This is a genomic window from Curtobacterium sp. MCPF17_046 (assembly GCF_003224295.1).
Lineage (GTDB): Bacteria > Actinomycetota > Actinomycetes > Actinomycetales > Microbacteriaceae > Curtobacterium.
In genome coordinates this window covers 55154-111822 of the sequence record NZ_QKLB01000005.1, presented here as the reverse complement: position 1 = coordinate 111822, position 56669 = coordinate 55154, and the positions used below count along the sequence as shown (strand labels likewise).

Genomic DNA, 56669 nt, shown 5'->3' with positions numbered 1-56669 from the left:
ATGAGCGAGACGTTCTGCGACTTCGTGACGTAGTGCTCGGCGAGGACGTTGTCCTCGAGCACGCCGATTTCGATCGTGGAGGAGCTCGACCGGACGATCATCTGCCGGTCGACGCTCTCGCGACGGGCGAGGAACTCGTCCTCGGTCACGACCTGGCGGCGGCGCCCGGCGTCACGGCCGTCGCGACGACGCTGCTTCTTCGCCTCGAGGCGGGTCGAGCCCTTGATGCGCTGCGGCTCGGTGATGAGTTCCGGCTCGCGGCGGCGGGGTTCGGCCTGCTCACGGTCGCTGCTGCTCCCCCGTCGGCGGGTGCGACGACGGCCGCCACCCTGCTCGTCACGGTCCTCGTCGTCCCAGCGGTCGCTCCGGTCCCGGCGTTCCGTCCGCTCGGGGCGGTCGTCCCGGTCGTCGCGGTCGAAACGGTCCGCGCGGTCGTGGCGGTCACCGCGGCCGCCGCGCTCCGGACGCTCACTGCGCTCGTACCGGTCGCGGCCGGAGCGGTCGCGCTCGGGGCGGGCCGGCAGGTCGGGCAGCACCGGGGCGTGGAAGATCAGGCTGAGCGTGCTCGTGGCCTTCGGGACGAACGGTTCGGCGGGCGTCGGCTCGGCCGTCTCGCCGGTCCGGTCCGGACGGGAGGCCCGCTCCGCGTCCGCCTCGTCGCCCGCGTCCACCGCGCCGGCGGTCGGTGCGGAACCGGTCCCGTCCGGACCGGCCACCGTGTCGTCCTGGCCGACGGTCTCGTCCTGCGCGGCCGTCTCGTCCTGCGCAGCCGTCTCGTCCTGCGCGGCTGTGCCGGCTGTGTCCGCGACGGTGGCGTCCCCGGTGAGGGTGCTGACGTCGTCGGGCGCGGTGCCCGCACCCGAGGACGTGTCGACCGCGACGGGCACGGGACCGGTGGCAGTGTCGAGCACGAGCTCGTCGGCCTCGGACGTCTGCTCGACGTCCGCCTCGGCCGTGTCCGTCACGTCGGCGGTGTCGATGACGTCCGCGCCGTCGACGACGTCGACCGTCTCGGCGACGTCGACCGTCTCGGCGACGTCGACCGTCTCCGCGGCGTCGTCAGCCGCGGCGTCGGGACCGTCCGTGTCGACGGCGTCCGCTGCGACGTCGGACGGCTCGTGGGCCTCCAGGCCGCCCGACCGGGCGCGACGGCCGCCGAAGAGGCGGGTCCGGCGCTTCGGCGCGTCGTCGGTGTTCTGGTTCTGGTTCTCGTTCTGATCCACCATGGACTGGTGCACTCCTCGACCCCGCACGCACCCGGTGGGTGGCGGGAATTCTCTCGTTTCGGTGCGGGCGGCGACTCCGCCCCCGCGCTCGCTGCTGTTGCGTGACCGGTCCGTCTTCTCCGCGTCCGTCGTCGTGGGCACCCGGCTCACGGCGGCTCGGCGTCGGAGGTGACGCGTCGTCCGGTCACGGTGCTCTCTCACAGCACCATCACGTCCGGGCGGTGGCCCGGCAAGTTCTCGTCGTCGCCCGGATCGGCCGGGTGACTCCCCCATCATCGCACGCGGTCACGGAGAACGTCGGGAGCCCCGTGCGAAGATGACGCCGTGAGTTCCACGCCTGTCGCTCCCCGCCGCCCCGTCGCCGTCGCGATCCTGCTGCTCGTCACCGGCGTGGTCGGGCTGTACGCGGCGTTCCGACTGGTCCTCGACGAGTTCGAGAAGTACGAGAACCCGAAGGCCGTCCTGTCCTGCGACGTCAGCCCGTTCGTGAACTGTTCGAACGTGATGGCCAGCGCACAGGGACACCTCTTCGGGTTCCCGAACCCGCTGCTCGGGCTCATGGGCTTCGTCGCCCCGATCGCCGTCGGCGTGGTGCTCCTCGCGGGCTTCCGCGGGACGAGGTGGTTCTGGACGGTCTTCAACGCGGGCGTGTTCCTGGCCTGGGTCTTCGTCACCTGGCTGTTCACGCAGACCGTCTGGTTCATTGGCTACCTCTGCCCCTGGTGCATGCTCGTCTGGGCGATGACGATCCCGATGTTCTGGGTGTTGACGATCTGGAACCTCGCGAAGGGGAACCTGCCCTTCGGTGACGGGGCCCGTCGCGTCGGACGCGCGCTGCTGCCCTTCTGCTGGGCGTTCCCGCTGGCGAACTACCTGTTCATCGTCGTGGTGATCCTCGTGAAGTTCCCGACGGTGCTGACGACGCTCTGACGCCCGCAGGGGTCATTCGCCGAGCACGTCGTCTGACTGCCATCGATGTGTGGCTGAGCCGGTCCTTCAACGCCGCTCGAGCACGTGTGCGATGCTCGGCGAGTGCACACCGACGACGGCCCCAGGGACATGGAGGAGCTCTTTGCCCGTGGATCTCGGAGCGTTCGGACCAGCACAGCGGTCGGGCAGGTCGCGGGCTTGAGCGGCCTGCTGGCGATCCTGACCGGCACGGTCTCGGTCCTCGCAGCGGGGGTGATCGTGGCTGGTGGTGTCGCGCTCCTCGTCGGCGGAATGCTCGTTGTGCTCCCGTTTCTCTGACCGCGAGCGATAGGTTCGCCACGTGGACGTCGTGAGTGCAAAGGTGCTGGGGTCCATCGGGCTTGTCTTCGGAGTCGTCTTCGTCGCGACGTCGGTCGTGCGTCTGACTCGCCCCGACGTCGATACAGTGCTGGTCTTGCTCAGCACGGCCCTGGGCATCCTGTGGCTCAGTGCCGGAGTCGGGTTGTGGCGCTTCGCACTCCGCAAGCCGAAGGGCGATCGGTGAGCTGGCCCTCCTGACCGGCTTTCTCCGGTAGCCCATCGGTCAACGGGACGCCCGAGCCTGTTCCGAGCTCAGCGTGAGGACCCCGGCGCGAGGAACAAGGATGCCGGCTCGTTGCGTGACGACCGCTGACTCGCCGTCGAGGTTCGTGATCGAGGCCCGTGGAAGCCCGGCCACCACTGACTGCAGAAGTGTGGGCACATCTTGGCGTGCTGTGGCGATGACCAGTGAGCCGCGAGGTTCACCTGCCACAGGTGCCAGCCAAGCGTGCCATTGCGCTACCCGTCCGTCAGCGCCTTCGGGAGTAGGGCGACTCCGGACGCGAGCGCGCCCCGCACTTCGCGGCTGCTGCAACTCATCGCCATCCGGAGTGGCAGAGTCGGTCGCCCCTCGCTTCGTCGTCTGATGGCCGTCGACTGTCGTGACGGCATTCTCCTACCTCGCCGTGTGCTCGAGTACCTCGGTCGCTGCTCGACCCCAGCCGTTGGGGTCGTCCCCGGGAGGCACGAGTGCCAGGGAGTACCAGAGCACGAGGACCGGCCACCAGTGGAGTTCCTCGTCCGTGAGGGCTCGGACCGACTGGTAGCCATCCAGGAACTGCTGTCGGACGGACTCGGGAACGGGCTCCCAGTCGCGGAAGAGCGTCCCGAGCATGACCGCTGAACGAGCGAGCTCGCCGATCCGATGGTCGAGTCGGAGCTCCTCGAAGTCGAGGACGCCGACGACAGCGGTGCCTGCGCACAGGATGTTCGCGGCGCGGTAGTCACCCTGCACGATCTGTACGGGCGGCAGGTCCGCAGGTGCTCGTTCGAGCAGCTGCCCGAGGACGTCTCGGGCCTCCGGGGACAGCGTCGACGGGTCGGAAGTGACCCAGCCCGCGATCTGCTCGGTGAGGGGTGCCGGCACGGACAGGACCTCCGGTCGCGAGCTGCGCAGTGGGCACTCGCGCAGCGCATCGTGCAGCCGCGCGAGCGTCGCTCCCGCTGCACGGACCTGATCGGCGTCGTCGACGTCGAGGTGGCCGCCGTCGATGACGCGTTGCAATCCCATCGAGATGCCAGCGCTCGTCACCTGCACCTCACCCGCGAGTGTCGGGACCGGCGCCGACACGGGCAATCCGAGTGTTCCGAGCCACGCAGTGAGCTCGGCGGCGAACGTGAGCCGTTCGAACCGGTCAGGTGCGACCGACCACTTCAGCAGGAGACGTTCGTCGCCTCTGCGCACCCACGCGAGGGCGTTGCGGTCGCTCATCACGACCCGCTCGGGCGACTCGACACGAAGACCCCACTGGCGCTCGACCACTGAGGTGACCCAGTCGCCCACGGCCTCAGCGCTCGCGAACCCGAAACGGTCCCGGAGCACCGCATCCGGATCGTCCTGCTCCCACAACATCTCGATCGTCATCGGTCCCCCTTGCATCTGCATCACGAGACGAGCGCCGAGCCCGCCACCCCACACGATCTTGCCTCGCTTCACAGGACCGTTGTCGATCGTGCCGCCGTTCCGTGCCCCGCGTCTGGCTTCTTCGTGACCCGACGAGTTGGTGGAAGGCTGTCAGCAGCGGTCGATGAGATGACGTGTCACCGGATTCCGGGGTGCTTCCCAGCGCCAGGGCCCGGTCCCGACGCCCGCGGGCATTACGCTCGTTCCCGATGAGCGACAACGAGAGCAAGAAGGCGCGCCGGAACGCTGCGCGCGAGCGTGCCCGCGAGGCCCGCCAGAAGGAGCAGGCCCGCCGGCGTCGGAACAAGACGCTGACGATCAGCGCGATCATCGTCGGGTCGCTCGCGGTCGTCGCGGTCGTCGTGCTCGTGATCGCGAACTCGATCCAGCCCGTCGGCCCGGGCCCGAAGAACATGGCGAGCGACGGCATCGTCCTCACCGGCGAGAGCGGCAAGATCGTGCCCGTCGAGACGAAGGCCATTCCCGAGGGCGGGGAGCCGACGCCGACGAAGCAGGACGACTCGGTCACGAACATCACCGTGTACGAGGACTACATGTGCCCGATCTGCAACCAGTTCGAGACCGGGAACATGGACCAGATCAAGCAGTGGGTCCAGGACGGCACGGCCACGCTTGAGGTGCACCCGTTCAACCTGCTCGACCGCGCCTCGCTCGGTTCGAAGTACTCGACCCGCTCCGCCGCCGCCGCGGCCTGCGTCGCGAACTACGACCCGGAGGCCTTCCTCGACGTCAACAGCGCGTTCTACGAGAACCAGCCGTCGGAGAACACCCGCGGGCTGAGCAACGACAAGCTGGCCGACATCGCGGAGAAGGCCGGCGCGACGAACGAGAAGGTCGAACCCTGCATCACCGACCAGGAGTTCGCGGGCTGGGTCGCCGACGCCACGAACCGCGCGCTCACCGAGCCGCTGCCGAACTCCGACCTGCCGAAGCTGACGGGCACCCCGACCGTCATCGTCAACGGCAAGCAGTACAACGGCCAGGGCACGAACTCGTGGGCCGACGCCCAGGCGTTCGCCGCCTTCGTCGAGGCGAACGGCGCGTCCGCGAAGTAACCCGAGCGCCGGTACGAGGACGGCCCCCGCACTCCGAGGAGTGCGGGGGCCGTCGTCGTCCCGGTCGGACACCGTCCGACCGGGACAGGTCAGTCGGATCAGGCGAACCAGAGCCCGAGCTCGCGGGCGGCGGACTCGGCCGAGTCGGAGCCGTGCACGAGGTTCTGCTGGACCTTGAGACCCCAGTCGCGACCGAGGTCACCGCGGATGGTGCCGGGGGCGGCCGAGGTCGGGTCGGTGGTGCCGGCGAGCGAGCGGAAACCGGCGATGACGCCGTTGCCCGCGACGCGCACGGCGACGAGCGGGCCGGACTGCATGAACTCCACGAGCGGCTCGAAGAACGGCTTGCCCTGGTGCTCCTCGTAGTGGCTGTCGAGCAGCTCGCGCGGCGCGGTCAGCATCTTCAGGTCGACGATCTCGTAGCCCTTCGCCTCGATCCGGCGGAGGATCTCACCGGTGAGCTGGCGGGCGACGCCGTCGGGCTTGACGAGGACGAGGGTCTCTTCGAGTTCGGACACAGCGGGACTCCCTGCGGTTCGAGGTGGGATGGATCAGTCCTCGCCGAGTGCGGCGCGACGGGCGGCGTTCTGCCGGTCGAGCTGACCGCCCTTGACGAAGCAGAAGACCCACAACGCCAGGAACACCAGGCCCACCACGACCATGAAGGGCTCGATGAACCCGGTGGCGAGGATGGCCGCCTGCAGCAGCCACCCGAACCCTACACCGGCCCGGGAACCGGTCATCCGGGACGCGAGGAGGAGCACGATGATCGCCGCGATGCCCCCGCCGAAGGCGACGGCGGCCGGCAGCGTGTGCTTGCCGTAGACGACGAGCATCGGGAAGAAGAACATGAACGCCTCGAGGCCGAGCGTGATCGACAGCAGGCTCTCGCGGGCTCCGCGGTCACGACGCGGGTGCCGCACCCGCGGAGCGCGCGGCGGCCGGGAGGCACGCCCTGCGTCCGTCACTTCGTCCCGCCTTCCTGGTGCACCAGGTCCATGACCGCGCCCACCATGACGATCGACCCGGCGACGAGGACCATGGCGTCCTCGGCGTCCGCGTCGTCGGCCAGGTCGCGGGCCTCCTGCAGGGCGCCGGCGAGCGACGGCTCGACGACGACCCGGTCGTTGCCGACCTCGTCGACGACGACCCGGGCGAACTCGTCCGCGTCCAGTGCACGCTCCCCCGGCGGCTGCGTCACGACGAAGGTCGCGACGGTCTCCTTGAGCGCACGGACGAACCCGCGGGCGTCCTTGTCGCGGAGGATCCCGACGACGCCGACGACGTGCTCCGACGGGAACGCCACCGGCAGCGCGTCGGCGAGGGCCTTGGCTCCGTGCGGGTTGTGCGCGGCGTCGACCACGACGGTCGGCCCGGTCGCGATCGGCTGCAGGCGGCCCGGACTCGTCGCGTTCGAGAGGCCCTCGCTGAGGACGTCCTCGTCGAGGGCCTGGCTGCCGCGGCCGAGGAACGACTCGACCGCGGCGATCGCGACGGCCGCGTTGTGCGCCTGGTGCGCGCCGAACAGCGGCACGAACAGGTCGTCGTACGTGCCGGCGATGCCCTGCACGCTGACGAGCTGCCCGCCGACGGCCGGGGTGTCGCTCGTGACCCGGAACGCCGACCCCTCGACCGCGAGGGTCGACTCGGTGAGTTCGGCCGCGCGCTCGAGCTCGGCGAGCGCATCGGGCGACTGCGCGCTCGAGACGATCGACGAGGACGGCTTGACGATGCCCGACTTCGTGCGGGCGATCTCGGCGACGGTGCTGCCGAGCTGCTTCGCGTGGTCGATGGCGATCGGGGTGAACACCTGCACCTGGCTCTGCACGACGTTGGTGGAGTCCCACTCGCCGCCCATGCCGACCTCGATCACGGCCACGTCGACGGGTGCCTCGGCGAAGCACGCGAGCGCCAGCACGGTCAACGCCTCGAAGAACGTCAGCGGCTGCTCGCCCTTCGCGGTGAGCTCGGCGTCGGTCATCTCGAGGATCGGGGTGATGTCATCCCAGTTCTCGACGAACCGGCTCGGCTCGATCGGCTCGCCGTCGATGACGATGCGCTCCCGGATCGAGACGAGGTGCGGGCTCGTCATGAGTCCGGTGCGGAGCCCGTGGGCGCGGACGATGCTCTCGGTCATCCGGGCGGTCGACGTCTTGCCGTTCGTGCCGGTGATGTGGATGACCGGGTACGCCAGGTGCGGGTCGCCCAGGAGCTCGACGGCACGACGGGTCGCGGTCAGACGCCGTTCGGGTGCCTGCTCCCCGATCCGGGCCATGAGCGCCGCTTCGACCCGCCGGACCTCGTCGTCGTCCCCGCCGTACGGCAGTACCTCGCCGAGAGCGGTGTCCCCCGCCGGACCGACGGGGATCTCGATCCCGTCCGCGTCCTCCGCCGGGACCTCGTACTCGTTGCTGTCGCTCATGCGCGCTGGACCTCCACGGTCACCTTCGCTCCGTCGCCGACCGCGACGGTGTCCTCGTCCTGATCGAACGTCGTGGGCACGACCTGTACTCCGCCGGCGAGGGTCTCGTTCGCGATGAGCGTCTCGTGCACGCCGACCGCGGCTGCTGCCGTCTCGTCCGCATGGAGCGTCAGGACGATGCGGTCACCGACGTCGAGACCGGCGTCGCGTCGGGCCTGCTGCACGGCGCGGACGACGTCGCGGGCGATGCCCTCGGCCTCGAGCTCCGGCGTGGTGACGGTGTCGAGGACGACGAACCCGCCGCCGTCGAGGAACGCCACCGCCTTCGACGTGTCGGCCACGGTGAGGTCGAGCGTGAACTCGCCCTCGACGAGGTCGATGCCGCCGACGGTCACGCCGGTCTCGGTCGCGGTCCAGTCGCCCCGCTTGGCGGCCGGGATGACCTGCTGCACGGCCTTGCCGATGCGGGGGCCGGCAGCGCGGGCGTTGACGGTGAGCTTCCGCTCGATGCCGTACTGCGACAGGGACTCCTCGGCCTGCTGCTCGAGCACGACGCGCTTGACGTTGAGCTCGTCGCGGAGGATGTCCGCGAACGGCTCGACGGCCGCGGTGTCCGGCACGACGAGGGTCAGCGTGGCGAGGGGCAGGCGGACGCGCTTGCCGGTCGCCTTCCGGAGCGCGAGGCCCTTCGACGCGACGTCCCGCACACGGTCCATGGCCGCGACGAGGGCGTCGTCGGCGGGGAACTCGTCGGCCGACGGCCAGTCGGTCAGGTGCACGCTGCGGTCACCGGTCAGGCCCTTCCAGACCTCCTCGGTCACGAGCGGTGCCAGCGGCGCCGCCACCCGGGCGAGCGTCTCGAGGACCGTGAACAGCGTGTCGAACGCGGCACGGGCCTCCGGGGAGGACTCCGCGCCGGCCCAGAACTTGTCCCGCGACCGCCGGACGTACCAGTTGGTGAGCACGTCGGCGAAGTCGCGGATCGCCTGCGCGGCCAGCGGGGTGTCGAGCGCGTCGAGGTGCGTCGTGACGTCGGCGACGAGCACACGGGTCTTCGCGAGCAGGTACCGGTCGAGCACGTCGGTGCTCGCGGTGCTGCGGCTCGCCTGGTACCCCGATTCCCCCGACGCGTTGGCGTAGAGGGTGAAGAAGTAGTACGTCGACCACAGCGGCAGGAGGAACTCGCGGACGCCCTGTCGGATGCCCTCCTCGGTGACGACGAGGTTGCCGCCGCGGATCACCGACGACGACATGAGGAACCAGCGCATCGCGTCGGCGCCGTCGCGGTGGAACACCTCGGACACGTCCGGGTAGTTCCGCAGGCTCTTCGACATCTTCTGCCCGTCGGAGCCGAGGACGATGCCGTGGCTGATGACGTTGGTGAACGCCGGACGGTCGAACAGCGCGGTCGAGAGCGCGTGCATGACGTAGAACCAACCGCGGGTCTGCCCGATGTACTCGACGATGAAGTCGGCCGGGCTGTGGGTGTCGAACCACTCCCGGTTCTCGAACGGGTAGTGCACCTGGGCGTACGGCATCGAGCCGGAGTCGAACCAGACGTCGAACACGTCGGTGATGCGGCGCATGGTCGACCGCCCCGTGGGGTCGTCCGGGTTCGGCCGCGTCAGCTCGTCGATGAACGGCCGGTGCAGGTCGACCTCGCCCTCGGCGTTGCGGGGCAGGCGGTCGAAGTCGCGCTCGATCTCCTCGAGCGAGCCGTAGACGTCCTGACGCGGGTACTCCGGGTCGTCGGACACCCACACCGGGATCGGCGTGCCGAAGTACCGGTTGCGCGAGACCGACCAGTCGATGGCGTTGCCGACCCACTTGCCGAACTGGCCGTCCTTCACGTTGTCCGGCACCCAGGTGATGTCCTGGTTCAGCTCGCCCATGCGGTCGCGGAACTCGGTGACGCGGACGAACCACGACGAGACGGCCTTGTAGATGAGGGGCTTGCGGCAGCGCCAGCAGTGCGGGTAGCTGTGCTCGTACGACGCCTGGCGGAGGAGCCGGCCGGCGTCACGGACGGCCTTCGTCAGCGGCTTGTTCGCGTCGGACCAGAGCATGCCGGCGACCTCGCCGAACTGCGACGTGAACAGGCCGCCCTCGTCGAGGGAGAGCACCACGGGGATGCCCGCGGCCGCGCAGACCTCCTGGTCGTCGGCACCGTAGGCCGGGGCCTGGTGCACGATGCCGGTGCCCTCGCCCGTCTCGACGTACTCGGCGACGAGGACCTTCCAGCCGTTCTCCATGCCCTCGGTCTCCGACAGGAAGTCGAACAGGCGCTCGTAGGTGACGCCGTCGAGCTCCCGGCCCTCGATCGTCCGGCTGACGGCGTCGACGGCCTCCTCCGCCGAGGCGTAGCCGAGGTCCTTCGCGTGCGCGGCGACCGTGTCGGACGCGAGCAGGTACGTCGCGGAACCGGCGGCGCCACCGTCAGCCGCGCCTCCCGGCCCGGCCGGCAGGACCGCGTACGCGATCGCCGGACCGACCGCGAGCGCGGCGTTGGTCGGCAGCGTCCAGGGGGTGGTCGTCCAGGCGAGGGCGCGGACGCCGGTCAGCCCGAGCTCCTCCGCACGCGCACCGGTCAGCGGGAACGCGACCGTGACGGACTGGTCCTGACGCATCTTGTAGACGTCGTCGTCCATGCGGAGCTCGTGGTTCGACAGCGGGGTCTGGTCGTTCCAGCAGTACGGCAGGACGCGGAAGCCCTCGTACGCCAGGCCCTTGTCCCACAGCGTCTTCCAGGCCCAGAGGACGCTCTCCATGTACGTGACGTCGAGCGTCTTGTAGTCGTCCTCGAAGTCGACCCAGCGCGCCTGGCGGGTGACGTACTGCTGCCACTCGTCGGTGTACTGCAGGACGGACTGCTTGGCGGCTGCGTTGAAGACGTCGATGCCCATGGCGTCGATCTCGTGCTTCTCGGTGATGCCGAGCTGCCGCATCGCCTCGAGCTCGGCGGGCAGACCGTGGGTGTCCCACCCGAAGCGGCGGTGCACCTGCTTGCCACGCATGGTCTGGTAGCGCGGGAAGACGTCCTTCGCGTACCCGGTCAGCAGGTGGCCGTAGTGCGGCAGGCCGTTGGCGAACGGCGGGCCGTCGTAGAAGGTCCACTCGTCGCAGCCCTCGCGCTGGGCGATGGAGGCACGGAAGGTGTCGTCGCCCTTCCAGAAGGCGAGGATGCCGTCCTCGACCGCGGGGAAGGACGGGGACGGGGTCACGCCGTCGGGTTCGGAGTTCAGCGGGTACCGCACGGGAGGCTCCTGGAGGTCGGTGGAACTGGACCACGAGGACGGAGCCTGCGCTCCGCGGTACCACCTCGCTTGCCACGGACCGGCGCGCAACGCCTGCTCGTGACCACTCTGCGTCGGGGTGGTGTCGGTCCCGAACCCGCCCGGTTCTAGTGACGACCCCGTCGGTGCCGTGTTCTTCCGGGAGGCTCCCCGGTGATGGCCGGATCGATGCCTGTGGGACCGACTCTACCGGACGGGAGCATGCTGGAGCGATGCCCTCGTCGTCGTCCCCCGAGGCCCCGGAGACCGCTCCGGACGCCTCGTCCTCGCAGCAGAAGCCCGAGTCGCTGCTCACCGTCCTCATCGCCTTCGGGGCGAACCTGCTCGTCGCGATCGCGAAGTCGGTCGCCGCCCTCGTGTCGGGCTCGGCGTCGATGGTCGCCGAAGCCGCGCACTCGTGGGCGGACACCGGCAACGAGGTGTTCCTGCTCGTCGCGGAACGGCGGGGTGCCCGGAAGCGCGACGCACGGCACCCGCTCGGCTACGGCCGCGAGACGTACATCTGGTCGATGTTCGCCGCGTTCGGGCTCTTCACCGCGGGCGCGATCGTCTCCATCACGCACGGCATCGGCGAGCTCGGGGACACCGGCCCGGCCGAGGACGTCACCCTCAACTACATCGTGCTCGCGGTGTCGTTCTGTCTCGAAGGCACGAGCTTCCTGCAGGCGTTCCGGCAGGCCCGCGGCGCCGCGACGAAGCGACGGGTCCCGGTCCTCCGCCACGTGCTGCAGTCCTCGAACCCGACGCTCCGGGCCGTGTTCGCCGAGGACGCCGCCGCCCTGGTCGGCCTGGTCATCGCGTTCCTCGGGGTCCTCCTGCACCAGGTCACCGGGCTCGCCGTGTTCGACGCGATCGGGTCCATCGCCGTCGGGCTGCTGCTCGGGGTGGTCGCGATCGTCCTCATCGACCGCAACCGCCGGTTCCTGCTCGGGGAGAGCACGTCCCCGGAGCTCGAGAACGCCGTGCTCGTCGAGCTGCTCGCCCGGGAGCAGGTGGAGAGCGTGAGCTACCTGCACCTCGAGTTCGTCGGACCGTCCCGCGTCTACCTCGTCGCCGCGGTCGACCTCGTCGGCAACGACACCGAGGAGCACGTGGCCGCTCGGCTCCGCCGGATCGAGGACTCGCTGGAGCAGAGCCAGTACGTCGAGGAGGCGGTGCTCACGCTGTCCGTGCCGGGCGCCCCGGTCCTGCGGCCGACGAGCGACGACATCCCGGACGTGGTCCGGGACGGCACGGTCGAGGACGTGGCGTCCGGCGGCGCCGGCACGCTCCGCGCCTGACCCCCGGGACGGTCAGCAGTCGTCGTTCGTGAACTCCAGGTCGACGGTCTGGTCAGAGCCGGTGAAGACGTAGGAGTACCGCATCGCGATGTCCTCCTCGAGGATGTCGCGGGTCGCGCCCGTCGAGCAGAGGTTCGACAGCACCGAGTCACGGATCGTGCGTTCGGAGACGGCGGCCGGGTCGGCGTCCACCCGGTAGCGGTAGTGGATGGCCTCGTCCTCGGCCTCGACCCCGGTCCAGGTCGTGATCTCGTCGACCTGCCGCGGGAACGTGGTCTGCTCGGAGATCTTCGCGACACCCTCGTCGACGAGCTCCTGCTTGGACGGACCACCGAACGAGGCGAAGCCCCAGCGGACCAGCGCGGCGGCGATGACGAACGCCAGGATGCCCGCGATGGTGACGAGCGCTCGGCGACCCCGGGACTGCTGCGGGGGCTGGGTCCCGAACGCGGCGGCGCCGCCGGGCTGCGCGACCGGGGCGCCCGGACCCTGCCAGGGCTGCTGCGGGCCGGCCGGGTACTGCTGCCCGGGGACCTGCTGCGGGCCGCCCGGGTACTGCTGCCCGGGGACCTGCTGCGGGCCGCCGGGGACCTGCTGCTGCCCGGGCACCTGCGGCGCCGGGGGTGCCGGATCCTGCGGAGCCCCGGTGCGCGCGTCCCGCCCGCCGGTCCACTGCGGTGCCGGGGGCACCTGGCCCTGGTCGGCCGGGAGGCCCTGCCCACGGTCCGACAGACCGTCCGGCCCTCCGGTGTGGTCCGGATCCGGACCCGGTCCGGACGACGACGGCTGCTGATCGGGTGTGTCGGACACGGGTCCCCCTGATGTCGGTGGCCGTCCCCCTCGGACGGCGCATCCCGAACCTACCAGCGGACCGGGGCGGGCAGACCGGTGCTCCGGCCCGGCCCGGCCAGGGTCGGCCTACCGCCTACCGCCTGCCGTCTGCCGTCTGCCGTCTGCCGCCTCGACCCGGCCGTGCCGGACCGGCACCTCGCTCCGGCACGGCCGGACCGGCGACAGCGGACCGGTGCGGCCAGACCGGCGCCGTCAGCGCGCGTCGAGCCCCGCGACCACGGGCGTCAGCGCGGCGCCGACGTACTCGACGAGCGGCCGTCGCGCGACGCCGTCCCGCACCCACACCCCGAACGCCGCGGCGGCGGCACCGAGCATCGCGCCCGCCACGGTCTGCGGCCAGAGCGACCCCGCGTGCTCCCCGGTCCGACCGGCGACGAAGGACGCGACCGCCTGGTGCTGCGCGGTCACCCGGGTGGCGACGCTCGCGACGAGTCCGTCGCCGACGTCCATCACCTCGGCCTGCGCGATCGCCCAGGGCACGCGCTCCGGGTCGTGCGCCCGGGCGGCGGCGAGCAGGGCCTCCTCGACGGCACGGACGGCGCTCGACTCGGTCGAGGACGCCAGGTGCCGCGGCAGGTCGGCGACCGCTGCGTCGAGGTCGAGCCACATGACGTCGGACTTGGCGGTGAAGTAGTTGAAGAAGGTGGCCCGACTCACCCCGGCACGGGCGGCGATCTGGTCCACCGTGGTCCGTCCGTAGCCCTGCTCCAGGAAGAGCTCGGCGGCGGCGTCCGCGAGCACCTCGGCGCTCGAGCGGCGCGGTCGCCCACCGCGGCGGATCGGTTCGTCCATGCCTCCAGTAAAGCGCTAGACTCGGCCAGCCATGATCTTGGACCCAGTACAGAAAAGCCCGGCGCTGCGGCGCATCGTGACCGGCGTCGCCGGCGCGGCCACGATCCTCCTGGCCGTCACCGCGTGCTCCGGCGCCGGTGCCGCCGGGGACAGCAGCACGCCCGTCAGCGGCGGCACGCTCACCTACGCCTCCGGCGACGCCGAGCCGACCTGCCTGGACCCGCACGTCGGCGGCAACTACCCGCAGGCGCTGCTGGCGACGCAGTACATCGAGGAACTGGTCGGGCTCGACGACGGGCGGCCGACGCCCGAGCTCGCCGAGAAGTGGACGACGAGCGACGACGGGAAGACCCTGACGTTCACGCTCCGCGACGACGTCACCTTCACCGACGGCACCCCCTTCGACGCCGCGGCCGTGGTCGCGAACATCGAGCACGTGCAGGACCCGGCCACGGCCTCGAGCACCGGGTACCTCGCCCTGCAGTCGATCGAGAAGGCGACCGCCACCGACGACCACACGGTGACGCTGTCCCTCAGCCGTCCCGACGCCGCACTGCTCGAGTCGTTCTCGCAGCCGTGGGTCGGCATGGAGTCCCCGAAGGCGCTCCAGCGGAAGCAGGCGACGAACTGCGAGTCCCCTGTCGGCACCGGCCCCTTCGCGGTCACCGGGTGGAAGCACGGCGACCGCGTCACGCTCGAACGGAACACGGCGTACACGCCGCTCGCCGGGTCGTCCACCGAGCCGCGCCTGGACGGACTCACCTGGCGGTTCCTGCCCGACTCGACCTCGCGGTACGCGGCCCTGCAGTCCGGCCAGGTCGACGTCATCGACAACGCCCAGCCCGACCAGCTCAAGGCAGCCTCGGCGAAGGGCAGCATCCGCGACCTCGACGCTCCCCGCCCGGGTGCGTCGAACCGTCTCGAGTTGAACTCGGGCCACGGCGTCTTCCGCGACGAGTCCGTCCGCGAGGCGTTCATCGCGGCGGCCGAGATCGACCCGGGCCTGCGGTCGCTCTTCCTCGGCACCGCGAAGCGCTCGTACTCCGTGCTGTCGAGCGTCGAGCCGACGTCGTACTCGGACGAGTCGTTGTTCGCGTACGACCCGGCCGAGGCGAAGCGTCTGCTCGACGAGGCCGGCTGGAAGACCAACAGCGACGGCGTCCGCGAGAAGGACGGGAAGACCCTGACCGTCACGTTCCCGGTGTCGACGAACCAGTCCGTCCCCGCCGAGCGCAGCCTGTTCCAGCAGATCCAGGCGTCCGAGGCCGAGGTCGGCATCGAGGTCCGGCTGCAGGAACTCGACCTGTCGAGCTGGTACGCGGCACTCGCGGAGAACCAGTACGACGTCGTCAGCGCCCCGTACACGAAGGTCGGCCCGGACGTCCTCCGCATCCTGTACGACTCCGCCTCGATCACCCCGGCACCGTCGGGCTACTTCGCGAACCTCGCGCAGCTCGACGACCCGGCCCTCGACGAGTTGCTCGAGAAGGCGTCGCAGACCTCGGACGCGAACGAGCGAGCGGACCTGGTCGAGCAGGCACAGCGGACGATCCTCGAGAGCCGGACGGTCCTGCCGCTCTACGACCAGCAGAACCACTTCCTGTACCGCTCGGCCGTCCACGGCATCTCGACCACGTCGGTCTCGACGCCGTGGTTCGGCACGGCGTGGATCGCGCGCTGATCTCCTTGCGTCGCATCTGGGCCCACGCCGCCGGTTCCCGGCGGACGAGCCAGCGGCCGACAGGCCGTGCCGGTGGGGAGAGGTCCGGTGCCCGTCCGGCACGCCAACCCGCCCGTGCGGGTTGGGTGCGATGGACGGTGCGCCGCGTCCTCGGCGGCATCGGGGTGCTCTGGGCGGTCGCCACGATCGTGTTCGTCGCGATCCGTCTCATCCCGGGGGACCCCGCCCTCGCGATCCTCGGCGGGCCGGGGTCGCAGGCGTCGGCCGAGGCGGTGGCCCTGGTGCGGTCCGAGTACGGGCTCGACCAGCCCGTCCTCGTGCAGTACCTGGTGTTCCTCAGTCGTCTGGCGACGGGGCAGCTCGGGGACTCGTACGCCTTCCGGACGCCGGTGTCGACGCTCCTCGCGCAGGAGTTGCCCGTGACGCTGACCCTCGCGGTCGCCGGGCTCGGGGTCGCCTGGCTGCTGGCGGTCGTGGCCGCGTGGTGGTCGACGCAACGAGGCCGGACAGCGGCGCTGCTGACCACCGGCCTGGCCGTCACCGCCAGCGTGATGCCGCACTTCTGGCTCGGCAGCGTGCTCATCGTGGTGTTCGCCAGCTCCCTGGGGTGGGTGCCCGCCGTGAGCGACGGCACGCTGCGCGGCTGGGTCCTGCCCGTGCTCGTCGTCGCGGTGCCGGTCGCCGGGTACCTGGCCGAGACGATCCGCGACGGCGTGGTGGACGCGCAACGGTCCGCCTTCGCGCTGGCCGCAAGGGGTCGTGGGGAGTCCCGCGCCGGTCTGTTCGGTCGCCATCTGCTCCGGCACGCCGCACTCCCCGGGATCGCCCTGTCCGCCTGGGCCTTCGGGTCGCTCGTGTCCGGGGCCGTCGTCGTCGAGTCGGTGTTCGCGCTCCCCGGGATCGGCCGGGCGCTGGTGACCGCGGTGACGCAGCGGGACATGCCGCTCGTCGCAGGGATCGCGCTCGTGTCGGCGGCGGCGTACGTCGTCGTGCTCGCCGTGGCCGACCTCGTCGAGCGCGCAGTCGACCCGCGCGGCGGCGAGGCGGAGGCACGGTGAGCGGCATCCTCGACCCGGGCCTCCCGTCCGGCACCGAGCCGGTCGCTCCCGGACCCGGCACCGACCCCGACGGCAGGTCCGGCGGCACGCCGACCAGGCCGTCCGAGACGTCCGGCGCACGCGCCGGACGCCGGTCCGAGCGATTCCGTGGGGGGACGCTCGGGCCGGCAGGCACCATCGCGGCCGCCGTGGTGGCGGTCGCGGTGGTCGCCGCCCTGTGGCCGGCGCTGCTCGGCGGCGCGCACCCGCTGGCGGTCTCCCCGGCCGAGGCCCTCTTGCCACCAGGCCCGGGTCGTCCGTTCGGCACCGACGAGTCGGGCCGGGACGTCCTGGCGCGGGTGGTCGCCGGGACCCGGGCGTCGCTCCTGGTCGGCGTCGTCGCCACGCTCGTCGGCGGCGTGACCGGCGTGCTGCTCGGCGTCCTGGCCGGGCTCGGTGGACGGGTGGTCGACGCAGTCGTCGGTCGGGTGACCGAGGTCGCCTTCGCGCTGCCGCTGCTGCTCGTCGCGCTCGTCGTCATCGCGGTGACCGGCCCGGGTCCGGTGCCGGCCATGCTCGCCGTCGGGTTCGCGACCGCGCCGGGGTACGCCCGGATCGTGCGGGGGCTGGTCCGGACCGCGCGGGCGTCGCAGGTGGTCGAGACCGCCGTGCTCCTCGGCCGCTCCCCCGCCGCGATCGTGTTCCGCCACGTGCTGCCCGCCGCCCTCTGGCCGATCGTCGCCGTCGGCACGCTCGGCATCGGTCAGGCGGTGGTGTGGGCATCAGCCCTGAGCTACCTCGGCGTCGGGACACCGCCACCCGCGCCGGAGTGGGGCGCCATGCTCGCCGATGGCCGCACCTACCTGCAGACGGCCCCGTGGATGAGCACGTTCCCGGGCCTCGCGATCGTCGTCCTCGCGACCGCGGTGACGGTGCTCGGTCGGGCGCTCCGCCGACGTGGGGATGCTCGGTGAGCAGCGCCGGGACCGCCGAGCCCGTCCTCGACGTCGCGGGGCTCGCTGCCACCGTCGGGACGACGACGCTCGTCGAGGACGTCGACCTCCACGTCGCCCCGGGTGAGCTGGTCGCCCTGGTCGGCGCCTCCGGTTCCGGCAAGTCGGTCACCGTCCGGGCTGCGCTCGGGCTCTCCGCGGACGGCGTCCGCATCGGCGCCCGCCGGCTCGTGCTCGCCGGGCGCGATGTCCGCGCGTTGTCCGATCGGCGGTGGCGCGACGTCCGGGGACGCCTCGTCGGCTACGTCGGCCAGGAGGCCCTCGGCGCCCTGGACCCGCTCCGTCCCGTCGGGCGGGAGGTGGCCGACGCACTCCGGCTGCACACCGACCTGACCGCTCGCGAGCGTGTCGACGCCGTGAGAGCGGCGCTCGAGGCGGTCGGACTCGACCCCGCGCTCGCCACGGAGGGGCGCACAGCCGGGACACTGTCCGGCGGGATGCGGCAGCGTGCGCTCATCGCCGCGGCCACGATCGCGGACCCCGGGCTGCTCGTCGCCGACGAGCCGACGACCGCGCTCGACGCCGGCATCGCCCTCACCGTGATGGAGCAGCTCCGCGCGGCGCAGCTGCGCGGCACCGGGGTGCTCGTCGTGACGCACGACCTCGGCCTCGTCGCGGGGTGGGCCGACCGGGTCGTCGTGATGCACGGCGGACGGGTCGTCGAGGACGGGCGGACCGCGGACGTGCTCGGTTCACCCCGGCACGAGGCGACGCGCGCACTCGTCCGGGCGGCGCGGACGGCTGACGGCCCCCTGCGCGGCGGTCCGACCGCCGGCGTCCGCGGTGCCGACGTCGGGGCCGCAGGCGTCGCCGACGCCGCAGCTGCCGTCCGTCCCGTCGAGACCCCTGTGCTCGCGGCGCATGCACTCCGCCGGACCTACGCCGAGGTCCCGGCGGTCCGCGAGGTGTCGCTCCGGGTCGACCGTGGTCGGGTGCTCGGCATCGTCGGGGCCTCGGGTTCCGGCAAGACGACCGTGGCGCGGATGCTCCTCGGGCTCGAAACCCCCGACGACGGCACGGTCGCCCTCGGCGGCGAGCCCTGGGCGCCGCTGCCCGAACGGGACCGTCGCCATCGTCGCCCGCGGATCGCCGCGGTCGTACAGGACCCCGGCGCGACGTTCGACGAACGGTGGGACGTCGACCGGGTCCTCGCGGACGCGCTCACCGGCGGCCGGGCTCGGCGCGCGACCGGACCCCTCGGCGACCGGGTGGCGACGGCGCTCCGGCAGGTCGGGCTCGACCCCGCGCTCCGGCGTCGCTCCCCGCGCACCCTGTCCGGCGGGCAGCGGCAGCGGCTCGCGATCGCCCGGGCCCTCGCGACCGAGCCCGAGGTGATGGTGCTCGACGAGCCCGTCACCGCCCTCGACGCGACCGTGCAGGACGCCGTGCTGACACTGCTCGAACGGCTCCGGGACGAGACCGGTGTCGCGATGGTGTTCGTGTCGCACGACCTCCGGGCCGTCCGTCGCCTGGCCGACGACGTGCTCGTCGTGCACGACGGCACTGTTGTCGAGTCCGGTCCCGCCGACGAGGTCCTCGCCCGTCCGACCCATCCGGTCACCGAGCGACTCGTCCGCGCCGCCGAACGGCTCACCGCCGGCCCGACCGAGCCCGCCTGACCCGGGCTCCCGGAGCGGCCGGGACCGCCCCGACTCGTCAGGGGCAGAGGACGATCCGCGAGGGAGGCCCGCCCTGCGGACGCAGGACGGGCCTCCCGGCCGGGTGGTCGGCGGGTCAGGAACCGGCGGGTGCCTGCTCCTGGCTCGCCCCGCCGCCGTCCTCAGGGATGACCGGGAACTGGCTCGTCGAGAAGTCCTTCGCCCAGTCGGACTGCGCGAGCTCCGAGGTCGGGTCGTCGTACTCCGCGATGACGTCGGCGACCTCGTCCTCGTGGGCAACCGTCGGGCCGGAGCCCATGAGCGGTGAGCTCGCGGTCTCCTTCGTGAAGTACACGGCGACCAGCCCGATCAGGGCGGCGAGCATGAGGTAGAAGGCCGGGATGTCCTCGGCCCAGCCGAAGCCGGCGTCCTTCGCCCCGGCGATGAGCGCCTGCGTCGCCAGCGGCGTCGTGCCACCGAAGAGGGAGACCGACACGTTGAACGCGATGGCCAGCGCGCCGTAGCGGATGATCGTCGGGAACAGCGCCGGGAGCGTCGACGGCATGGTCGACGTGAACGTCACGAGGACCAGACCGAGGATGAGCAAACCGGCGAAGACGCCGGGGCCGGTGCCGGTCTGCACGAGCTTCAGCGCCGGCCAGGACAGCAGGATGAACCCGATGCATCCCGCGGCGAGCACGGGGCGACGACCGAACCGGTCCGACAGCCGTCCGCCGAACGTGATGACGACCATCATGAGGATCATCACGATGACGATGAGGATGAGGCCGAACGTGGCGTTCTGCCCGAGGTTCGTCTCGAGGTAGGTCGGCATGTACGACAGGAGCATGTAGTCGGTCACGTTGAAGACCAGGACGAGGCCGATGCAGACGATGAGCGAGCGCCAGTTCTCGGCGAAGAGCTTGAGGAACGGGGTCTTCTGCGACTCGCGCTCGGCAGCCTGCTCCTGCTGCTTCTGGAACGCCGGGGTCTCCTCCAGCTTGAGCCGCAGGTACAGCCCGATGAGGCCGAGCGGCCCGGCCACGATGAACGGGATGCGCCAGCCCCAGCTCAGCAGGGCGTCCTCGGGCATCGCGTACTGCAGGACCGTGACGATCGAGGCGCCGAGCACGTAGCCGGCGAGCGTGCCGAACTCGAGCCACGAGCCCATGAAGCCGCGGCGCTTGTCGGGCGAGTACTCCGCGATGAACGTCGCGGCACCGCCGTACTCACCACCCGTCGAGAAGCCCTGCACGAACCGCGCGACGAGCAGCAGCACCGGCGCCCAGAAGCCGATCGTGTCGTAGGACGGGATCAGGCCGATCATCAGCGTGCCCGCGGCCATCAGGATCATCGTCAGCGCGAGGACCTTCTGCCGGCCGATCTTGTCGCCGATCGGGCCGAACACCGCGCCACCGATCGGGCGGACGATGAACGCGGCGGCGAAGAAGCCGAACGTGGCGACCAGGTTCGAGGTCGGGTCGCCCGCCGGCAGGAACACCTTCGAGATGGTGACGGTCAGGTAGGCGAAGATGCCGAAGTCGAACCACTCCATCGCGTTGCCGAGCGCCGCCGCGGCGACGGCACGCTTGAGCAGCGACTCCTCGACGACGGTGACGTCGTCCTCGGTGAGCTTCCGCCGGGCGCGCTTGGCGGCGCCCTTCGTCCGCAATGGGCGGTCCCCGTGCGGCTGCGTCGGTGTGTCGTTCGCTGGCAAGTCGTTCCTCCGGTGTGCTGTGCGTCCTTCGGGCGTCCGACGAGGCGGCGACACTGGCGACCTGCGAGCCGCGCTCGCCGGACAAACCCCGGAAGCCTACCAGTCGGGCTCGTGGCGACGGGGCGACCACTACGCTGGAGGGACCCCGTCGAGCGCGGGGACACTCAGGCACCTCATCACGGACTCGGTGCCGCACATACGAACGGAAGGCGCAGCCATGACCAAGCCCATGCCCGACAAGCCATCGGTGGACGGACTCGAGCAGGTCTGGGGACCGCAGTGGGAGCAGGACGGCACCTACCGGTTCGACCGCGCCGCCGCCGGTGACCGGTCCGCCGTCTACTCGATCGACACCCCGCCGCCGACCGCCTCGGGTTCGCTGCACATCGGGCACGTGTTCTCGTACACGCACACCGACCTCAAGGCCCGGTACGAGCGCATGCGCGGCAAGCACGTGTTCTACCCGATGGGCTGGGACGACAACGGGCTCCCCACCGAGCGTCGCGTGCAGAACTACTACGGCGTCCGGTGCGACCCGTCGCTCCCCTACGACCCCGACTTCACGCCGCCGTTCGAGGGCGGCGACGGGAAGTCGAGCAAGGCCGCCGACCAGCTGCCGATCTCGCGTCGCAACTTCATCGAGCTCTGCGACCAGCTGACCGTCCAGGACGAGCAGCAGTTCGAGGAGCTCTTCCGCACCCTCGGGCTGTCGGTCGACTGGACGCAGTCGTACCGCACGATCGACGCGACCTCCCGCGCGAGCGCCCAGCGCGCCTTCCTCCGCAACCTCGAGCGCGGCGAGGCCTACCAGGCCGACGCCCCGACCCTGTGGGACGTGACGTTCCGCACCGCGGTCGCCCAGGCGGAGCTCGAGGACAAGGAGATGCCGGGCGCGTACCACGGCCTCGCCTTCCACAAGTCCGACGGCAGCGGTGACGTCGTCATCCAGACCACCCGCCCCGAGCTCCTGCCGGCGTGTGTCGCCCTCGTCGCGCACCCGGACGACGAGCGCTTCCAGGACCTGTTCGGCACGACCGTCCGCTCCCCGCTGTTCGACGTCGAGGTCCCGGTGCTCGCGCACCACCTCGCGCAGAAGGACAAGGGCGCCGGCATCGCGATGATCTGCACGTTCGGCGACACCACCGACGTCGTGTGGTGGCGCGAGCTGCAGCTGCCGAACCGCTCCGTGATCGGGTTCGACGGCCGTATCCGTTCCGAGGAGCCGGCGTGGATCGAGTCCACCGAGGGCCGGGCGCTCTACGCCGAGATGGCCGGCAAGACGGTGTTCTCCGCCAAGAAGGTCGTCGTGGACGCCCTCACCGCGTCCGGCGAGCTCGTCGGCGACGTGAAGACGATCAACCACCCGGTCAAGTTCTTCGAGAAGGGCGACAAGCCGCTCGAGATCGTCTCCACCCGCCAGTGGTACATCGTCAACGGGGCCCGCGACGAGCAGCTCAAGGCGACCCTGCTCGAGCGGGGGAACCAGATCGCGTTCCACCCCGACTTCATGAAGGTCCGGTACGAGAACTGGGTCGGTGGCCTGTCCGGCGACTGGCTCATCTCCCGCCAGCGCTTCTTCGGCGTGCCGATCCCGGTCTGGTACCCGCTCGACGCCGACGGCAACCCGGTCTTCGACCAGCCGATCGTCCCGACCGAGGCGCAGCTGCCCGTCGACCCGTCGTCCGACCCGGCCCCCGGGTACGACGAGTCGCAGCGCGGTGTCGCCGGTGGCTTCCAGGGCGAGCTCGACGTGATGGACACCTGGGCGACCTCGTCCCTCACGCCGCAGCTCGCCGGCAAGTGGGAGACCGACCCGGAGCTCTACGGCCTGGTGTACCCGTACGACGTCCGCCCGCAGGCGCAGGACATCATCCGGACGTGGCTGTTCACGACCGTGCTCCGCAGCCAGCTCGAGGCCGACGTGGTGCCGTGGACGAACGCCTCGATCTCCGGCTTCATCGTCGACCCCGACCGCAAGAAGATGTCGAAGTCGAAGGGCAACGTCGTCACGCCGCTGTCGATCCTCGAGCAGCACGGGGCGGACGCGGTCCGGTACTGGGCGGCCTCGTCGAAGCTCGGGACCGACGCGGCCTTCGACCCGCAGAACCCGAAGCAGATCAAGGTCGGCCGTCGTCTCGCGATCAAGGTGCTCAACGCGGCGAAGTTCGTCTACGGCTTCGAGCTGCCCACCGGCGCCCACCGGGTGACGGAGGCGCTCGACGTCGACATGCTCGCCGCGCTCGGCACCGTCGTCGACCAGGCGACGGCCGCGTTCGAGGCGTACGACCACGCCCGTGCGCTCGAGATCACTGAGCGGTTCTTCTGGACCTTCTGCGACGACTACCTCGAGCTCGTCAAGGAGCGTGCCTACGGCACCGCTGCGGACGCGACCCACGAGACCCAGGCGAGCGCGGTGCTCGCGCTCCGGGGCGCGATCGACGTCCTGCTCCGTCTGCTCGCCCCGTTCCTCCCGTACGCGACGGAGGAGGTCTGGGCCTGGACCCACGAGACCAGCGTGCACCGGGCCTCCTGGCCGACGCGGGCCGACCTGCCGGTCGACCAGGCCGAGACCGGGCTGCTCGCTGCCGTCGGGCAGGCGCTCATCGGCATCCGCGGTGCGAAGACGGCCGCGAAGGCGTCCCAGAAGACGCCCGTCACCCGGGCCGTCGTGCAGGCGCCCGCGGGCCTCCGCGAACTGGTGGAGCGCGCGGCCGTGGACCTGGCGGCCGTCGGCCGCATCCAGGACCTCGCCTTCGTGGACGGCGACGAGTTCGCGGTCACCGAGATCGAGCTGGCCGAGCAGCCCTCGGCCTAGCCGGAGCACCCGGGCCGCGACCCGGACACCGAGGACGCCCCGTTACCGTGGAGACACGGGCGGGGCGTCCTGCGTCCCCGCCACCCACGGACTGGAGGCACACATGCAGTTGGGCACGAGATGGAGCGTCGGTGCGGAGCCGCCCGCGCGGCTGCCCGAGACGATGATCGTCGCGGTCGGCAGCGTCGAGGAGGACCTGGCGGCGCAATCGGTCGACGCGTCGACGTGGCGCTGGACGCTCACCTTCCTGGAGGGCAAGCCCGTGGTCGAGCTGGACGACGGGACGTCGATCCACCTCGACCCGCTCGGTCACGCGCAGGTGACGGACCCGGACGACGCGGGTTCGGAAGACTGACGGGAACGCGGAGCCCAGGGGGAACCGTCCGCGGCGTACAGTGGAGAACCAGCGTTCCCGGCGCGGGGCCCGGCCGGCGGACAGTGGACGGACGGAGTGCGCATGGCCACGAGCACGGTCGAGCCGGAGACGACGGCACGGATCGTCGACACCGCCGATGCGCTGTTCTACGCGCGCGGCATCCAGTCCGTCGGCATGGACGAGATCCGGACGACCGCCGGGGTCTCGCTGAAGAAGCTCTACGCCGCGTTCCCCGGCAAGGACCAGCTCGTCGCCGCCGTCCTGACCGGGCGGCACGGGCTCTGGGAGCGGGGCATCCGCGCGGCCGTCGACTCCGCGGAGGGCCCGCGCGCGAAGATGCTCGCCGTCTACGACTTCCTCGAGTCGTGGTTCGGTGACGACACGTTCCGCGGATGCGGGTTCATCAACGCGTTCGGCGAGCTCGGCGCGACCTCGCCGGCCATCGCGGTCATCGCCCGGGAGCACAAGGAGTCGTTCCAGCGCTACGTCAGCGAACTCGCCGTGCAGGCCGTCCCCGACGTCGAGCGCGCCGAGGAGCTCGCCGCGCAGCTCGCACTCCTCGCCGAAGGGGCACAGACGACCGCCGCGATCGCCGGCACCCCGGACGCTGCCGTCCACGCCCGGCGCGCAGCCGCGGTCCTCATCGACGCCGCCACGCCCTGACACGGGTCGGTGGATAGGTTGTGGGGATGGCCACTCCGTTCGACGAACCGAGCACTCTCCCCTACGCCCTCCCGCCGTTCGACGACGTCCGGACGGAGCACTACCGACCGGCGTTCGACGCCGGGATGGCCGAGCACCGCGCCGAGGTGGAGGCGATCGCCACCGACCCGCACCCGCCGACGTTCGAGAACACCCTCGTCGCGCTCGAACGGTCCGGACAGCTGCTGCAGCGGGTCGAGATGGTCTTCTCCACCGTCACCTCGGCCGACTCGACCGATGCGCTCCGCGACCTCGAGGCCGAACTGTCCCCGCTCCTGGCCGCTCACCGTGACGCCGTCGTGCTCGACGCCCGCCTGTACGCGCGCGTGCGGGCCGTGCACGACGACCTCGAGGACACTGCCGGTCTGTCGGACGAGGACCGACGCCTCGTCGACCGCACCCTGACCGAGATGACGCTCGCCGGCGCCGGGCTCGACGACGCCGGCAAGGAACGACTGACCGCCGTCAACCAGGAGCTCTCCTCGTTGACGACGACCTTCGAGCGGAACCTGCTCGAGGACACGAACGACGCGGCCGTGCACGTCACCGACGAGTCCGAGCTCGCCGGGCTCGACGACGGCGCACTGTCCGCGGCCGCCACCGCAGCGGCCGACCGCGGCTTGGACGGCTGGCTCGTCACCCTGCCGCTCTACACCGGGCACCCGTGGCTCGCCACGCTCACCGACCGCGGGCTCCGACAGCGGATCATGGAGGCGTCGCTCTCCCGCGGACGACGCGGCAACGCCTTCGACAACCGCGACGTCCTGCTGCGGATCGTGCGCCTCCGTGCCGAGCGCGCGGAGCTGCTCGGGTTCCGCGACCACGCCTCGGTCGTCACGGCCGACGAAACCGCCGGCGACCCCGACGCCGTCGCCGGGCTGCTGTCGTCGCTCGTGCCGGCCGCCACCGCCAACGCACGCGACGAGCGGGCGGTGCGGTCGCGGACCGTCGGGTACGAGGTCGAGTCGTGGGACTGGGCGTACGCCACCGAGGTCCTGCGCGGTGAGCAGTTCGCCGCCGACAGTGGAGCGCTCCGCCCCTACCTGGAAGCCGACCGGGTCCTGGTCGACGGCGTCTTCCACGCGGCGACCGCCCTGTACGGCCTGCGGTTCACCGAACGACCCGACCTCCGTGGCTACAACGACGAGGTCCGCGTGTTCGAGGTCACCGACGAGCAGGACGAGCCCGTGGGGCTGTACCTGCTCGACCTGCACACGCGGGACGGCAAGCGGGGCGGCGCGTGGATGAACCCCGTCGTGGAGCAGTCGCACCTGCTCGGCACGCTCCCCGTCGTCGTGAACAACCTCAACGTGCCGAAGCCCGCCGCGGGTTCGGCCACGCTCCTGACGCAGGACGAGGTGGAGACGCTGTTCCACGAGTTCGGACACGCGCTGCACGGGTTGATCGCCCGCACGACCTACCCGCGGTTCTCCGGCACGAACGTCGAGCGTGACTTCGTCGAGTTCCCGTCGCAGGTCAACGAGATGTGGGTGACCTGGCCCTCGGTGTTGGCGAACTACGCGAAGCACTACGAGACCGGCGAGCCGATGCCGCCCGAACTCGTCCTCGGGCTCAGCGACTCGGAGGGGTTCAACGAGGGCTTCGGCACGACCGAGTACCTGGCGGCCGCACTGCTCGACCAGGCCTGGCACCGGCTCACCGCTGCCGAAGCGGCCGCGGTCACCGACGTCGAGGCATTCGAACGGCAGGCCCTGGCCGACGCCGGCGTCGACGCCCCGGCCGTCCCGCCCCGCTACTCGTCGACGTACTTCGCGCACACGTTCTCGGGCGGGTACGACGCCGGGTACTACGGCTACATCTGGAGCGAGGTGCTCGACGCCGACACCGTGGAGTGGTTCCGCGACAACGGCGGGCTCTCGCGCGAGGCCGGCGAGCGGTTCGCCCGTCTCCTGCTCGGCGTCGGCGGGGCGAAGGACCCGCTCGAGGCGTACCGCGCCTTCCGCGGCCGCGACGCCGAGGTCGGGCCGCTCCTGCGACGCCGCGGGCTCGAGTAGGCCGCGGGCACGAGTAGGCCGCGCGACGGCGGCGACGGCGACGGCGGTGCGCCGCTGCCGTCGCCGCCGCTACGCGGACTTCTCGACGCGCTTCGGCTGCGACCGCGGGACGATCGTCGGCGCGGCGTTCTCGAGCACGGTGGCCCGGTTGATGACCACGCGAGCGACGTCGTCGTCCGACGGGATGTCGAACATGATCGGCCCGAGGACCTCTTCCATGATCGCCCGGAGGCCGCGAGCGCCCGTCTGCCGCAGGACGGCGAGGTCCGCGATGGCCTCGAGCGCACCCTGGTCGAACTCGAGCTCGACGCCGTCGATCTGGAACATGCGCTGGTACTGCCGGACGAGGGCGTTCTTCGGCTCGGTCAGGATCTGCATGAGCGCGGCCTGGTCGAGCTTCGACACCGTCGTGACGACGGGCAGGCGACCGATGAACTCCGGGATGAGCCCGAACTTGTGCAGGTCCTCCGGCAGAACGTCGGCGTACAGGTCCTGCTGGTCGAGCGGGCTGTGCAGCTGCGCGCCGAAGCCGATGCCGTGCTTGCCGACGCGCGAGGACACGATCTCCTCGAGCCCGGCGAACGCCCCGGCCACGATGAACAGGACGTTCGTCGTGTCGATCTGGATGAACTCCTGGTGCGGGTGCTTCCGGCCGCCCTGCGGCGGGACGGAGGCGACCGTGCCCTCGAGGATCTTGAGGAGCGCCTGCTGGACGCCCTCGCCGGAGACGTCGCGCGTGATCGAGGGGTTCTCGGCCTTCCGCGCGATCTTGTCGACCTCGTCGATGTAGATGATGCCGGTCTCGGCGCGCTTGACGTCGTAGTCGGCGGCCTGGATGAGCTTGAGGAGGATGTTCTCGACGTCCTCGCCCACGTAGCCGGCCTCGGTCAGGGCGGTGGCGTCCGCGACCGCGAACGGCACGTTGAGCCGCTTCGCGAGGGTCTGCGCCAGGTAGGTCTTGCCGCAGCCGGTCGGACCGATGAGCAGGATGTTCGACTTGGCGATCTCGACGTCGTCGCGGTCCTCGGCGGCGGTGATCTGCCCCTGCGCACGGACGCGCTTGTAGTGGTTGTAGACGGCCACCGCGAGGGCACGCTTGGCCGGGTCCTGCCCGATGACGTACTCCTGCAGGAAGTCGAAGATCTCGCGGGGCTTCGGCAGGTCGAACTCGCCGCTGCCGGTGTCCTCCCCCGCTTCGGCGAGGCGTTCCTCGATGATCTCGTTACAGAGTTCGACGCATTCGTCACAGATGTAGACGCCGGGGCCGGCGATCAGCTGCTGTACCTGCTTCTGGCTCTTCCCACAGAAGGAGCACTTCAGGAGGTCGGCGCTCTCTCCGATGCGTGCCATGCTCTCGGCCTTCCCTGGTCGACGCGCGCCGCCAGTGCGGTGCACGAGGTCGTCGTGGGACCGAGCCTAACCGCATCCGCCGACACAGCGCGGGACCCCCGGCCGCGTTCGCCCACGGCGTCGGCGGCCTGGTAGCGTGGTCGCCGTTGCTCTACAAGTTGTAGAGAACGGCTCCTGGAGGAACCATGCACAAGCGCCTCGCCACCGGCAGCGTCGCCACCCTCGGTGTCGCCGCCGCGATCGTCCTCGGCTCCGCGGCCGCTGCCAGCGCACACGTCGGCGCGGACGCCACCTCGACGGCGGCGAACTCGTACACCACGGTGACGTTCTCCGTCCCGCACGGCTGCGACGGTTCCCCCACGACGAAGCTCCGGTTCCACGTCCCCGAGTCCGTCATCGAGGTCACGCCCACGGTCAACCCGAACTGGACGATCACGAAGGAGACCGAGCCGTACACGGCGCCCAGTGCCGCGGCGGACGAGGACGAGTCGGAAGCCGCGGCCGAGCGGGTCACGAGCGTCACCTACACCGCGAAGACCCCGCTCCCCGCCGACGAGCGCGACACCTTCGCGCTCTCCTTCGCCCTGCCGGACGGCACGGCCGGCGACACCGTCGCGATGCCCGTCTCGCAGACCTGCGAGGAGGGCTCCACCGAGTGGGACCAGACGACCGAGGCCGGCAAGGCCGAGCCCGAGCACCCGGCGCCCACGATCACGCTGACCGCGGCGGACACCGCGGAGGACGAGCACGCCCACGGCGCCACGGAGTCGACCGAGTCCGGCGAGTCGGCGGCGACCACGGCCTCCAGTGCGTCCTCGACCGCTCCGGCGGACCCCGACCTGGTCGGCCGGTTCCTCGGCCTCGGTGGCCTGCTCCTCGGCGCCGTCGCGCTCGTCGTCTCGGTCGCCGCGTCGCGCCGTCGCGGCAGCACGAAGTGACGTCGGGCACGCAGACGGGCTCGCGCCCGGCGGACGTGCGCGGTCGGGCCGGGAGGCTCGTGGCCGCGTCCGCCGCGGCGCTCGCGATCGCGGGCAGCGCGGTCCTCGGGCTCGCTGCCCCCGCCAGCGCGCACAACTACCTCGTCTCCGCCACCCCGGCGGCCGACAGCACCCTGACCGAGCTGCCGGAGTCGTTCGCGATCACCACGAACGACCGCCTGCTCGACATCGGCGACACCGACTCCGGGTTCGCCTTCCGCGTGGTCGGCCCGGACGGGGAGTACTTCGAGGACGGCTGCGTCGACGTGGACGGTCCGACGATGACCACCGCCGCCGCACTCGGCGACTCCGGGGAGTACACCGTCGAGTGGCAGATCATCTCCGCGGACGGGCACACGGTCTCGGACTCGTACGACTTCAGGTGGGACGCGCCCGCCGGGTTCTCCCCCGCAGCGGGCTCCACGGAACCGCCGACGTGTGCCGCGGACGCGGGCGGGTCGTCAGCGGCCGCGAGCACGACGGGCACCGAGTCCGGGACGACGTCGTCCACCGCGTCCGACGCCCTGTGGATCGGTGCGGGCGGCCTCGTCGTCGTGGCTGCGGCGGTCGCCGTGCTCCTGCTCGTCCGTCGTCGCCCGGCGCCTGCCGCCGACGACCCCGACGAGGGCTGAGCCGGACCACCCCGGACACGACGACGGCCCCGTACCGAACTCGGTACGGGGCCGTCGTCGTGTCGCGCTACTTGACGAGCGCCGGCAGGTTCTTGCGGCTGGTGAGGACCTGGTCGATCAGGCCGTACTCCACCGCTTCCTGCGCGGACATGATCTTGTCGCGCTCGATGTCGTGGTTGATCTGCGCCGGCGTCTTGTTGGAGTGCTTCGACAGCGTCTCCTCGAGCCAGGTGCGCATGCGGAGGATCTCCGCCGCCTGGATCTCGATGTCGGACGCCTGACCGCCACCCTGCTGGACAGCGGGCTGGTGGATGAGCACGCGGGCGTTCGGGAGCGCCAGGCGCTTGCCCGGGGTCCCGCCGGCGAGGAGCACCGACGCGGCCGATGCGGCCTGACCGAGGCAGACCGTCTGGATCTGCGGGCGGATGTACTGCATCGTGTCGTAGATCGCCGTCATCGCGGTGAACGAGCCACCGGGCGAGTTGATGTACATCACGATGTCGCGGTCCGGGTCCATCGACTCGAGCACGAGCAGCTGGGCCATGACGTCGTCAGCGGACGCGTCGTCGACCTGCACGCCGAGGAACACGATGCGGTCCTCGAACAGCTTCGCGTACGGGTCCTGCCGCTTGTAGCCGTAAGCCGTGCGCTCTTCGAAGCTCGGGAGGATGTACCGGTCGGTGGGAGCCGGGACGTTCTGCGCGCCACCGAGCATGGGGAGATGCATTCTCGTTTCCTTTTCTTCGGTGGGGATCAGGACTGGGCGTCGGGCTCGGCGGCCGGCGTGGGGGTCTCGCCGTCGCTGACGGTGCCACCACCACCGACGACCTCGGCGGACGAGGCGCGCAGGTGGTCGACGAAGCCGTACTCGAGGGCTTCCTGTGCCGAGAACCAGTTGTCGCGGTCGTTGTCCTTGAGGATCTGCTCGATGGACTTGCCGGTCTGCTCAGCCGTGAGCTCGGCCATCCGCTGCTTCATGTCGAGGATGACCTTCGCCTGCGTCTGGATGTCGGCGGCGGTACCACCGAAGCCACCGGACGGCTGGTGCAGGAGCACGCGCGCGTTCGGCGTGATGTAGCGCTTGCCGGGCGTGCCGGACGAGAGCAGGAACTGCCCCATCGACGCGGCGAGACCGATGCCCACCGTGACGATGTCGTTCGGCACGAACTGCATCGTGTCGTAGATCGCCATGCCGGCGGTGATCGAGCCACCGGGCGAGTTGATGTAGAGGTAGATGTCCTTCTCAGGGTCCTCGGCGGCGAGGAGCAGCAGCTTGGCTGCGATCTCGTTCGAGTTGTCGTCGCGGACCTCGGAGCCGAGCCACACGATCCGGTCTCTCAGAAGGCGGTCAAAAACACTGGGGTTCAGTGTTGCTTCGGCCATGGAAAAGCTCCCGTTCAGTTGTCGCTTGTTGTCGAACTTATCGGTTGCAACGCACGTGGTCTCGTGTGTTCGCTGTCGGCGGTCAGGCAGACCGGGAACACGGTCGGAACGTGCGGGAACACGAACGGGAGGCACGGTGCCAGCTGGCACCGTGCCTCCCGTTCGTGAGAATGGTCGCGACTACTTCGCGTCGGCCTCGGCCGACTCGTCGTCGGTCTCGTCCGCGTCGACGTCGTCGCCCTGGGCGACACCCGCGGTGAACGCGGAGAGGTCGACCGGGTTGCCGGCCGTGTCCTTCACGGTGACCTTCGACAGGACCGTCGCGACGGCCTTCGAGCGGGCGACCTCGCCGACCATGCCGGGGATCTGGCCGTTCTGGTCGATCACCTTGATGAACTCGGCGGGCTCCATGCCGTACTGGGCAGCGGCCTGGATCAGGTACTGCGTGAGCTCCTCCTGCGAGACCTGGATCTGCTCCTTCTCGGCGATGGAGTCGAGCAGGATCTGCGAGCGGAACGCCTTCTCGCTGGACTCGGCGACCTCCTTGCGGTGCTCGTCGTCCTCGAGGCGGTTCTCCTGCTCGAGGTGACGGTGCACCTCGTCCTCGATGAGCTTCTCCGAGATCGGGATCTCGACCGACTCGAGGAGCTGCTCGACGAGCTTGTCCCGAGCGGCAGCGCCCTGGCCGAAGGTCTTCGACTTGGCGATCTGCTCCTTGAGGTCGACCTTGAGCTCGTCGAGCGTGTCGAACTGGCTGGCGATCTGGGCGAACTCGTCGTCGGCCTCGGGGAGCTCGCGCTCCTTGACGGCGGTGACGGTCACGGCGATCTGGGCGGTCTCGCCCTCGCGGTCGCCACCGACGAGCTTCGACTCGAAGGTGGTGGACTCGCCGGCGGTGAGCGACTCGAGCGCCTCGTCGATGCCCTCGAGCAGATCGCCCGAGCCGATCTCGTAGGAGACGCCGGTGGCCGAGTCGACCTCGTCGTCACCGATGGTGGCGGTGAGGTCGAGCTGCGCGAAGTCGCCGACCTTGGCCGGACGGTCGACGGTCACGAGCGTGCCGAAGCGCGTGCGGAGGTTCTGCAGTTCCTCGTCGATCTCCTCGTCGGAGACCTCGACCGCGTCGACCTCGATCTCCATGGAGCCGTAGTCGGGCAGGTCGAACTCGGGACGCACGTCCACCTCGAAGGTGAGGACGAGGTCGCCGGAGAAGTCCTTGACGTTCGGGAGCTCGGCGACGTCGGCCTCGGCACGGCCGAGGATGCGCAGCTCCTGCTCGTCCACCGCCTGGCGGTAGAAGGTGTCGATGGCGTCACCGACGGCGTGGTTCAGGACCTCGCCGCGGCCGACACGCTGGTCGACGATCGCCGGCGGGACCTTGCCCTTGCGGAAGCCGGGGATGTTGATCTGCTCGGCGATGTGCTTGTACGCGTGGTCGATGCTCGGCTTGAGATCTTCCGGCGTCACGTTCACGGTGAGCTTGACGCGGGTGTCGCTCACCTTGTCGACGGTGCTGGTGGCCAAGGGATGTTCTCCTGTTGGTTGACGTTCGATGTGACCTGGTCGGGGCGACAGGATTTGAACCTGCGACCTCCCGCTCCCAAAGCGGGCGCTCTACCAAGCTGAGCTACGCCCCGGTACGAGGGCCAGGATCGTCGTGTGCGCCTGTTGACGCGCGGGCAGGACGAGTCCGGCCCCACGACCTCGATGAGTCTAGCGGGCTCGCGATGCGCGATCCCCGGCAGGACCCTCGGTTGTGGGGAAGTCAGTCGTCCGCGGACTTCCGGAGGCCCTGCCGCCAGCGCACCCCGACGATGACCTGGACGGCCAGCGCGGCGACCCCGAGCAGCAGACCGACCACGATCCGCCACACGTGCAGCAGCGCGTGCCACGGCTGCGCCTGCGGGTCGCCGAGCAGTTCCGGACGCAGCGACAGCACCACCGCGGCGACCGCGACGAGCACGTACGAGAGCACCCGGGAGCGCTTGATCGTGCGCTGCGACGACTCGTCCGGCGGCGGCAGGATCATGGCGGTGTCGTTCGTCCGGTATGGTGGTGGGGCCGCGACTCGTGCGCGGTCGCGGGGATGTAGCTCAATGGTAGAGCCCCAGTCTTCCAAACTGGCTACGCGGGTTCGATTCCCGTCATCCCCTCCCTTGTGGCTACTGGTGAGTAGGCCGGTCCCGGCAACGGACGCTCAGGCCGAATGCTTCCGAAACCCTTCGTCCGTGGTGGCTTCTAGGCTGCGACCATGGCGATAGAGAAGCTCACTTTGGGTGACAGGGTCACCGGACACCTCGTTGACGGGGTCCCAGAGACTCCTTACCAGGCAGCAATCCTCGAACTGTCCGAGCAGTACGGCGTTCGAGTCGAAGTTCCCTACGTCAGCTACGACGAAGCAGGGCAGTTTAAGCACGTTCAGGAGTGGTTCCGTGATGAGGCCGCCCCCAATAACTTGGTGCTTCACACGGCCGATGGCCCCGTCAGTTTTTTCGGCAATCGGTGGACGGGGCACTCGGAGAACATGGGCAGGAACGTCTCGCTCGGGAAGCTCAGCCCAGCGGAGACCGTTCTGTCGTCGCGTGACGGCGACCTGGCCGATGAACTCAGGGTGCAGACGGTACGGAGCCGACTCGACGGCCTGAACGAGTGGACACGCCTGACGGCAACCACCGATGAACACGAGACGGATGACGAGCACCGAGTCCAGGCGGTGACTTACAGGCTCCGCTCGCCTGAGGAGGTGAATTGGCGTCACGGGAAGGCGACACTGAGCCTCCGGGCCGAGTGGACAGTTGCTGAGCACACCGACGGCTACAACCGTGCGGTGGAGCTCTCAGACAACGTTGTTCTCGAGAGTCGATTCGACGACGGTCCCCGCTCGTTCTTTGATCACTTCGTCGCGCAACGCAAGATCGCCTCACTGCTTGTGTTCCTCTACGGCCGCCAGATCTCGTTCCGCGAGCACAAGGTTCAAGACGAGCGATTCGCATCGAGGCTAATGGGCGGGAAGGTGTACAACCACCCGTTCGTAGAGCTCATCTCCGACCGAACCGTCCGCGAGCGCTTCACACCTGTCCCGTCCCGCAAGGAGCTCGGGCGAGCCATCGCTCACCTACAGCAAATCGGGCCAGATGGACTCGCAGAGTGGTCGGAGCAGTACGACGCCTGGAGCCGCTTCATCCTTCCCAGCGCCGGGGTCTTGAGCAGGAAACGCGCCTACATCGAAGACCGGGTCATCTCCACGTCAATGAGCCTCGAAGCGGCAGGCACGATGATTGGCGAACGCCCCGGAGAGAAGGAAACCTATGGACGGGGCCGGCCATCCACTGCCACGAACATCTACAGGTGCTTGGACCAGCTCCAGATCACCTGGGGCAAGTACGTGGCCAGCAACGTAGGGCTCGCTCGGGCAATCGCCAACAATTACAACGACGTCAAGCACGCAGACCGGGGCGACTTCCCTAACTCGGAGCACACGTACCTCGTCAGCTCGACCAACAGCTTGCTCGTTCGACTCCTAGCCCTTGACCTGACGGGCAAGGGCAACGAACTACTTGAGCCCTACCGCAAGGGTGACGAGCTTTGGGACCTTCAGCAGCGATTCGACAGCGTCGGAGTGCGTGTAACCGAAAAAGGCACGTGGGTAGAGGTGACGAGTGACGATCGCGACTGACACCCTTGATGAACCGCGAGTCGTCGCAAGGGGTGAGGAATGTACGAGTCATTGTCGGCGGTAGGTGACACACTCACAAAGTCGTCAGAGTGGCGTCCGCGAGGAATGGAGTCAACATGGCTGTTCGGGTCACACACGTCCGCTTTGGCGGAACGACGAGGACCGAGTCAAGCATCGTGAGGTATCGCTGGATCAATCCGATCAACGGCAAGACCGGCGACACCGACAAGCCCTCGATGGTTGCCTTCGTCGAGGGCAAGGACGGAGCAGCGTACGTCGGCGCTGGCACTACGAGGGTGCCTGTTGGGGTAGTTCGCCCGGATTCTGGAGCCCCGTACCTTCGCACCTATGCCGATGGCAAGTGGACCAACAATCTAGTCAACCTGCCGACGTTCTAGGTCGGGCTATCGAGCTGCAACGAAAGCCTCGAACCGGGCAACCTGGTCGTCGAGCCCGTCGAGAATAGGTGGCCGTAGATGGTGTCGGTCGTAGACACGGACGCGCCTTTTCCAGCGGCGGACCTCGTACAGCCTGAAGCCCGCAGCAAGCATGAGCGAGGCGTGCGTGTGGGCGCAGGTCGCGAAAGTGCATGTGCTGCACGACGCCCGCGCGAAGCGATCGGCAGGAGGTAGGCCCACGTGCTGTGAAGCACAGCGTCCCGCAATCCCCTTCTGCCCGGGAACCGCGCGAGCACTACCTCGACGTAGCGGACTTGAATGACTCTCTCGCAGGACCAGTCCGCGAATGGTCCATCTCAGAGCGCCTCGAGAAGCGATGGGGCCTGCCTCGGAAGGGCATCGAATAGCCCCCGCCCCGGGAGCCCCTCCTACCGCGCTCCGCTACCGCCAACCAAGCCGGACAGAAGCCAGCTAGCGCGGTTCACGGGAAGGCCCGGAAGTACGGGTAAGAACGGCGCTTCCAGGACCAGGTTGGTTGGGTCGGTTCGCGCCGCTACAGGACGAGGGACGTTCTTCCGGATAGTTACGCGGGTTCGATTCCCGTCATCCCCTCCGAAGCAGCATGTTGTACCCCGGTGGTCCACATTCCCGAGGACTAGCGTGGCGCTGGCCGGAAGGACGTCGACGCGCGGCGCACCCCGCCCCCGCAGGGATCGACGGCGGCGCACCCATGTCACGAGTCCGCACGGCCGTCCGATCCGCCGTCACGCTGCCGGCACGCGTCGGCCGGTTCAGCGAGTTCCTCTTCCGTCGTTCCGACGCAGCGTGGGACGTGTACCCGGACGACCCCGCGGAGGGAACGGTCGTCGGATCGGACGTCACACGGGTCCTGTTCCTCGGCGAGCGCGGGGAGCTCTCGCTCGGCGTGCGCACCCACGAGCTGTCCCTGCCGGCGTTCTTCGCCCGGCACCGCACCGCACGGCGTGGCTGCGGGACGTCGTGGTCCATCGCGAGCGCCCCGTCGTCGAGCGTGCGGGACCTGCCGACCGTGGTGGACGGACACCGCGAGCACCTGCGTGGCTGTGAGCTCGTCGTCGTCATGGTCGGCATCACGGACGCCCTCCGGGTGATGTCGCCGCTCACCTGGGAACGGCACCTCCGCGACACCCTCGCCGCGCTCCTCGACGCACTCCCGCCCGGCGCCCGGGTCCTCGTCGGTGCGATCCCGCCGCTCGACAACGCCGGCAGCCTCTCCCGACCGGCACGGATCGCGGCCGGTGCGCACGGCCGGGAGCTCAACCGCCGGTCGTGTGCGGTGGCAGCCGACCACCCGCGCGTCGACGTCGTGGGCTTCCCCGAGGAGCTGACGCGGTCGGTGTGGCGTCCGGAGGCGGAGGAGCACCGCTACCGGGACACCTACGCCGTGTGGGGCGCGCACCTGGCCGAACACGCCTGACGCTCCGTCACAGGCTGACTCAGCCCAGCAGCACCCGCAGGGCGGCAACGTGCGCTCGGTACGCGCGCCGACCCTCCGGGGTGAGCGCGAGCCACGTCTTGACACGGCCGTTGCCGGTGGGTTTGCTCACCGTGACGTAGCCGGCCGACTGCAGCACCTTCACCTGTTTGCTCGTCACCGAGTCACTCACACCGAGTGCGTCGCGGACGACCGAGAACTCGGCTTCGTCCAGCGGGTCGAGGAAGGCGCAGATCTGCAGACGGTTCGGGGCATGCACGACCTCGTCGAAGGTCGGAGAGGCGCCGCTCGCCGGCTCGTCGAGCGGGGAGGCCATCAGGACGCGACCACGTGGCCGCTGCGCAACTCCGACCGCAAGCGCGCGTCGAACCGCCGCCCGAGAGCGACGATCAGGACGAACAGGACCCCGGCGCACACCCACACCGGCCAGAGGAGGCCCGTGGCGGCATGGACGACCATGGCGGTCACCACCACGACGACGGCCGACACCCCCATCGCCACCGCCCATCGGGTGGCGGCGCCTGCCCGGTGTCCGGAGACCCAGACACCGGTCCGGCGACGGTAGACGGAGACGAGGGCGCCGAGTCCGACGAAGAAGGCGATGAGGACGCTCATCCGGACGACTGTGCCGCCGAGCGTGTAGCCGACGAGGTAGGCGGCGGTCAGCAGCCCGAGCGTCGGGTGGTACCACCAGGGCGTCACGAGGCGGTCGGCGACGGAGGCGCGGGTGGCTTCGACGGCAGCGAGCGCTTCACGGGCTCGGGCCAGGTCGTGCTCGTTTTCCATGTCGGCAAGTCAATCATTTGCCAGCTTGGAAAGTCAACGGATCGGCGCCACCGGCGGATCATCGCGGAGGCGTTGGAACATGAGGTGGTCCTGCCACCGGCGTGCGATCTCGAGGTACCTCGGCGCCAGACCGTACTGCAGGAAGCCGTTGCGGGCCAGCACCCGCTGCGAGGCGGTGTTGTGCACCAGTGTCTCGGCCTGGACCCGGTGGAGGCCGAGCTCGTCGAACGCGTGGCCGAGCGCCGCCGCCACAGCCCGGGTGGCCAGCCCGCGTCCGGTTCGGTCCTCCGACAGCCAGTACCCCATCGCGCACGACCGGAAGGGTCCCCGCACGATGCCGCTCAACGTCAGCCGGCCAGCGACCCCGCCGTCGTCATCGAGGATCACGAACGGAGCGGCTTCGCCCCGCTGATGTCGGTCGAGCACGAGCGCGATGTCCGAGCGCTGGCCCTCGACGGTTTCGTGGCCGTCGGCCCGGAACGGGCTCCACGGCGCCAGGAACTCCCGGTTGCGGACGAGCAGGTCGGCGAGCGCCGTGCTGTCCTCCGGTGAGACCAGACGGATCGGGCTCACCGGGGAGCGCCTCCCGGCCGACCGGCCTGCTCGAGTGCCCGGACCATCTCCAGCGTCGACCCGTCCGTGAAGCCCACCGGTCGGGTCCGGCCGGTCTCGACGAACCCGTGACGGATGTAGAAGCGTCGTGCCGGTGTCCCGTGCTCGTACACGTACAGGCGGAGGTGGTCCGCGCGCTGACCCGCCCAGTCCACGATGCCCCCGAGGAGGGCGTCGGCGACACCGTGCGTCCGACCGCGGAACGCCGGCGAGACGAAGACCCCGGTCAGGACCGGGCCCGGACCGTCCTCGTCCCCGATCTGGGCGCTCATCATCCCGATCCACCGGCCGGACAGGTCGTCGACCGCGGCGAGGCTGGTCGTGTCGATCCCCTGGCCGCGCCGAGCGCGGAGACGCCAGTCGTCCTCCGTCATGCCGCGGGTCGTCTCGAGGGTCGCCCCGTACGAGATCGGGTTGTCGGTCGCGTTCTCGATCCGGAGCTCGCGGACCAGTGGCCAGTCGTCCTCGACGGTCCGGCAGATCGTGAAGGCAGTACCCATGCGAGCGACGGTACCGGGCCGACGGCATTGCACCATCGCCGTCCTAGGCTCGGCACCATGGACACCCTCCGGCCGATCGACGTCGCGACCTGGCCTCGCCGCGAGCACTTCGAGCACTACCGCCACCGTGTTCCCTGCACCTACGCGATGACGATCGACGTCGACGTCACCGAACTGGTCGGCGCCCTGCACGGGACACCGGTCAGGAGTTCCGTGGCGCAGATGTGGGCGCTGTCGACCGTCGTCAACCGACACGAGGAGTTCCGCATGGCGCTCGACTCGTCCGGAGACCCGGCCGTGTGGGACGTCGTGCACCCGTCGTTCACGGTCTTCAACCAGGAGCGGGAGACGTTCGCGTGTGTGTGGACGCCGCACCGCGAGGACTTCGCGACCTTCCACCGTGAGGCCGTCGACGTCCTCGACCGGTACCGCACGGCGTCCTCGCTCTTCCCGCAGGACGACGTGCCGCCGAACGTGTTCGACGTGTCGAGCATCCCGTGGGCGTCGTTCACCGGGTTCACGCTGGGTATCCGTGACGCATGGGACCACCTGTTGCCGATCTTCACCATCGGCCGCTACCGGCGGACCGAGGACCGGGTCGTCATGCCTCTGGCAGTCCAGATCCACCACGCGGCGGCGGACGGCTTCCACGCGGCTCGTCTGGTGACCGAGTTGCAGGAGTTGTTCGCGTCACCGCAGTGGACCTCCGGGGCCGCCGGCTGGGCCCGTGCCGCTCGGGTCACCCGTGAGGAGGGGGATCTCCGGCTCGCGGAGCGGTAGGCCCAACTCCCGCGCGGTCTCGACGTACGCCCGGTAGACCGCCGCGTACTGCTCCCGTGCCCGATCCGCCTGCTCCTGCATGAAGGGGCGTTCGACGTACGTCTCGTACCCGATCGTCTGACGTCGGTCGGCCTCGGCCGTGACGGCGACGCTCCACCGCCACACGTCGGCTGGGCTGGCGTCCGCCGGCGCTGCGGCGAGCACCACGGCCGGGACGGGCACGACAGCCCTGGCGGCGCTCCGCGGTTCGCCCGAGGTGACCACGAACGCGGTCCCGATGCAGACCCAGACCCCGATGAATGCCCCACCCGCTCCGAACGTCGTCGCGCGGAGGGACGGGCCCGCCACCAGGACGCCGATCCCGAGACCCACCGCCGCCGCCAGTGCGACGGTCGCGACTGCGAGCAGCACCCATCCCCATGCCGCCCGTCGCTGTCGCCGACGGACGGCAACGAGGTCGTACCGGTCCCGCCACCGCCGCAACGTCGCGGCACCGGGGCCGTCGCGGTCCACGTACACGTCCCCGTCGGGTGCGACGAAGACGGCTGAGTCGGGCGAGCGCGGGTCGATCACGAACACAGCGTCCCACCGCTCGTCCCCGGGGGTGCGGAAGCCCGGGCGCCGGGCGAGCAGCGATCTCCGAGCGCCGGTGCAGGGACGAGGGTCATGAGGCCGATGGCTGCGACATCCGCCGCCAGGCCAGCAGCGACCGCCACCGGGGCACTTCGGTGACCGCGACGGTCACGCACAGTGCGGTGACGACGACGGCCAGCCAGGAGGGCCAGATCACCCACGCGGCGACGGTCGCGCCGACGAGGTGCGCCAGGACCGACACGATCGTGACGATGCCGTGCGTCGCGACCGGTGCGTCGCCGCCCGGCCGGTCGCCGGGCGTCGAGAACACGGCAGGCGGGACGAGCAGCAGGAGCACGGCCCCGATCGCAAGCGGGATCGAGTGCGGCCAGAGTGCCCACGGTACGGCCACCCAGGCGACGAGTTCCGCGCCGGCGCGGAGGCCGCCGCGGACGGGGTCGTGTCCGACGCTCATCGTGACGGACCGGCGCGCAGGCCGCGGTCGAGGAAGTCGATCATCCACGTGAAGCTCTCGTCGACGTCGGTCCCCATCTGGAATCCGCCGGAGACCTCGAGCGTCGCGAAGCCGTGCAGCACGCTTCGGAGCATCCGGAGCGCGTGGACCTCGTCCGCCGGGTCGAGGCCGTAGTCGCGGAGGACCGCGGAGAACGACGACAGTGTCCGGTCGAGTGCGAGGGTGAGCGGGTCGTCGGCGTCCGCGGGACGAGCGCCGGTCGTGGCCGCGTAGCGACCGGGGTGCTCACGCACGTACCGGCGGACCGCACCGGCGGCGGCGGCCAGGGCGTCCCTCCCGGCCCGCCCCTGCGTCGCGTCCCGCAGCGCTTCGCTGAGTTCCGCGACCGCGACGACCGCGATCCGTCGGGTGAGGTCGGTGAGACCGTCGACGTGCTTGTAGAGCGACGGCGCCTTGACGCCGAGCCGTTCTGCGACGGTGCTCATGCTCACCTGCGCGAGCCCGTTCTCGTCGGCGAGCGCGGCGGCGGCCTCGGTGACGACCGCCGCGTCGAGTCCGGCCCTAGGCACGATCGCCCCCGATCGGCAGCGCGGCGAGGGTGCGGCCGAGGAACGGGAGCAGGAGCGCCAGGACCTCGGCCGGGGTCTCGGTGTGCGGGTAGTGCCCGGCTCCCTCGATCACGGCGAGCTCGCCGAGACCGGACGGCAGGTCGGCGACGACCCGGCGTCCCTCGGCGGCGGGGTCGGCCCAGTCCGGGTCGGCGCTGCCCTCGATGACGAGGACCGGGCAGCGGACGTCGGCGAGCCGGGCACCGGCGTCGGTCGGCGAGGTCTTCGTCATGGCGCGGAGGACGGCCATGCGCTCGGGCTGCCGGAGCGTGTCCTCGATGCGGCGACGCTCCTCCGTCCAGTCGGCGGGCTCGGTGGGCACGGCGATGTCGAGGTAGGCGAGCCAACCCGGCAGGCTGCCGGTCGTCATGACCGTGAGGAGTCGGAACGTCCCGGCACGGTGCTGGTTGCGGTTGCGGAGGAACCCGCCGAGGTCGAACGACTGTGCGCGGGTGAAGGGAGCCAGCTCGACGATGCCGGCGACGACGTCGGGTGCGTCCGCGGCCGCGATGGTCGCGGCACCGCCGCTGATCGACTGCCCGACGATGACGGCGGGGCCGCCGAGGTGCCGCACGACGGCCACGAGGTCCGCGGCGATGTCGGCGCGCTCGTAGCCGGACCAGCCGGTGCTCGAGTCCCCGCAGCCGCGGATGTCGACGTTCGCGACCCGGTAGCCGGCAGCGACGAGCTCCGGGACGAGGAACCGGTACGAGTGGCGACTGTCACCCATGCCGTGTGCGAGGACGACGAGCGGACCGGTGCCGCTGACGTCGACCGCGATCGTGCCGCCGTCGAGTTGGATGTGTTCGAGCATGAGCGCCTCCTGGCTACGAGTGTTAGCCATAAGCTAATACCCGTAGCCAGGACGTGTCAACACCCGGTCAGGACGGACCCCCGTCGGCTGCGATGCACTGCAGCTGCGTCAGCGTGACGGGCGTCACGGCCTCGAACGAGAGCGTCCCCGCGCTGACCCCGCCGGCGAACGGGAACACCCGTGTCTGCCCGGCCCACACGAACTCCTCGTCCTGCGCGTCGAGCTGATGGACCACGCGCTCGTCGGCGTCCCGCAGCACGATCCGCCACGATGCCGTCCCCGCCGCGGCCGCGGTCACCGTGACGAGCGATGCCGCCGCGACCGTGACCGGCACCACGACGCTCTCCCCCGCGGCGAGTGCCACCTGGGTCAACCCGGTGTCGTCCGTGAGCGGTGAGGCCCCGACCGGCAGGACGTCGTCCGGGGTGTCCCGGTACCCGTGCTGCTCGGACGCCGAGGTCGGGCGCGTGTCCGCAGCCCACCCGACCGGCGTCTCCGACAGCGCGACGACGATCCGCGACGCCCCGACCACCACCGCGTGCGGGATGCTGATGGACCCCCACGGCTCGTCGTCGACCGTGACGGCGCCGATGAACCGGCCGGTACCGGTGGTCTCGATGACGGTGGGCGAACCACTCCCCGGCGGACGCAGCACCGTCCGCCGGACCGACGGCGGCACGAGCACGTAGGTGCCGGTCGACGGCGCCAACGGGTACAGCCCGATCGTCGCGAACACGTACCAGGCGCTCATCTCGCCGTTGTCCTCGTCACCGGGGTACCCCTGGCCGAGGTCGGAGCCGACGAACAGCCGGTCGAGGCACTCGCGGACGATGCGGTGTGCGTCGTCGTGCCGGCCGGTGAACATGGGGAAGAACGGGATGTGGTGCGCGGGCTGGTTCGACAGTCCGAGCATGCCCATGCGGATGTCGCGGGCCTCGGTCATCTCGTGGATCGCGAACCCGTACGACCCGGAGCGGTCGGTGGCACCGGTCTCCGGTCGCGCCGAGAAGCGGGCGAACGCGGCATCGAAGCCGGCCGGCCCGCCGTGCAGGTCGACCACCCCGGCACCGTCGTGCGGCGCGGTGAACATCGTGCCCCACGCGTTCGTCTCGGTGTAGTCGCTCCCCCACACGTCGGGGTCGAAGCCGCCGTCGGGGTCGGAGTCGTCCCGCCACGAACCGTCCGGTGTCCGGCCGATGAAGAACCCGCGCTCCCGGTCAAAGACGTTCCGGTACTGCAGGGACCGACGGGCGAACCACTCGTGCTCGGCCCGGTACCGTGCTTCTCCGGCCGCGTCTCCGGCAGCCGCGGCACGCTCCGCCATCACCCGCGCCAGGACGGCGACACCCCAGTCGTTGATGGCCGCGTCGAGCGTCCACGACATTCCCTCGCCGGTCGCCGTGTCGACGTACCCGCGGAACAGGCCCGGGAGGCTCCCCTTCCGTCCGACCCGTCGGTCGCGCGCGGGGACGGTCGCGTTCCGCACCGCCGACCGGTAGGCCTGCTCGACGTCGAACCCGTCGACGCCCTTGGCCACGAGGTCGGCGAAGACCGTGTCGCTCGTGGTGCCGGTCATGACGTCCTCGGCGCCGGGGGCACTCCAGCGCGGGGTCCAGCCGCCGTCGGTGAAGTGTCCGACGACGCCCTCGGCGAGGTCGGCCGCCGTGTCCGGGGTGAGGAGCGCGAGCAGCGGCCACGCGGTGCGGTAGGTGTCCCAGAACCCGTTCGTCGTGGTGAGCGGCCCGTCGACGACCTCGGGTCCGGGCTCGTCCCGGATCGGCTCGGACAGGACGTCGCCGTACGGGGAACGGTGGCGCGGTGTCCCGTCCAGAGCGGTCTCCCCCGCGCGCGTCGGGTAGAGGAACGCCCGGTACAGCCCGGAGTACAGCGAGACGAGCTGGTCGTCGGTGGCGCCCTCGACCTGGAGCACGTCGAGTTCGGCGACCCACCGGTCCTCGGCCTGCTCGCGCATCGCGGTGAAGTCGCCCGCTGCACGCAGGTTCGCGACGGCGTCCTCGGCGGAGACGGTGGAGATGCCGAGCAGCACGTCGGTGTCCCCGGTGACCTCGACCCACCCGCGGAGCTCCCCGTCGACGACGGTGGTGTGCTCGGCGACCGCGTTGATGATCCGGACGTGGACGTGGTGCGGCGGGGTCTCGGGGCGGTCGTCGAGCAGGGCGTCGACGACCACCGCACCGTCCTCGAGCCGGACCGAACACGAGCGGAGCACCCCGTGATGGTCGAGCACGACGCTGCGGACACCGGTGAACCGCCAGGCCAGGGCGAACTCCCCCGCGGTCATCTCCGCGGTGACGCCCTCGTCGAGGCCGACCCGGTACCGGTGTGGTCCGTCGAGCTCGTCGACGTGGTCGAACCCGAGCGCGCGGGCGGTCCGGTCGACGTCGGGCTCGGCGAGCGGGGAGGGCATGACCTGGAACACCCCGCGGTCGGCCATCCACGGCGAGGGCAGGTGGCTCGTCGCGAACGCCTGGATCGCCGGGCGGTTGTCGCTCGGGCGGTTGTGCTCCTGGTAGGCGTACGGCCACCGGCTGTCGGACGCGTTCGTCATCGGCAGGCCGAACACCCCGCCGTGCGGGAGTCCGACGAGCGGGGCGTTGTTCCCGCGCGAGAACGTGCCCGACGAGTGCGTGCCCCGGGTGGTGCGGACGGAGTCGAGCGGGCGACCGCCGGGAGGCACGGCACCGGTCCCGGGGCCGGCCGGCTCGATCCGGACGTCGTCGAGCCAACCGCGCACGGTGCGGACGGTTGCGGCCGACGCCGCGTCTGCGGCCGGCCCGGCGTCGGCCCGGACCGCCCTGTCCACCGCCGGATCCGGCCCGTCAGCGGACGCGGGCCCGTCTGCGCGGCCGAGTCGGGCCTCCAGGCGGTCCACCACCTTGCCGGCGACCGCCGACAGGTCGACGGTCCGCCGGTTCCACTGGTCGACCCACTGCTTGCGGGCGTCGTCCTGCGCCTCGGGTGTGACGGCGTCCCCGTACTGGTCGCGGGCGAGAGCGTCACCGACGCCGTCACTGAGCCGGGTGCGGTCGGTGAAGACGACGTCGAGTGCGAACGCCGTGGCGGCCCAGAACCGGTCGAGGTCCGAGACCCCCGGTTCGGTCTGCCCCTCGGGCAGCGACCGCTCCGGGAACCAGACCCAGGTCAGGACGTCGGTGAGCCCGACCTCCCGTCCGGCGAACCCGGGGACGACCTGCACGGTCCCCCTCGGGTCGGTCTGTTCGATCAGGGTCGCCTGCCGGGAGACGAACCCGACTCCGTTCCGGGCCGCGACCGCGGTCACGGGACCGGTGCTCGTCGGGCTGTCGGTGGTCGGGCTGCCACGGCGCTCGTCACTCATGGATCGGTCGTTCCCCTACTTGTAGACGGCGGACTGACCGTAGAGCACTTGCGTGAACTGCGACACGTAGGGGCTGACGTCTCCGTCCGGCAGGTTGTACGTCATGAAGACGCCGTACCCGTCTGCCTTGGTGCGCTCGGCGAGCGTGACGGCCAGGTCCACCGGGGTGTTCTGGATGTCGACCGCCGCGGCCGAGAGCTTCGACTTCGGCACGCCGGGGATGCTCGGCGCCGTGTAGGTGCCGTAGTAGGGGTTCCAGGCGTAGTCGAGCTTCTTGCCGATCGACGGCTTCTCGTGCTGCAGCGACGTCGACGACGGGCCGATGTCGTAGAACGAGATGATCTTGCCGGGCATGTCCGCTCGGAGCGCCGAGATGAGCCAGCCGATCGACTGGTCGTTCGGCTGCGGGGTGCCGTCCACGCCGTAGTCCGAGTACTCGTCGTCGAGGTCGACGCCGTCCAGCCCGTACTTCTCGACGGTCGCCGACACCTGCGCCGCGAAGTCCCGCGCGTCCGCCTTCGACGTGAAGTTGGCCAGGCCCGTGCCCTGGTGGTTGCCGAGCACCGAGAGCGTGACCTTGATGCCCTTGGCCTGCAGCGGGCGGATCTGGGTCGCCGCCTGGTCGAGCGTGCGCTGCACGTTCTCGTTGGCGTACAGGACCGCGTCGCCGTCCGCGTCACGGTTGATGTTCGCCGCGAAGATGATCGCCACGTCGAACGCGTTGGCGCCGTTCTCGAGCGTGTACCGGCCGACGTTCCGGAGCTCGTCGTTGTTCACCTCGACGTAGGCGATGCTCGTCGGCCCGGACTTCGTCGGGGCGGTGTGCCCCGGGCGGCCGTGGCCGTGGCCGTGGCCGTGGCCGTGTCCGTGGCCGTGCCCGTGGCCCTGCGATGCCGCTGCCGGCCCGCCGGGAGCCGCCGACGCGGCGGCGGGCACCATCGGCGCCGCCACCATCGCGACCAACGCCGCCACGATCCCGATCTTCATGGTCTTCTGCATGACACTCCTCTTCGAGTGGTGTCCGCGGCGACGAGGTGCCGCCGCGGTCCACGACCGGTCCGGCCGTGGGACCCGCCGCCGGGACACCCGAAGTCCCGGCGGCGGGGGTCTCAGTGGGCCGCCGTCAGCGCTCCTCGCTCGTGCGCGGGAAGCGGAAGGTGCGGACCTCGAAGGCGTCGACCGCGAAGGCCGCCACCCCGTCGGTGACCGCGGCGACGCCGGGCAGCGCCGGGTCCGTCTCCTCGAGCAGCGTGACCTCGACCGGCTCGCCGAACGGCCCGTCGACCGCCAGACCCCCGGTCCCGCGTCGGCCCGCCGGCTCGTACACGCGGACGACCAGGTCACCCATGCGGTCGTCGGCGAGCTTGACGGCCGAGACCACGACGTCACCGGAGGCCTGGACGAGCGAGTCGAAGCCGTGCGCGCCGGCGATCCGTCGGACGGACGTGTTCATGACCGTGCCCGCAGCGGTCGCCCCGACGACGTCGGTCCCGATCACCAGGCCGTACCGGTGCGTCTGCACGCCCTGGTCCGTCTCAGGGTCGGGGAACCGCGGTGCGCGGAGCAGCGAGAGCCGGACCGTCGTCGTGACGTGCCCGTCGACCGCGTCGCGCGTGACGTCGAACCCGTGGATCGAGTCGTTGACGAGCGCCACGCCGAACCCGGGCTCCTCGACGAGCACGTACCGGTGCATGGACGTCTCGAACTTCGCGGCTTCCCACGAGGTGTTCGTGTGTGTCACCCGCTTCTGCGCGCCGAACTGGGTCTCCGCGATGGTGTGCTCGGCACGGACGTCCAGCGGGAACGCGACCTTGAGGAACTTCTCGGTCTCGTGCCAGTCCGTGACCTGGTCGAACTCGAGCGTCCGGGTGCCGGGCGCGAGCGTGATCTCCTGCGTGAGCGTCGACTCGCTGAACGAGCGCGACACCGAGACGCGGGCGGTCCCGTCCTCGTCGACCGAGCCGCGCAGGGCGGTCACGTCGACCAGGTCGTCGACGCGGTTCCGGTAGTACCGGTCGACGTCCCACGCGTCCCACATGTTCGGGAAGTCCTGGTGCAGCTGGAGCAGGTTCGCGACCTGGCCCGGTGCGATCGCGTCGCGACCGGTGGCCAGGTCGACGGCGCTCGTGACGAGTCCGCGGCCGTCGACGACGACGCGGACCAGGTCGTTCGTGAGCACGAAGCCGCCGTCGGCCTCCTCGAGGCGGACCGGGGTGGTCGCCTCCAGGTCGGTCGTCAGGATCGCGCTCTGCGCCAGGGCGCCGCCGTGGAGGCTCGGGGCCGGGTTGACGACGACCGTCGCGTCCCCCTCACCGGCGAGCGCCGACAGGGCGGCGGCGATGAGGGCCTCCAGGCGGGCCGCGATCTCCGCGTACCGCTCGACGGCCTCACGGTGCACCCACGCGATCGAGGTGCCCGGCAGGATGTCGTGGAACTGCTGGAGGAGGACCTGCTGCCAGAGCGCGTCGAGCTCGTCGTACGGGTAGGCGAAGTCGGTGCGGGCAGCGGCCGTGGCGCACCACAGCTCGGCCTCGACGAGCAGGTGCTCGCTCCGCCGGTTGCCCTGCTTCGTCTGGTGCTGGCTCGTCAGCGTGGCGCGGTGCAGCTCGAGGTAGAGCTCGCCGACCCACACGGGCGGGTTCTCCAGCTCGCTCTTGGCCCGGTCGAAGAACGCGTCCGGGTGCTCCCACGTGACGCGGGCGCTGCCCTCGAGGTCCGCCAGACGTGCCGCCGTGCCGGTCATCTCGCGGGTGGTGCCGCCGCCGCCGTCACCCCAGCCGACCGGCGCGATCGACCCGGAGGCGAGCCGGTTCTCCCGGAACTGCCGGGCGGCCTTCGCGACCTCGGAGCCGGACAGCCGCGAGTTGTACGTGTCCATCGACGGGAAGTGCGAGAACACCCGCGACCCGTCGATGCCCTCCCACAGGAACGTGTGGTGCGGGAACTTGTTCACCTGGTTCCACGAGATCTTCTGCGTGAAGAACCACTCGAAGCCCGCGCGACGCATCAGCTGCGGCAGGGCCGGCGAGTAGCCGAAGCTGTCCGGCAGCCAGACGCCCTTCGGTCGGATGCCGAACTCGCGCTCGAAGAACCGCTGGCCCTGGGAGAACTGCCGGACGATGCTCTCGCCCGTCGGCATCACCGTGTCGGACTCGACCCACATCCCGCCGAGGGGCAGGAACCGGCCGGCGGCGACGGCGTCCTTGACCTTCGCGTAGACCTCGGGCCGGTGCTCCTTGATCCAGGCGTACTGCTGGGCGCTGGACATGCCGTAGAGGAAGTCGTCCGTCTGGCCGATGAGCTCGGTCATGCTCGACGTGGTGCGGGCGACCTTACGGATCGTCTCGCGCACCGGCCAGAGCCAGGCGGAGTCGATGTGGGCGTGGCCGACGGCGGAGATCCGGTGCGCGGAGGCCTCGGCGGGTGCGGCGAGCACCTCGGCGAGCGCCGCACGGGCGTCGGGGGCGGTCTCCGGGATGTGCTGCAGGTCGAGGGCGTCGAGGGCGTCGTCGAGCGCCTGGAGGATCCGCATGCGCCGGGGGCCCTGCGGCAGCTCCTCCTGCAGTTCGAGCAGGACGTCGATGTCGAGCGCGAGCTCGTGCACCTCGGCGGCGAACACGGCGAGGTCCATCCGGCGGCTCGTGTACAGCCGCTTCGGGGACGACGTCCGGATGTCGCCCTCCTGCGTGACGAGGAAGGGGTGGTAGTCGAGCAGCACCGGGTTGGACGCTGCCTCGACGAAGAACTCGACGGTCTCGCCGCCGACGGCTGCTTCCGTGATGAGCACCCACTGGTTGCGGGGGTTGAGCGACTTCACCGGGGTGCCGTCGGACAGGTAGACGAGCCCCTCGCACTGGAAGCCGGGCATGTTCTTGTCGAAGCCGAGGTCGACGAGCGCCTCGACCCGCTGGCCGGCCCACTCCGCGGGGACGGTGCCCGACAGGCGGAACCAGGTGGTCCCCCACGCGGCACCCCACGGAGTGCCGACCTCGTACGGTTCGAAGTCGAGCGTCAGGCCCTCCGCGGGGGCGATCGGCTCACCGGGCAGCTCGTGCCAGGCGGTGTCGAGCGGGACGGCGGTGGCGTGCACCTCGGGCAGGATGCGCTCGTCGAGGACACGGCGTGCGCGGCCGATGGTGAGCGGGATGTCGTCGTGCATGGGTCCTCCGGGACGGCGGTGTCCGTCCGGGTCGTCGGGGCGTGGGGCGTGGTGCTGGTCGTGCTGGTCGTGCTGGTCTGCTGGTCGGGGTCAGGGCATCGTCGCGGGGTGTGCGACGGACACGGTGGCGGACGCGGTGTCGTTCGGGACGTCGACGCAGGTGGTGATCCCGCGCGCGGCCAGGAGCGCGGGATCACCGAGGCGGGAGCGCAGCACGACCTGCGGGCCGCGGCCGTCCCGCTCGGCGATCGCGAGCCAGGCCGCGGCGAACCGGCCGCCCGGCGCCGAGTCGGCTCGGGTCCCACCGAGCGGCGTCCCGTCCGGGGCGACGTCGTCGAGCACGAGCGCGGTCGTCGGCGGGGTCGGGGCCTGGTACCGGCCGTCACCGAACGCCAGGGCCATCTCACGGAACCGCTCCCCGGTCGGCTTCACGCGGCCGTCGTTCGTGAGCAGGCCGAGGTCGTACTCGAGCTCCGGGAAGTCGGCGAGCGAGCGGGACACGTCGTGCGAACACCACCACGTGATGCCGAACAGCCCCTGCACGTCGAGGGCGTGCCGGATGGTCTGCTCGGTGAACGTCGGGGCGTCGGCCACGTCCACCACGTTGGTCGGTGCGCCGACCTCCTGCAACCAGTTCGGCCGGTCCGCGCGGGTGTTCCACGCGGCCGCGAGCTGCAGCAGGTACTCGCCGTGTCGGACCGACCCCGGGCCGAGGGCACCGTGCAGGCGTGCCGACCCGTTGAAGACCCACGAGTGCGTGATGGTCGCGTCCCCGTGGTCGGCCGCGTGCTCCGGGCCGAACGGCTGCGCGTCGTCGTACCAGGCCGCGTCGTACTGTGCGAGGGTCACGAGGGGGGCCGGACGCTCCCCCGTGGCGGGGGCGGGCCGGGTGCCGGAGCCGGGTTGAACCGCCGGACCGGCGAGCCCCTCGCGCGCCGCGGCGACCATCGCCGCCGCCCACGCGTGCCCCTGCTCGGGCGTCGTCGCGAACGGCGACGGGTGCGGGGCGTGCGCGAACTGGTTGACCTCGTTGCCGACCGTGACGCCGAGCAGGTTCGGCCGGTCCCCGACGGCGGCGGCGAGTGCCCGGATGTACGCGGCGGTCGAGGCGACGACGTCGGGGTCGGTGAACATGTTCCGGCGGTGCCACGAGTCGAGCCACGACGGCAGGAAGTCGAAGCTCGACAGGTGCCCCTGCAGCGCGTCGACCGTGACGTCGAGTCCGAACGAGCCGGCGATGTCCACCACGGTCGCCACGTCGTCGAGCGCCCGTTGCCGGATGAGCGTCCGGTTCGGCTGCACGACCGGCCAGAGCGGGAAGACCCGGACGTGGTCGGCGCCGAGCCCGGCGATCGCCTCGAGGTCCCGTGCGGTGTCCGACGGCGAGAAGTCGAGCCAGGAGTGGAACCAGCCGTTCGACGGTGTGTGGTTGACGCCGAAGCGCATCAGCCCTTCACCCCGCCCTCTTCCACGCCCTTGAAGAAGAAGCGCTGCAGGACGGCGAAGATCACGGCGATCGGGATGAACGCGATCATCGTCCCGGCAGCGATCATCCGCTGGTCGGTGGCGAAGGTGCCCTGCAGGTACTGCAGCCCGACCGTCAGGGTGAGCTTGTCCGGGGACTGCAGCACGATGAGCGGCCAGAGGAAGTCGTCCCACGCACCGATGAACGAGAAGATCGCGATCACGGCGATCGTCCCCTGCACGGCGGGCAGCGAGATGTAGCGGAGGCGCTGCATCGCGTTGGCGCCGTCCATCACGGCCGCCTGGTCGATCTCCTCGGGCACCTGGCGGAAGGCGTTGTACATGAGCAGCACGTTGAGCGCGGCGATCATGCCGGGCAGGGCGACGCCGACCAGGGAGTCGGCGAGGCCGAGGTCCTTGACCGTGACGAACTGGGAGATGATCGTCGCCTCGCCGGGCAGCACGAGGGTGGCGAGGAACAGGCCGAGGACGACCTTGCGGCCCTTCCACTGCAGGCGGGCGATCGCGAACCCGGCGAGCGTTGCGAACACGATGTTCCCGATGACGTCGATCGCGGCGACGATGAGCGAGTTCCCGATGTACCCGAAGACCGGGATGGCGTCGCCCACGCGGAGGTAGTTGCCGAACGTCGGCTGCGCGGGGATGAACGACGGGTTCGCGGTGTAGATGTCCTCGCCGGTGCCCTTGAGCGAGGTCGAGAGCTGCCAGAGGAACGGACCGATCGTGATGAACAGCACCACGACGAGCAGGACGTAGCGGAGCACCTTCTCGCGGGTGGACATGACGCCCCACACCGCGCGACGGCGCTTGCGTCCGCCAGGCTGGGACTGCCGGGAGGCCCGGCCCACGTCCGTCGCGCCGGTCACGTCCGGTGTCGGTGCGGCCACGCCGGCGTTGCCGCCGATGACCGGTTCGCTGGTGCTGGTGGTGTTCGTCACTTGTCCGCCTTGCTGTTCATCCGGGCGAGGGCGAGCATCGGGATCAACGTCACGGCGAAGAGCAGGAGGCTCAGGGCGGACGCGTAGCCGAGGTTGCCGGTGAAGCCGCGGGCGTACTGCTGGATGAGCATGACGAGGGAGTTGTCCTGGCCGCCGGGGCCACCCGTCCCGTTCGTCAGGATGTAGAGCTCGCTGAAGACCCGGAGGGCGCTGACGCACACCAGGATGCCGACGAGCGTCATGGTGCCGCGGACGCCGGGCATCGTGACCGACCAGAACCGGCGCACCGCCCCGGCGCCGTCGAGAGCGGCGGCCTCGTGCAGGTCCTTGCCGACGTTCCCGAGGGCAGCCAGGAAGATGATCATGTAGTAGCCGAGGCCCTTCCACACGGTCAGGCTGATCGCGCTGAACAGCAGCAGCCACCGGTCGGACAGGAACGGGATCGCGCCCTGCACGACGCCGAGCGACTGCGCCATCTCGTTGACGACGCCGCGGTCGTCGAGGATCCAGTTCCAGATGAGCCCGACCACGACCGCGCTCGCGATCACCGGCGTGTAGTACGCGGTCCGGAAGAACGCGATCCCGGGCATCTTGTGCTGCACGAGCACGGCCATGAGGAGCGGGAGGACCGTCAGCAGCGGCAGGCACACCACCATGTAGATGACGCTGTTGAGCAGCGCCTCCCACACCTGCGGGTCCGCGAGCAGGGTCCGGAAGTTCGCCGTCCCCACCCATGCACTGACCCCACCGAGCGGGCTGGCGTTCGTGAACGACAGCCGCACGGTGTTGATCGACGGCCAGAGACTGAACGCGAGCAGCCAGACCAGTGCGGGCAGCACCAGCAGCCAGGGCGTGAACCAGCGGTTCGCACGCATGACGATCCTCCCTCTTCCTTCGGGTACCGGGCCGGATCAGCCGTTGGCGAGCAGGGTGTTCATCTTGGTCTGGGCGGTCTGCAACGCCTTCTCGGGCGTCGTCCCGCCCTTCATCGCCAGCGCGATCTGCTGGTCGAGGAAGTCCGTCATCGCCGAGTTCGCCTCGACCGGGTTGAGGTTCTTCGCGGTCTTCAGGGCGTCGTTCGCGAGGACGCGGGCCTTCGCGTGCACGGTGCCGTCGTCCTCCGAGAAGAACGGGTCGGACTGCGAGGACTTCGTCGACGGGAAGATGTTCACCAGGTGGGCGAACTCCTCCTGGTTCTCGGCGTTCGTCATGAACGCGGCGAGCGCTTCGGCGGTGGCGAGGTGCTTGCTCTTCGCCGAGACGCTGAGGCCCTGCACGTACAGCGGCGGGTTGTCCAGCGCCGGCGAGACGATGATCTTGCCCTTGAGCGACGGGTTGTTCTTCTCGAAGTCGCTGATCGCGGTCGCACCACCGGTGGTCCAGGCGACCTTGCCCTGCGTGAACAGGGTGGAGTTGCCGAGGTAGTCGGTGTTGAGGACCGACGACGGCATGAGCCCGTCCTGGTAGGCCTTCGCGTATTTGCTGATCAGGTCGGCGGCCTTCGAGGAGTCCGCGAACGTGAACTTCGTGCCGTCCGCGTTGAGGATCTTCACGCCGGCCAGCGAGAAGTCGGACAGGCCGGGCTTGCGGCTCATGAGGTAGTCGTCCGGGCACTGCTCGTGCATGGTCGCGGCCTGGTCGAAGAGCTCGTCCGTGGTCGTCGGCGGGTTCTCCGGGTCGAGGCCGCACTGCTCGAACATCGTCTTGTTCCAGTAGTCGATGTCGGTGTTGAGGTACCAGGGGTACCCGAACGTGCCGTCGACGCCCTTGTACCGGTAGGCCGCGAGTGCGCCCTCGACGTAGGTCTTCCCGAGCGTGGAGTCGTCCTTCGCGACGTCCTGCAGGAACCCGCGCTTCGCGAGGGGCAGGGCGATGTCCGGCGGCAGGTTGACGACGTCGGGCAGGGAGTTCGACGACGCCTGGCTGAGCACCTTCTCGGCGTAGCCGTCGCCGGGCTGGTCGACGAGCTTGACCTCCGCGTCGGGGTACTTCTTCTCGAACGCCTCCACGACGCCGTTGAGGTAGTCCGTGTACGTCGGCGTGAGTGCCCAGGTCTGCAGGGTGATCGACCCGCTGACATCTCCGTCGCCACCTCCACCGGTGGCCGCCCCGCTGCCGCTCGAGCAACCGGTGAGGACGAGCGCTGCGGCGGCAGCGCCGGCGAGGATCGCGGCCACTCGGCCCGACGTCGTGCGTGGGGTGGTTCTCATCGTTGCTGACTCCTTCGTCGAGCTACTGAACCGGTTCAGCCTTCTGCGCCGAACCGCTGCGTGACGGCGACGATGCCTGACTAAAGCGCTATAGTCAAGCCCGTGGCCACAGGACGGCGGACGACGATCGCCGACATCGCAGCGCGGGCGGGCGTGTCGATCAGCGCCGTCTCCTTCGCCCTCAACGGGCGCCCCGGCGTGTCCGAGGCGACACGAGAACGAGTGCGACAGGCGGCGCGCGAACTCGACTGGCAGCCGCACACCGCGGCCCGGGCCCTCGGGGGCGCGAAGGCCGGGTCGATCGGCTTCGTGCTGAACCGCCCGGCGCGCACGCTCGGCACCGAGTCGTTCTTCGGCGACCTCATCTCGGGGATCCAGCTCGGCCTGACCGGCACCCACATCGGCATGACCCTGCTCGTCGCCCGTGATGCCGACGAGGAACTCGAGACCTACCGCGACTGGTGGCGCGGGCACCGGGTCGACGGCGTCATCGTGATCGACCCGCGCCGGGACGACGACCGCCTCCGTCTGCTCGCCCAGCTCGGGATGCCGTCCGTCGTCGTCGGCTCGCACCCCACCCCCGCCGGGTCGGCCCCGAGCGTCTGGATCGACGACTCGGACGCGACCGACACCGTCCTCCGGTACCTCCGCGCACTCGGGCACCGCCGCATCGCCCACGTGTCCGGGCCGCCGGAGTTCGAGCACACCGCACTGCGCATCGAACGCGTCCGGGCGTTCGCGGGTACGTTGCCGGACGCCACCGAGGACGACCGCACGGAGTCCATCCCCACCGACTACTCCGCCGAGGCCGGGTCCGCAGCCACCCGACGCCTGCTGTCCGGCGCCCGGCGCCCCACCGCGATCGTGTTCGACAACGACGTGCTCGCCGTCGCGGGACTCGGCGTCGCGAGCGAGATGGGCGTCCGCGTGCCGCAGGACGTGTCCATCGTGTCGTTCGACGACTCCGCGATGATCCGGCTCGTCCGCCCCGCGATCACCTCGCTGACGCGTGACACCGTCGAACTCGGCCAGCGGGCGGCGGTCCTGCTCCGCGAGCAGATCGAGGCCGACGCTCCGCTGCCGTCACGGCCGGGGCCGGAGTTGACGCTGAGCGTGCGCGAGTCCACGGCCCGCGTCGCCGACTGACGACGCCGACTGACGACGCGGACTACGACCGCTCGTCGACGAGGGCGACGAAGCGGCTGCCGATACCCTCGACCTCGCGCCGCGTGAAGCCCGCCGGGGCTTCCGGCGCCTGGTACGGCGCGTGGTAGTCGCACATCAGGTGGTCCCAGTCCGGCCACCACTTCTTCGGCCGGGCCTCTTCCGCGTACCCGCACACGACGCACTCCAGGTGCACCCACACCTTCTTGCCGGTGCGGTTCGCCCGCGACTGCACGAGCCACGCGGGCGGGTCCTGCTCGATCGCGGTGAGTTCGGCCTCGCTGAGGCGGGACGGGATCCCGTGGTGGGTCGCCATCTCGAGGGGGATGTCGAGCCGGATGGCGGCGTCACGTCGGGAGAGCACCAGTCCAGGGTAGGTGCTGTGCCGGCGCGACGTCCGCCGCCTGCACGGCGTCGACCTCCGACCCCGCCCTCGTCGCCACGGTCGGGGTGGCGAGACTGCTGTGGCGACCGACGACCCGCACCCGGGCCGGTGTCGCCGGGAGGCCCTTCGTGACCTGGAGACTCGACGTGCGCCGCGGCTCGCGGTCGCTCAGCGCTCGATGACCACACGACTCCGGGGACATCAGCGAGACTGTGCTCCGTGCAGGTTCTCCCGGACGTGGTCATCGAGCTCGGCGACGGCTCACGGCTGACCGCGTTCACCACTCTGGACGCGCCCGCCATCGCCGCCGCTGTCGACGACAGCGACATCCGACGCTGGTTGCCGCTCCCCCGTCCCTACCCGGTCGAACTCGCCGCGGAGTGGAGCACGGGAGTGAGTGAGTCGATCCGTGCGAGCGGTGCCGGGCTGGTGCGCTGCATCCGTGTCGACGGGGCCATGGCGGGCTGCATCGACGTGAAGCGCGTCGACTGGCGGTCCCGGACAGCTGAGATCGGTTACTGGTTGAGTCCCGACCACCGGGGACGGGGACATGCGTCCCGGGCGGTTGCAGCACTCTCGTCATGGCTGTTGGTGGGACAGTCCTTCGAGCGGATCGAGTTGCGGATCGCGACGGAGAACCGGCCGTCGGCGGCAGTCGCAGAACGCGCGGGGTTCTCCTTCGAGGGCATCGCGCGGAACGCGGGCTTCACCGACGCGGGCCGCGTCGACCTCGGGATCTGGTCACGCATCACCGGCGAGGAGCGATGAGTGTCCGGACGACCGTCCATACGGCCGCGCTGCAACTGAGCAGACCGTCGAGCAGCCGGGTCCACCGTCGGGCAGTGGCGCTCCCGCAGATGAGCCGGTAGCGTTCCGGCTACTGGTCCGATGCGGGGAAGGAACACGGCGCATGCCGTTCCGAGTCGCACGGGCACTGGTCCCCGTCAAGCCGGCCCCTGCACGCAGCGGGCCACGGCCGATACCTCCCGGAGTCATGGCAACGCAGCACTGAGCCGACGCACCAGCGACGGCCACTCCTCCATGTGAGTTCCCCGCTCACGTCCTCCTGCATGCCCGCGCGGCCGCATGTCGGCTCCGCGATGACCCCTGGGACCACTCCGTA

Annotated in this window: 52 protein-coding genes and 2 tRNA genes (2 of these 54 running past the window's edge); 23 read left to right on the top strand and 31 right to left on the bottom strand. The window is 70.6% G+C overall.

Annotated elements, in window-relative coordinates; all coding sequences use genetic code 11:
• Positions 1–1226 carry the start of an Rne/Rng family ribonuclease gene (locus DEJ32_RS06565; protein WP_110900706.1) on the bottom strand. It extends 1951 nt beyond the left edge of the window, so 1226 of the gene's 3177 nt are visible here — the first part of the coding sequence; it begins with the start codon at positions 1224–1226; the stop codon falls past the left edge of the window.
• Positions 1227–1550: 324 nt separating this feature from the next.
• Here DEJ32_RS06565 and DEJ32_RS06560 point away from each other — a divergent pair, with 324 nt between their 5' ends.
• The 3 genes from DEJ32_RS06560 to DEJ32_RS06550 all read left to right on the top strand — a co-directional run bounded on the left by DEJ32_RS06560 (position 1551) and on the right by DEJ32_RS06550 (position 2700).
• On the top strand, positions 1551–2156 hold the full coding sequence (locus tag DEJ32_RS06560) for a vitamin K epoxide reductase family protein (protein WP_110823830.1): 606 nt from the start codon (positions 1551–1553) through the stop codon (positions 2154–2156).
• Positions 2157–2258: 102 nt separating this feature from the next.
• Positions 2259–2474: a hypothetical protein gene (locus tag DEJ32_RS06555; RefSeq protein ID WP_110900705.1), complete on the top strand. Its 216-nt coding sequence runs from the start codon at positions 2259–2261 to the stop codon at positions 2472–2474.
• Between the two features lie 22 nt (positions 2475–2496).
• Positions 2497–2700, top strand: coding sequence for a hypothetical protein (locus DEJ32_RS06550; protein WP_110900704.1), 204 nt, complete (start codon positions 2497–2499; stop codon positions 2698–2700).
• Positions 2701–3132: 432 nt separating this feature from the next.
• Here DEJ32_RS06550 and DEJ32_RS06545 read toward each other — a convergent pair whose 3' ends face one another.
• On the bottom strand, positions 3133–4101 hold the full coding sequence (locus DEJ32_RS06545; protein ID WP_220032996.1) for a phosphotransferase: 969 nt from the start codon (positions 4099–4101) through the stop codon (positions 3133–3135).
• Between the two features lie 248 nt (positions 4102–4349).
• On the opposite strand from DEJ32_RS06545, the gene DEJ32_RS06540 reads away from it, so the two are divergent.
• On the top strand, positions 4350–5216 hold the full coding sequence (locus DEJ32_RS06540; protein ID WP_110900703.1) for a thioredoxin domain-containing protein: 867 nt from the start codon (positions 4350–4352) through the stop codon (positions 5214–5216).
• 98 nt (positions 5217–5314) lie between these two features.
• Here the strand turns inward: DEJ32_RS06540 and ndk are convergent, their stop codons facing one another.
• Genes ndk through ileS form a run of 4 tightly spaced genes read right to left on the bottom strand, consistent with a single transcriptional unit; the run spans position 5315 to position 10892 of the window.
• Positions 5315–5734: a nucleoside-diphosphate kinase gene (ndk, locus tag DEJ32_RS06535; RefSeq protein ID WP_110823828.1), complete on the bottom strand. Its 420-nt coding sequence runs from the start codon at positions 5732–5734 to the stop codon at positions 5315–5317.
• Between the two features lie 33 nt (positions 5735–5767).
• Positions 5768–6184 (bottom strand): DUF4233 domain-containing protein, encoded by a 417-nt coding sequence (locus tag DEJ32_RS06530; RefSeq protein ID WP_110900702.1) that lies wholly within the window; start codon positions 6182–6184, stop codon positions 5768–5770.
• Entirely contained in the window at positions 6181–7638 is a 1458-nt protein-coding gene (locus DEJ32_RS06525; RefSeq protein ID WP_110900701.1) for a folylpolyglutamate synthase/dihydrofolate synthase family protein, read from the bottom strand. The genes DEJ32_RS06530 and DEJ32_RS06525 overlap by 4 nt, the downstream gene beginning before the upstream one ends.
• Entirely contained in the window at positions 7635–10892 is a 3258-nt protein-coding gene (ileS, locus tag DEJ32_RS06520; RefSeq protein WP_110900700.1) for an isoleucine--tRNA ligase, read from the bottom strand. Before ileS ends, DEJ32_RS06525 begins: the two co-directional genes overlap by 4 nt.
• A 251-nt stretch (positions 10893–11143) precedes the next feature.
• Between ileS and DEJ32_RS06515 the strand changes: the two genes are divergently transcribed.
• Positions 11144–12211 (top strand): cation diffusion facilitator family transporter, encoded by a 1068-nt coding sequence (locus DEJ32_RS06515; RefSeq protein ID WP_110900699.1) that lies wholly within the window; start codon positions 11144–11146, stop codon positions 12209–12211.
• Between the two features lie 12 nt (positions 12212–12223).
• On the opposite strand, the gene DEJ32_RS06510 is transcribed toward DEJ32_RS06515, so the two are convergent.
• The gene (locus tag DEJ32_RS06510) at positions 12224–13021 is read right to left on the bottom strand and encodes a hypothetical protein (RefSeq protein WP_110900698.1); all 798 of its coding nucleotides are present in this window, start codon (positions 13019–13021) and stop codon (positions 12224–12226) included.
• Positions 13022–13255: 234 nt separating this feature from the next.
• The gene (locus DEJ32_RS06505; protein WP_110900697.1) at positions 13256–13855 is read right to left on the bottom strand and encodes a TetR/AcrR family transcriptional regulator; all 600 of its coding nucleotides are present in this window, start codon (positions 13853–13855) and stop codon (positions 13256–13258) included.
• Between the two features lie 31 nt (positions 13856–13886).
• Between DEJ32_RS06505 and DEJ32_RS06500 the strand changes: the two genes are divergently transcribed.
• From DEJ32_RS06500 to DEJ32_RS06485, 4 genes are all read left to right on the top strand, one after another.
• Positions 13887–15536 carry an ABC transporter substrate-binding protein gene (locus DEJ32_RS06500; protein WP_110900696.1) on the top strand — a complete coding sequence of 550 codons (1650 nt, stop codon included), beginning with the start codon at positions 13887–13889 and terminating at the stop codon, positions 15534–15536.
• Positions 15537–15673: 137 nt separating this feature from the next.
• Positions 15674–16594 (top strand): ABC transporter permease, encoded by a 921-nt coding sequence (locus DEJ32_RS06495; protein WP_258368916.1) that lies wholly within the window; start codon positions 15674–15676, stop codon positions 16592–16594.
• Positions 16591–17547 (top strand): ABC transporter permease, encoded by a 957-nt coding sequence (locus tag DEJ32_RS06490; RefSeq protein ID WP_258368915.1) that lies wholly within the window; start codon positions 16591–16593, stop codon positions 17545–17547. The genes DEJ32_RS06495 and DEJ32_RS06490 overlap by 4 nt, the downstream gene beginning before the upstream one ends.
• Positions 17544–19205 carry an ABC transporter ATP-binding protein gene (locus DEJ32_RS06485; RefSeq protein WP_181420600.1) on the top strand — a complete coding sequence of 554 codons (1662 nt, stop codon included), beginning with the start codon at positions 17544–17546 and terminating at the stop codon, positions 19203–19205. Before DEJ32_RS06490 ends, DEJ32_RS06485 begins: the two co-directional genes overlap by 4 nt.
• A 115-nt stretch (positions 19206–19320) precedes the next feature.
• On the opposite strand, the gene proP is transcribed toward DEJ32_RS06485, so the two are convergent.
• On the bottom strand, positions 19321–20901 hold the full coding sequence (proP, locus tag DEJ32_RS06480; RefSeq protein ID WP_258368355.1) for a glycine betaine/L-proline transporter ProP: 1581 nt from the start codon (positions 20899–20901) through the stop codon (positions 19321–19323).
• 217 nt (positions 20902–21118) lie between these two features.
• On the opposite strand from proP, the gene valS reads away from it, so the two are divergent.
• The 4 genes from valS to DEJ32_RS06460 all read left to right on the top strand — a co-directional run bounded on the left by valS (position 21119) and on the right by DEJ32_RS06460 (position 26809).
• A complete protein-coding gene (gene valS, locus DEJ32_RS06475; protein ID WP_258368914.1) occupies positions 21119–23716 on the top strand; it encodes a valine--tRNA ligase in 2598 nt (865 codons plus the stop codon).
• 103 nt (positions 23717–23819) lie between these two features.
• Positions 23820–24071 carry a hypothetical protein gene (locus DEJ32_RS06470; protein WP_110900692.1) on the top strand — a complete coding sequence of 84 codons (252 nt, stop codon included), beginning with the start codon at positions 23820–23822 and terminating at the stop codon, positions 24069–24071.
• A gap of 102 nt (positions 24072–24173) precedes the next feature.
• Positions 24174–24755, top strand: a complete 582-nt coding sequence (locus DEJ32_RS06465; protein WP_110900691.1) for a TetR/AcrR family transcriptional regulator — start codon at positions 24174–24176, stop codon at positions 24753–24755.
• A gap of 26 nt (positions 24756–24781) precedes the next feature.
• On the top strand, positions 24782–26809 hold the full coding sequence (locus tag DEJ32_RS06460; protein ID WP_110900690.1) for a M3 family metallopeptidase: 2028 nt from the start codon (positions 24782–24784) through the stop codon (positions 26807–26809).
• A gap of 69 nt (positions 26810–26878) precedes the next feature.
• On the opposite strand, the gene clpX is transcribed toward DEJ32_RS06460, so the two are convergent.
• On the bottom strand, positions 26879–28159 hold the full coding sequence (clpX, locus tag DEJ32_RS06455; RefSeq protein WP_110823815.1) for an ATP-dependent Clp protease ATP-binding subunit ClpX: 1281 nt from the start codon (positions 28157–28159) through the stop codon (positions 26879–26881).
• Between the two features lie 185 nt (positions 28160–28344).
• Here clpX and DEJ32_RS06450 point away from each other — a divergent pair, with 185 nt between their 5' ends.
• A complete protein-coding gene (locus DEJ32_RS06450) occupies positions 28345–29097 on the top strand; it encodes a YcnI family protein (protein ID WP_110900689.1) in 753 nt (250 codons plus the stop codon).
• A gap of 59 nt (positions 29098–29156) precedes the next feature.
• Positions 29157–29768: a copper resistance CopC family protein gene (locus DEJ32_RS06445; protein ID WP_258368913.1), complete on the top strand. Its 612-nt coding sequence runs from the start codon at positions 29157–29159 to the stop codon at positions 29766–29768.
• A 67-nt stretch (positions 29769–29835) separates the two neighbouring features.
• Here DEJ32_RS06445 and DEJ32_RS06440 read toward each other — a convergent pair whose 3' ends face one another.
• The 5 genes from DEJ32_RS06440 to DEJ32_RS06420 form a co-directional block, all read right to left on the bottom strand.
• Positions 29836–30495 (bottom strand): ATP-dependent Clp protease proteolytic subunit, encoded by a 660-nt coding sequence (locus DEJ32_RS06440; protein WP_110900688.1) that lies wholly within the window; start codon positions 30493–30495, stop codon positions 29836–29838.
• 26 nt (positions 30496–30521) lie between these two features.
• Complete coding sequence (locus tag DEJ32_RS06435) at positions 30522–31151, bottom strand: ATP-dependent Clp protease proteolytic subunit (RefSeq protein WP_110823812.1); 630 nt, start codon at positions 31149–31151, stop codon at positions 30522–30524.
• 180 nt (positions 31152–31331) lie between these two features.
• Complete coding sequence (gene tig / locus DEJ32_RS06430) at positions 31332–32675, bottom strand: trigger factor (protein WP_110823811.1); 1344 nt, start codon at positions 32673–32675, stop codon at positions 31332–31334.
• 36 nt (positions 32676–32711) lie between these two features.
• Positions 32712–32788: transfer RNA gene (locus DEJ32_RS06425), tRNA-Pro, on the bottom strand.
• A 128-nt stretch (positions 32789–32916) separates the two neighbouring features.
• Positions 32917–33180 carry a hypothetical protein gene (locus tag DEJ32_RS06420; protein ID WP_110823810.1) on the bottom strand — a complete coding sequence of 88 codons (264 nt, stop codon included), beginning with the start codon at positions 33178–33180 and terminating at the stop codon, positions 32917–32919.
• A gap of 53 nt (positions 33181–33233) precedes the next feature.
• Here DEJ32_RS06420 and DEJ32_RS06415 point away from each other — a divergent pair.
• From DEJ32_RS06415 to DEJ32_RS06400, 4 genes are all read left to right on the top strand, one after another.
• Positions 33234–33304: transfer RNA gene (locus DEJ32_RS06415), tRNA-Gly, on the top strand.
• Between the two features lie 98 nt (positions 33305–33402).
• On the top strand, positions 33403–34827 hold the full coding sequence (locus DEJ32_RS06410) for a hypothetical protein (protein WP_110900687.1): 1425 nt from the start codon (positions 33403–33405) through the stop codon (positions 34825–34827).
• A 116-nt stretch (positions 34828–34943) separates the two neighbouring features.
• The gene (locus DEJ32_RS06405) at positions 34944–35225 is read left to right on the top strand and encodes a DUF3892 domain-containing protein (protein WP_110900686.1); all 282 of its coding nucleotides are present in this window, start codon (positions 34944–34946) and stop codon (positions 35223–35225) included.
• A 730-nt stretch (positions 35226–35955) separates the two neighbouring features.
• Positions 35956–36681, top strand: coding sequence for a hypothetical protein (locus DEJ32_RS06400; RefSeq protein WP_110900685.1), 726 nt, complete (start codon positions 35956–35958; stop codon positions 36679–36681).
• Between the two features lie 19 nt (positions 36682–36700).
• Here the strand turns inward: DEJ32_RS06400 and DEJ32_RS06395 are convergent, their stop codons facing one another.
• From DEJ32_RS06395 to DEJ32_RS06380, 4 genes are read right to left on the bottom strand one after another with little or no spacing between them, the layout of a single operon-like run.
• Complete coding sequence (locus DEJ32_RS06395; protein ID WP_110900684.1) at positions 36701–37015, bottom strand: transcriptional regulator; 315 nt, start codon at positions 37013–37015, stop codon at positions 36701–36703.
• Complete coding sequence (locus tag DEJ32_RS06390; protein WP_110900683.1) at positions 37015–37485, bottom strand: hypothetical protein; 471 nt, start codon at positions 37483–37485, stop codon at positions 37015–37017. Before DEJ32_RS06390 ends, DEJ32_RS06395 begins: the two co-directional genes overlap by 1 nt.
• A 33-nt stretch (positions 37486–37518) precedes the next feature.
• Positions 37519–38058, bottom strand: coding sequence for a GNAT family N-acetyltransferase (locus tag DEJ32_RS06385; protein WP_110900682.1), 540 nt, complete (start codon positions 38056–38058; stop codon positions 37519–37521).
• Positions 38055–38597 (bottom strand): GNAT family N-acetyltransferase, encoded by a 543-nt coding sequence (locus tag DEJ32_RS06380; protein WP_181420599.1) that lies wholly within the window; start codon positions 38595–38597, stop codon positions 38055–38057. Before DEJ32_RS06380 ends, DEJ32_RS06385 begins: the two co-directional genes overlap by 4 nt.
• A 57-nt stretch (positions 38598–38654) precedes the next feature.
• Between DEJ32_RS06380 and DEJ32_RS06375 the strand changes: the two genes are divergently transcribed.
• Complete coding sequence (locus tag DEJ32_RS06375; RefSeq protein WP_110900680.1) at positions 38655–39377, top strand: CatA-like O-acetyltransferase; 723 nt, start codon at positions 38655–38657, stop codon at positions 39375–39377.
• Here the strand turns inward: DEJ32_RS06375 and DEJ32_RS06370 are convergent.
• The 11 genes from DEJ32_RS06370 to DEJ32_RS06320 form a co-directional block, all read right to left on the bottom strand.
• Complete coding sequence (locus DEJ32_RS06370; RefSeq protein ID WP_146234092.1) at positions 39288–39950, bottom strand: hypothetical protein; 663 nt, start codon at positions 39948–39950, stop codon at positions 39288–39290. The genes DEJ32_RS06375 and DEJ32_RS06370 overlap by 90 nt on opposite strands.
• A 91-nt stretch (positions 39951–40041) precedes the next feature.
• Complete coding sequence (locus DEJ32_RS06365; RefSeq protein WP_110900678.1) at positions 40042–40425, bottom strand: hypothetical protein; 384 nt, start codon at positions 40423–40425, stop codon at positions 40042–40044.
• Positions 40422–40994: a TetR/AcrR family transcriptional regulator gene (locus DEJ32_RS06360; protein ID WP_110900677.1), complete on the bottom strand. Its 573-nt coding sequence runs from the start codon at positions 40992–40994 to the stop codon at positions 40422–40424. The genes DEJ32_RS06365 and DEJ32_RS06360 overlap by 4 nt, the downstream gene beginning before the upstream one ends.
• Positions 40987–41847: an alpha/beta fold hydrolase gene (locus DEJ32_RS06355; RefSeq protein ID WP_110900676.1), complete on the bottom strand. Its 861-nt coding sequence runs from the start codon at positions 41845–41847 to the stop codon at positions 40987–40989. Before DEJ32_RS06355 ends, DEJ32_RS06360 begins: the two co-directional genes overlap by 8 nt.
• Before the next feature lie 67 nt (positions 41848–41914).
• The gene (locus DEJ32_RS06350) at positions 41915–45205 is read right to left on the bottom strand and encodes a GH92 family glycosyl hydrolase (RefSeq protein ID WP_110900675.1); all 3291 of its coding nucleotides are present in this window, start codon (positions 45203–45205) and stop codon (positions 41915–41917) included.
• Between the two features lie 15 nt (positions 45206–45220).
• Complete coding sequence (locus DEJ32_RS06345) at positions 45221–46204, bottom strand: endo-beta-N-acetylglucosaminidase H (RefSeq protein ID WP_110900674.1); 984 nt, start codon at positions 46202–46204, stop codon at positions 45221–45223.
• A 124-nt stretch (positions 46205–46328) separates the two neighbouring features.
• Positions 46329–49364: a glycoside hydrolase family 38 C-terminal domain-containing protein gene (locus DEJ32_RS06340; protein WP_110900673.1), complete on the bottom strand. Its 3036-nt coding sequence runs from the start codon at positions 49362–49364 to the stop codon at positions 46329–46331.
• Between the two features lie 90 nt (positions 49365–49454).
• Positions 49455–50810, bottom strand: coding sequence for a glycosyl hydrolase (locus DEJ32_RS06335; protein ID WP_110900672.1), 1356 nt, complete (start codon positions 50808–50810; stop codon positions 49455–49457).
• Positions 50810–51787 (bottom strand): carbohydrate ABC transporter permease, encoded by a 978-nt coding sequence (locus tag DEJ32_RS06330; protein ID WP_220032995.1) that lies wholly within the window; start codon positions 51785–51787, stop codon positions 50810–50812. Before DEJ32_RS06330 ends, DEJ32_RS06335 begins: the two co-directional genes overlap by 1 nt.
• Positions 51784–52662, bottom strand: a complete 879-nt coding sequence (locus DEJ32_RS06325; RefSeq protein WP_110823792.1) for a carbohydrate ABC transporter permease — start codon at positions 52660–52662, stop codon at positions 51784–51786. The genes DEJ32_RS06330 and DEJ32_RS06325 overlap by 4 nt, the downstream gene beginning before the upstream one ends.
• A gap of 36 nt (positions 52663–52698) precedes the next feature.
• On the bottom strand, positions 52699–53997 hold the full coding sequence (locus DEJ32_RS06320) for a sugar ABC transporter substrate-binding protein (RefSeq protein ID WP_110900671.1): 1299 nt from the start codon (positions 53995–53997) through the stop codon (positions 52699–52701).
• Between the two features lie 102 nt (positions 53998–54099).
• On the opposite strand from DEJ32_RS06320, the gene DEJ32_RS06315 reads away from it, so the two are divergent.
• Entirely contained in the window at positions 54100–55143 is a 1044-nt protein-coding gene (locus DEJ32_RS06315) for a LacI family DNA-binding transcriptional regulator (protein WP_110823790.1), read from the top strand.
• Positions 55144–55165: 22 nt separating this feature from the next.
• Here DEJ32_RS06315 and DEJ32_RS06310 read toward each other — a convergent pair whose 3' ends face one another.
• Entirely contained in the window at positions 55166–55525 is a 360-nt protein-coding gene (locus tag DEJ32_RS06310) for a hypothetical protein (RefSeq protein WP_110890232.1), read from the bottom strand.
• Positions 55526–55765: 240 nt separating this feature from the next.
• Between DEJ32_RS06310 and DEJ32_RS06300 the strand changes: the two genes are divergently transcribed.
• Both DEJ32_RS06300 and DEJ32_RS06295 read left to right on the top strand, forming a co-directional pair.
• Positions 55766–56314 (top strand): GNAT family N-acetyltransferase, encoded by a 549-nt coding sequence (locus DEJ32_RS06300; RefSeq protein ID WP_181420598.1) that lies wholly within the window; start codon positions 55766–55768, stop codon positions 56312–56314.
• Between the two features lie 354 nt (positions 56315–56668).
• Position 56669: a 1-nt sliver of an MFS transporter gene (locus DEJ32_RS06295; protein ID WP_110900668.1), read on the top strand. 1262 nt of this gene lie beyond the right edge of the window; only 1 of the gene's 1263 nt is visible here; only part of the start codon is in view: it crosses the right edge, with 1 base visible at position 56669; its stop codon lies beyond the right edge, outside the window.

What these genes read in the sequence shown, in the direction of transcription:
- DEJ32_RS06435 (WP_110823812.1), bottom strand. Translation starts at nt 31,151, where the DNA reads ATGGCCGAAGCAACACTGAACCCCAGTGTTTTTGACCGCCTTCTGAGA.
- DEJ32_RS06420 (WP_110823810.1), bottom strand. Translation starts at nt 33,180, where the DNA reads ATGATCCTGCCGCCGCCGGACGAGTCGTCGCAGCGCACGATCAAGCGC.
- DEJ32_RS06515 (WP_110900699.1), top strand. Translation starts at nt 11,144, where the DNA reads ATGCCCTCGTCGTCGTCCCCCGAGGCCCCGGAGACCGCTCCGGACGCC.
- DEJ32_RS06320 (WP_110900671.1), bottom strand. Translation starts at nt 53,997, where the DNA reads ATGAGAACCACCCCACGCACGACGTCGGGCCGAGTGGCCGCGATCCTC.
- DEJ32_RS06525 (WP_110900701.1), bottom strand. Translation starts at nt 7,638, where the DNA reads ATGAGCGACAGCAACGAGTACGAGGTCCCGGCGGAGGACGCGGACGGG.
- DEJ32_RS06545 (WP_220032996.1), bottom strand. Translation starts at nt 4,101, where the DNA reads ATGACGATCGAGATGTTGTGGGAGCAGGACGATCCGGATGCGGTGCTC.
- DEJ32_RS06390 (WP_110900683.1), bottom strand. Translation starts at nt 37,485, where the DNA reads ATGGAAAACGAGCACGACCTGGCCCGAGCCCGTGAAGCGCTCGCTGCC.
- DEJ32_RS06355 (WP_110900676.1), bottom strand. Translation starts at nt 41,847, where the DNA reads ATGCTCGAACACATCCAACTCGACGGCGGCACGATCGCGGTCGACGTC.
- DEJ32_RS06465 (WP_110900691.1), top strand. Translation starts at nt 24,174, where the DNA reads ATGGCCACGAGCACGGTCGAGCCGGAGACGACGGCACGGATCGTCGAC.
- DEJ32_RS06345 (WP_110900674.1), bottom strand. Translation starts at nt 46,204, where the DNA reads ATGCAGAAGACCATGAAGATCGGGATCGTGGCGGCGTTGGTCGCGATG.
- DEJ32_RS06380 (WP_181420599.1), bottom strand. Translation starts at nt 38,597, where the DNA reads ATGGGTACTGCCTTCACGATCTGCCGGACCGTCGAGGACGACTGGCCA.
- DEJ32_RS06365 (WP_110900678.1), bottom strand. Translation starts at nt 40,425, where the DNA reads ATGAGCGTCGGACACGACCCCGTCCGCGGCGGCCTCCGCGCCGGCGCG.
- valS (WP_258368914.1), top strand. Translation starts at nt 21,119, where the DNA reads ATGACCAAGCCCATGCCCGACAAGCCATCGGTGGACGGACTCGAGCAG.
- DEJ32_RS06460 (WP_110900690.1), top strand. Translation starts at nt 24,782, where the DNA reads ATGGCCACTCCGTTCGACGAACCGAGCACTCTCCCCTACGCCCTCCCG.
- DEJ32_RS06400 (WP_110900685.1), top strand. Translation starts at nt 35,956, where the DNA reads ATGTCACGAGTCCGCACGGCCGTCCGATCCGCCGTCACGCTGCCGGCA.
- DEJ32_RS06440 (WP_110900688.1), bottom strand. Translation starts at nt 30,495, where the DNA reads ATGCATCTCCCCATGCTCGGTGGCGCGCAGAACGTCCCGGCTCCCACC.
- clpX (WP_110823815.1), bottom strand. Translation starts at nt 28,159, where the DNA reads ATGGCACGCATCGGAGAGAGCGCCGACCTCCTGAAGTGCTCCTTCTGT.
- DEJ32_RS06395 (WP_110900684.1), bottom strand. Translation starts at nt 37,015, where the DNA reads ATGGCCTCCCCGCTCGACGAGCCGGCGAGCGGCGCCTCTCCGACCTTC.
- DEJ32_RS06350 (WP_110900675.1), bottom strand. Translation starts at nt 45,205, where the DNA reads ATGAGTGACGAGCGCCGTGGCAGCCCGACCACCGACAGCCCGACGAGC.
- DEJ32_RS06325 (WP_110823792.1), bottom strand. Translation starts at nt 52,662, where the DNA reads ATGCGTGCGAACCGCTGGTTCACGCCCTGGCTGCTGGTGCTGCCCGCA.
- DEJ32_RS06505 (WP_110900697.1), bottom strand. Translation starts at nt 13,855, where the DNA reads ATGGACGAACCGATCCGCCGCGGTGGGCGACCGCGCCGCTCGAGCGCC.
- DEJ32_RS06540 (WP_110900703.1), top strand. Translation starts at nt 4,350, where the DNA reads ATGAGCGACAACGAGAGCAAGAAGGCGCGCCGGAACGCTGCGCGCGAG.
- DEJ32_RS06375 (WP_110900680.1), top strand. Translation starts at nt 38,655, where the DNA reads ATGGACACCCTCCGGCCGATCGACGTCGCGACCTGGCCTCGCCGCGAG.
- DEJ32_RS06405 (WP_110900686.1), top strand. Translation starts at nt 34,944, where the DNA reads ATGGCTGTTCGGGTCACACACGTCCGCTTTGGCGGAACGACGAGGACC.
- DEJ32_RS06450 (WP_110900689.1), top strand. Translation starts at nt 28,345, where the DNA reads ATGCACAAGCGCCTCGCCACCGGCAGCGTCGCCACCCTCGGTGTCGCC.
- DEJ32_RS06335 (WP_110900672.1), bottom strand. Translation starts at nt 50,810, where the DNA reads ATGCGCTTCGGCGTCAACCACACACCGTCGAACGGCTGGTTCCACTCC.
- DEJ32_RS06340 (WP_110900673.1), bottom strand. Translation starts at nt 49,364, where the DNA reads ATGCACGACGACATCCCGCTCACCATCGGCCGCGCACGCCGTGTCCTC.
- DEJ32_RS06470 (WP_110900692.1), top strand. Translation starts at nt 23,820, where the DNA reads ATGCAGTTGGGCACGAGATGGAGCGTCGGTGCGGAGCCGCCCGCGCGG.
- DEJ32_RS06500 (WP_110900696.1), top strand. Translation starts at nt 13,887, where the DNA reads ATGATCTTGGACCCAGTACAGAAAAGCCCGGCGCTGCGGCGCATCGTG.
- DEJ32_RS06410 (WP_110900687.1), top strand. Translation starts at nt 33,403, where the DNA reads ATGGCGATAGAGAAGCTCACTTTGGGTGACAGGGTCACCGGACACCTC.